The following is a 57,427-nucleotide window of genomic DNA, read 5'->3' as shown; positions in this document are numbered from 1 at the left end:
GGCCGTGCCGCCGTCGGTTTCTTCAGTTTCGTCCAAAAACGAGAAGATGCTTTCTGCCGCTGCCAGCCCGCGTTGCAAAGACTGCACAACGCCGGTGATGCGTTTAATCGGGTCGAACATCATCATCATGGCGGATAGGAACGACATAAAATCACCCGCGCTAAAACCTTCGGTTCTGGCTTGGCGCGCGGCGAAATAAAGTATCAGCGCCAGTGCTGAAGCAATCATTAATTGGGTAACAGCGCTATTTAAAGAGCTGGCCGCCGTTTGCTTCACATTGTTTCTGCGCACACTGGTGGCGGCATGGTCGAAGCGGGCGGATTCGTGTTTTTGGCCGCCATACACTTTGATTACCCGCGTGCCGTCGACGCTTTCGCTTAAAACTTGGGTCATCATGCCCATATGTTGCTGGTTTTGGCTGGATAAATGGCGCAGTCGCTTGCTTACCAAGCGCACGCATAAGCCGACTACGGGAAGGGCGACGAACGTTATCAGAGTCAGGCGCCAATCCAGATAAAGCAGTAAGCCCAACAGGCCGACAACGCTGATGCCGTCTTTGGCGATTACGGTAATCACATTAAAGCCTGCGTCGCTGATTTGGCTGGCATCGTTGAGGATGCGCGACATCACTCTGCCGCTGGGGTTTTCATTGAAGTAACCTACCGGCAGGCGCATCATTTTAGCGAACATTTGTTGGCGGATTTGCTGAACCAGATGGCTGGAAAGATAGCTGGTGGTGTATTCGTTAATAAAGTTGAATACGCCGCGCAAAATAAACAGACCTACGATTGCCAGCGGCAACCAGGTCATTTTTTCCATGTTTTTTTCAACGAAACCTTCGTTGATTAAAGGCTTGATCAGATAAGCGAACAAGGGTGCGGTTGCAGCCACGACAATCATGGCGAACACGGCAACGGCAAAAATTTTCCAATAGCCTTTGAGATAAACGGCCAGCCGCTTGTATAAAGTCCACGATGGCTGTTCAGACTCGGGTCGCATAAAAATTATTCGCAATTGTGAAATAAAGCGGAATTGTAAGGGAAAACACGCTAAACAACAATGTTTCAAGCTGCCGGCGCGTTTTCAGACAGGCATCGTTGTTTCAAAGTGTTTTGGTCCAATCCAAGCCCTTGAGCGAGGGAACTTGGGTGATGCTGCGGTCGGCAAGATTTACTGCGGTCAGATGCCCGCCCCACAGGGCACCGGTGTCGAGGGCGATCACATGGTTCGTGTCCACGTAACCGAGCGAAGACCAGTGGCCGAATAGGATGGTGTGGTCGGTGTTCAGGCGGTTAGGTGCTTCAAACCAGGCGCGCAAACCGTTGGGCATGTCTTCCGGGCCGGCTTTGAAATTGTAATCGAGCTCATTATTGAAGGTAAGGGCGCGCATGCGGGTAAACACGTTGGTGATCAATCTCAAACGTTCGTAGCCTTTCAGATTGGGCGACCAGGCTGTGGGAGAGTTGCCGTATATATTGGCAAAATAATCTTTGGTATATTTGCCTTTTAATTCTTCCGACACTTCGTCCGCCAGCTGCTGCGCGAGTTTGACTGTCCATTGCGGCAGCAAGCCCGCATGCGTCAGAACATAACGTTTGGATTGCCGCATTAACGGCTGGGCACGCAACCAATCGCGCATTTTTTTGCTGTCCGGGTGGTTCAGAATATCAGATAGGGTATCGCTGCGCTTGAGCTTGCCGTAGCCATACATAAGTGCCAGTAGGTGCAAATCGTGATTGCCGAGCACCATCTGAATGCTGCTTTCATGCCGCATACAAAATTGCAGCACATCAAGCGATTGAGGGCCGCGGTTGACAATATCGCCAACCAGCCAGAGCGTGTCGGAGCCGTGGTTGAAGTCGAGTTTTTCGAGAAGCAGCTGAAATTCTTGGTAACAGCCTTGTATGTCGCCGATTGCGTAGTGTGCCATGATTATGAATAAAGTGAGTAGAATGAAATTGATGCCTGTCTGAAAAAGGTTTCAGACAGGCATTGATTATATAACGGATTGGTTGTTTTCCGACAGCGCGGCATATATGGATAGACAATGCTTGTCTGAAACCTTTTTCAGACAGGCATCATATTATACCGATTCGGCGGCCGGGTTATTCGGCCGCCATTTCCAATAGTTCTGCTGCATGGCTGCGTGTGGTATCGGTGATGGTTTCACCGCCAAGCATACGGGCGATTTCTTCTACGCGGTTTTTATAATCCAATACACTGATTTCACTTACGGTTTGCTCTCCGTCGCTGTGTTTTGACACCTTCCAGTGGTTTTCTCCGCAAGCGGCAACTTGCGGCAGGTGGGTAACGGCCAGCACCTGATGCTTGCCGCCGAGTTTGCGTAAGGCGCGTCCTACGGTTTCGGCAACACCGCCGCCTATGCCGGTATCGACTTCATCGAAAATCAAGGTGGGCAATTGGGTGTATTGGCTGGTAACCACTTGTAGCGCAAGGCTGATGCGGGCGAGTTCGCCGCCGGAAGCTACTTTATTGAGCGGTCGCAGCGGGCCACCTTTGTTGGTGGCAACTTGATATTGCACTTGCTCCAGGCCGTGGGAGGAGGGCGCGCTTTCCAGCAACTCGATATGGAAATTTGCACCTTTCATCGCTAAATGCTGCATATGTTGCGTGGTTTCGTTGCCGAGTTTGGCGGCGGCTTCTGAGCGCGCGGCAGACAGTTTTTTGGCCAGCGCCATATAGGTTGCTTGGTTTTCGGCCACGTTTTGCTCAAGACTTTCCAAGTCGGCTGCGGCGTTCAGGGCTGATAAGGCCGTTTCGATTTCAGCCTGTTTGGCGGGCAATTCTTCAGGCTCGATCCGGTATTTCCGCGCCATGCTCATAAGTTCGCCCATGCGGGCTTCTTGTTCGGCCAATTCGTTGGGATTGATCTCGACTTTGGACGCTACGCTGCGCATGTTGGCGGAAATCTCGCTTAGTTCTGCTTCTACACTGGCGAGCATATCGAGACTTTCGGCGAATAAAGGTTCGATATTGCTGAGTTGCTCCAATGTTTTGCGGCATTGGTAGAGGTGGCGCTGAATGCCGTTGTCTCCGTCGACGGCGGCTTCGGTTTCTTCTGCGGCCTGTATCAGCTCGGCTGCATGGGCGAGGCTGTCGTGGCTTTGGCTCAAGGTTTCCCATTCGCCGCTTTGTAGATTGAGCTTGGCTAATTCGCCTGCCTGCCATTCAAGCCGTTCGCGCTCGATGGCGATGTTTTCGGCTTGTGTTTGGGCTTCGTGTAAGGATTTTTGGGCGGTTTGCCAGTTGTGATAGGCGGTTTTGACTTCTGCGGCTAAACCGGTGCAGCCGGCAAATGCGTCAAGCAGAGTGCGTTGGGCGTGCTCTTGGTTGAGGGAATGGTGGGCGTTTTGGCCGTGGATGTCGATCAGGCGGCTGCCGATATGTTTGAGTTGGGCGAGAGTGGCTGCTTGGTTATTGATAAAACTGCGGCTTTTGCCTTTGGCATCAATGATGCGGCGGATGGATAGTTCGGTGGTGTCTTCATCCAGCAGCCCTTGCTCGCGCAATTCGCTTTGCAAGGTATCCAGCCCGGAAATGTCGAATAGGGCGGAGAGGCGAGCTTCTTCGGTGCCGGCGCGGACTTGGCCGTAGTCTGCTTTATCGCCGAGCAGCAGACCGAGTGCGTCCAGCGTGATGGATTTGCCTGCGCCGGTTTCGCCGGTGAGTACGGTAAAGCCTGTCTGAAAATTAAGGTTGAGCTGTTCGACGGTTACGAAGTTGCTGAGGGAAAGCGCCAAAAGCATTGTTTTATCCTTGCTTAAATGATGTGCTAAGTTTTTTCTTATTATAACTAATTTTTTTCATAGTTATATAAGATTTTGTTGATTTTGGTGTAAAGAAGCGATGCCTGTCTGAAAATAATGCTTTCAGACAGGCATTATTGGGATGGGCTAAATCAGCTGTTCGCCCCAGTGGAGTTTTTGGCGCAGGGTGCGGTAATACTGGTAATCATTCGGATGCAATACCCGCAGGCTGTGTTTGTAGCGGCGTATGAGGATTTGATCCATGCTTTGGATGTCGACATAGGATTGGCCGTCGAAATGAACGCGGGCGTCGCCTGCTTTGGTGATTAAGATGTTGATTTCGCAAGTATCTGCTATGGCAATCGGGCGGTTGGTCATGGATTGGGGGCAGATGGGCACTAGGGTAAAGGCGCGCAGACTGGCTTGCAGAATGGGGCCGCCGGCGGCAAGTGCGTAGGCTGTGGAGCCGGTGGGCGTGGACACTATCAGGCCGTCGCTGCGTTGCGTGTAAACGAATTCTTTGTTGATAAACACTTCGAATTCAATCATTTGCCCTGCGCCGCCGCGTGAGAGTACCACATCATTCAGCGCCAGCGAGCGGTTGATGGTTTCGCCGTTGCGCAGCACGGTGCATTCAAGCAGGATACGTTCTTCGGCGTGATACTTGCCGGTAAGCATGCTGCTTACTTCTTTAACCATATTTTCACGCGACACTTGGGTGAGAAAGCCTAAATGGCCTTGATTGACACCCAATAGTGGTATGCGGTGTGCTGCCACTTTGCGGGCAGCGGAAAGGAAGGTGCCGTCGCCGCCGAGTACGATAACCAAATCGCATTTTTTGCCCATTTCTTCTTTGTTAATGAAATGGCATGCGGGAAGGTTGGTTTCGGCAAGCAGGCTTTTGTTGATGCTGTCTTTATCGAGGTAGATATTCAGGTTTTGAGCGTACAGGAACTCGATGAGCTGATTGAGGCACTCTTCTATTTTAGGCGTGTTCGGGCGGGTTACGATGCCGATTTGCTTGAATTGGCTGCTCATGGGAATGTGTGTTTTTTGCGAGATGGTGAAATTATATAGCAATCCCGAACGTTAGGGCTACATGGGGTTACAAACGGTGGGAGGCTGCTTGGTTTTTTCAGACAGGCATGGTGTGTTAACTGCGCTTGTTTTGGAAGAAGCGTTGCAAAATGCTGCTGCATTCGGCTGACAGTATGCCACCTTTTACGGCGGTGTGTTTGTTGAGCAGGGTGTTGGTAAAAAGATTCATTATGCTGCCGGCGGCACCGGTTTTGGGCTCGGGGGCGCCGTAAATCACGCGGCGGACGCGTGCTTGGATGAGGGCGCTGGCGCACATGCTGCACGGTTCGATTGTAACGTAAACGTCGCAGCCGTCGAGGCGGTAGTTTTGTAGGGCCGCGCCTGCTGCGGCTAAGGCGCGGATTTCGGCATGTTGGCTGATATTGCAGCTGTTGATACAGGTGTTGTGTGCGGCGGTAATCAGTGTTCCGTTACGAACAACAACGGCGCCAACCGGGATTTCACCAAGCGCAGCGGATTGTTCGGCCTGTTGCAGCGCCAAGCGCATGAATGCTTCCATTTCGGTTTGCGGGGGGAATACATCAACGGGCGGATGGTTGCGTATGGCTTCGAGCAGCCTGTTTTTTTCAGACAGGCATAATGCTTGCGGTGTGGTGTTGCGCAACAATGCGGCAAGTTGCCATAAGGTACTGCGGGTAACGGTGAGCCCCGCGGCTTTTAACAGTAAAAAGGCTGTGGGTGCGCCGGTGTGGCGCAAGTCTTCTAAGGTGAGGATGCCGAGTGAGTTGAGGGTGTGCAGGGTTTTGGGGGCAAGCGGCGGGGTAGTGAGCTGCATGATGATGCCTGTCTGAAAAAGTATGGGAGGATGATAGCAAAAATACGGCAAAGCGCCGAGGCGTCTGTTTCAGACAGGCATGATTGTATATGGTGAGTCAACTTAACTTTAATACTACGTGCAGCATTGCTGCGTTTTCCCGTATGACCTGTATTGTTTGCGGCTGGCTGTTTTGAGTGAAAATAAGTTGATTTGCTATGCATTTCCCGGCTAAGTTGCTTTCCGTTCAGCAGCCATGAGCACTATATATTTAATAATTTATATGATATTTTGCTTGAAATATTACGAAACAGACTTATGTTGAAAATGTTGCTTGCCATTTTGCAGGTAATTTAACTTGGAAAGGAAAACACAATGAGACGTAACTACGAATCACAAAAAGATGCTTTGCTGCAAGAAATCCGTTCAGTATTGAAAGATGCAGAAGCATTGTATGACCAAGGTGTTGAGCGTGGCGCGGAAGAAACTAAAGCTTTGAAAGAGAAGCTGCAATCCAAGCTTGAGCGTGCGCAGTCGAAGCTGAGTGATTTTGAAGAGCGTGCGTATGAAGAAGCGCGTTACCGTGTTCGTCAGGTTGATGATTATGTAAACGATAAGCCTTACTATGCAATGGGTTTTGCTGCTTTGGCAGGTTTGGTTACAGGCATTTTGTTAACCCGTCGTTAATCAATCCCATCAAACCGCCGGGCTTTTACCGGCGGTTTCCGTGTTTAATTTAGAAAGGCGATGCCTATGGGTATTAAACAGGAAATTACCGGTATTAAAAATATATTCGGGCAAAGCATACATTTGCTGCTGTTGCGTTTGCGTGTATTGCGTTTGGATGTTGAAGAGCAGGCCGCAGGGATATTGAAAATCTTTGCCATGATTATGGCTGCCGCGGTGTGCTGCCTGGTAGGTTTAACGGCGCTGCTTTTTGGTTTGAATACCGTATTATCGGCAGAAGCCAAAATATGGACATTTTTCGGGATTGCCGGCGTTGCATTGCTTTTGGTGCTTTGTTTGATTTTACAGATCCCTGGAATTTGGCGCAGCGGAAGTGAAAAAGTAAGCCAAACTTTTCAAGATATGCAGGAAGACTTGGCTTATTTGAATGATAAGGCTGAGCGCGGCCATAAAAAATAACAGGGAGGAGTGGACACATGCCTAACAAGAGCAAACGTGAAGAACGCGAACTTTTAGAGCTGGAATGCAAACTGACCCGCCTGAAAATTAATGTTGAGCGCCAAAAGCTGAAGCAGGCGCGGCAGCATACGCCGGATGGGCCGGCTTCTCAAGTTTTGGATTTTGTCGGCAGCATGCCGAGCCACAGTTTATGGAAAAGCGTGCTTCTGCCTATGAAATGGAAACATCGGGCTATGGTGGGTGCGGCGTTGATGGCTTTTGAATTTTGGAAAAGAAAACGATAAATGGTTCTTCTGATTCGGATGCCTGTCTGAAAATGTTTCAGACAGGCATTTACTTTGAAAACCTTTGAGTATCTAAAACGGTGTCATTACCTTGAAATTTGCCTATGTGCCTTAATATAGGCAGCGTTTAACATTTTTGAAACTGATGTGATACCTATGATTACTGTCAATACCCTGCAAAAAATGAAGGCAGAGGGTGAGAAAATTGTTATGCTGACTTGCTATGAGGCCAGTTTTGCATCTTTGATGAATGACGCCGGCGTGGATGCGCTTTTGGTTGGCGACTCTTTGGGTATGACTGTGCAAGGGCAAAGCTCCACTTTGCCGGTTACTTTGCAGGATATGTGTTATCACACAGCAGCAGTATCTCGCGGTAATAAACACGCCATGATTGTGGCTGACTTGCCTTTTGGCGCTTATCAACAGAGTAAAGAACAGGCTTTTGCTGCATCTGCGGAGCTGATGGCGGCTGGTGCGCATATGGTGAAATTGGAAGGTGGTGTGTGGATGGCGGAAACCACCGAATTTTTGCAGATGCGCGGTATTCCCGTGTGCGCGCATATCGGGCTTACGCCGCAATCCGTGCATGCATTTGGCGGTTATAAAGTTCAAGGCAAAGGCGATGCAGCTGCACAGGCTTTGCTGAATGATGCCAAAGCACATGATGAAGCCGGCGCGGCAATGGTGCTGATGGAGTGCGTGCCTGCCGGGCTGGGCAAATTGGTAACGCAAAGCGTTTCCTGCCCGACCATCGGTATCGGCGCGGGTGTTGATTGCGACGGGCAAGTGCTGGTGATGCACGATATGTTGGGCGTATTTCCGGGCAAAACGGCTAAATTCGTGAAAAATTTTATGGAAGGGCAAACCAGCATTCAAGCGGCTGTGAAAGCTTATGTGGATGCGGTTAAAAACAAAACCTTTCCGGCTGAAGAACATATTTTTAAAGCTTAAACAAGGATAAGCACTCATGAAAATCATCCATTCCATTCGAGAGTTGCGCGAATGGAGAAAAAACGCAGGCAGAGTGGCTTTTGTGCCCACAATGGGCAATCTGCATGAAGGGCATTTGGCTTTGGTGCGCGAAGCCAAAAAACATGCCGACCAAGTGATTGTGAGCATTTTTGTGAACCGCTTGCAATTCGGGCAAGGCGAAGATTTCGATAAATATCCGCGCACTTTGCAGCAGGATGCGGAAAAACTGAAAGGCGAGGGCGTGGCCGTGGTGTTTGCGCCGGACGAACAGGAGCTTTATCCGCGTGTGCAGCAGCAATACAATGTGGAGCCGCCGAATCTGCAAAACGAGCTGTGCGGCGCGTTCAGGCCGGGACATTTCCGCGGTGTGGCTACCGTTGTAACCAAGTTGTTTAATATCGTGGAAGCCGATGTGGCGTGTTTCGGCAAGAAAGATTATCAGCAGCTAACGATTATTCAAGGCATGGTGGATGATTTGAATATGAATATCCGCATTGTGCCTGTGGATACCGGCCGCGCTGCCGACGGTTTGGCTTTATCCAGCCGCAACCAGTATTTAAGCGATGAAGAGCGTGCGGAAGCACCGCGCCTGTACCGCGAATTGTCACAGATGGCGCAGGCGGTTCGGGATGGAAATGTGAATTATGCCGAATTGGAAAATGCGGCCAAACAGCATTTAAGCGATGCGGGCTGGGTTGTGGATTATATTGAAGTGCGCCATGCCGGTAATTTGCAGGTAGCCCATGCGGGAGACAAGCATGTGGTGATTGTGGCGGCGGCGCGCTTGGGTAATACGCGTTTGATTGATAATATTGAAGTGCATTTGTAAACTGCTTTGCGGTTGGATTAAACAATGCCTGTCTGAAAAGTGGTTTTCAGACAGGCATTGTTTATGCGGCAAACCAACTTAAATATTATCTATTCTCCTGATCGGTATATAGTCAACCAATTTATATAATAACAACATCGTCATACTTAGGCTTGAACCGAGTATCTCCCGACCTTACTGAAACTCAAGATACCCGGGTTAAGCCCGAGTATGACGAGTGTACGATTTTAAAGTTGATTCATTATATGTGCAGATGAACTTAATTTTTCTAAGGCTTGCCAAGCCCGGGGATTTTGCTTTAACGGGACATGACAGGTATCACGGATATGCCTGCCTGAAAATGTTTTCAGGGCTTGTCCAGTAGGCGTGTAACCGTATCAACAATGGCTTGGGTTTGCGGATCAATTTCGATATTCACGCTGTCGCCGGTTTTTTTGATGCCGAACAAAGTGAGCCGTAAGGTTTCGGGAATGAGGTGAACGTTGAATTCATTATCGGTTACTTCGCCTATGGTCAGGCTGCAACCGTCTAAGCCGGCAAAGCCTTTTGGCAGGATGTAGGGTTTCAGCGCGGGGGGGAGGGCGAACCACACGGTTTTGTTGTGCTCACTTTCTTCTATGCGGGTAATGCGGGTAACGGCGCTGATGTGGCCGCTCATCAAGTGGCCGCCGATTTCGTCGCCGAAGCGGGCGGCGCGTTCCAGATTTACGGCGTCGCCTGTTTTGAGTTCGCCGAGGTTGGTTTTGCTCAGGGTTTCGGCCATCAGGTCGAATTTGACTTGTCTGCCGTTGATATGGGTGATGGTGAGGCAGCAGCCGTTATTGGCGATAGACGCGCCGGTTTGCAGATTGTCTGCCATGTGTTCGGGCAACTCGACGGTAAGCGTGCGGAAATCTTCGGAAGGGCTGTCTATGGCGACGATGGTGCCGGTACCTTGTACGATGCCTGTAAACATAGTTTTGCTTTCTGATAAAAATGTGTTGGTCGAATGCCTGTCTGAAAAGGCTTGGAATGCTTTTCAGACAGGCATTGTTTTATTCTTTGCATGCGTGGCAATCGGGTTGGCTGCTTTCTTGCAGACGTATCCGTTTGCGCGCTTCCGCTGCTTCAAAGCGGCATTGCTGGCGCTCGTTGGTAATTTGCAGCGGCGGCACGGCTACGGGTTTGCCGTTGTCAACGGCAACCATGGTGAAATAGCAGCTGTTGGTATGACGCACGGTGCGCTCGCGGATATTCTGCGCTTCTACGCGGATACCGACTTCCATCGAGGTGCGGCCGACATGGTTGACGCTGGCGAGAAAGGTAACGAGTTCGCCCACATGAATCGGCTCTTTGAAAGTAACTTTGTCCACTGAAAGGGTTACGCAGTAGTGGCCGCTGTAACGGCTGGCGCAGGCGTAGGCAACTTGGTCAAGCAGCTTGAGCAGGTCGCCGCCGTGTACGTTGCCGCTGAAGTTGGCCATGTCGGGCGTCATTAAGATGGACATTTGAAGCTCTGATTGGGGAAGGTTTTGATTGTCGTTCATATTGTTTTCTTTATTTGTTGAGGTTGTGGAAAATGATTTTTCAGACAGGCATCGGGCTAAATCCATGGGCTAAATCCATTTTCGGCGGTGAAAATAAATCAGCAAGGCAGACACGATGCAGATCATGGCCAGCCAGACCATGTAATAGCCGTAGCGCCAATGCAGCTCGGGCATATTGTCAAAGTTCATGCCGTAGATGCCGGTAATCAGGGTGAGCGGCATGAAAATGATGGTAATCACGGTTAGTACGCGCATCTGCATGTTCAGCCGGTTGGATTGGTAAGACAAATGCACATCCATCATGCTTTGCACGGAATCGCGCGAGGCATCGAGCGATTCGGAGAGCTGGAGCAAGTGGTCGTAAGCATCGCGCAGGTAAATATGGGCTTCGTTGTGAAAAATGGGGAAATCGCCGCGTAAAAGCTGAACCATCATATCGCGCATGGGCGAAAGTGTGCGGCGCAGGCGCACGGCATCTCGTTTGAGGCGGTGGATTTTGGGTAGCAAATCGGTGGTGTCGCTGCCGGTGTTGGCAAACAGGTTTTTATCAATTGCTTCGACGCGGTTGTTGAAATGGTCGAGGGTGATGAAGTAATCGTCTACCAAGCGGTCGATAAAGGTATACGAGAGAAAAGCGGGGCTTTTATCCCGCAGACCGGTGCGGTTGTCGATAATGTGTTTGCGGATGCTGCTGAGCAGGCCGAGCGGGCGCGGCTGGAATGTGAAAACGAAGTTGCGTCCGACAATAAGGTAAACCAAGTCCGAGCCGAGTTTGCTGCCGCTATATTGGAATACGCGGGTGGCGATGAAGAGGTAGTTTTCGTAGTCTTCTGCTTTGGGGCGCTGATTGCGGTTGAGCAAGTCTTCAATAACCAGATCATGAATACCGTAGGGTGCGAGCATAGTTTTAAGTGAAGCAGCGTCGTTGATGCCGACGAAATGCAGCCAGTTGATATGCTCGGAATCCGGGCTGTGCGGGATAAGTTCGGTTTGTTCCGGAAGGTTGCCGTTGCTTACGATAAGGTCGCGGGTGGCGCAATCGGTGTGGTTGTAAAGCGTTTGGTGCACGGCGTGTTGGGGGATGTTTTCAGTGCTGCTGCGTTTGGGCGGAACTTGGTTCATGGCGGCAAAAGTATATCGGTTTGAAGAGACAAAGTATAATGGAAATGCCTGTCTGAAACCACTTGGGCGGGTAGGTATCTATTTGAACCATAGTTGATATTGATAAATTAATATGCCGGATACACCATTAATCTGCCTGCTGGCCGATGAGCGCTGCGCAGATTCATACCGCTCCGATTTATTGGACCAACAGGATGCGCTCAGGTTGCAGGCGCAGCCTGCGTTGGCGCAGCGGGCAGACTGGCGGGTAAGCCGTTATTTGAAGCAGCAGGCGGTATCTCCGGTGCGGTCTTTGTCGCACAGCAAGGGCATGGCAGCGGTGTTGTGCGGAGGTGGGGAGATTTTGGCTGCGGGCGTGGATATCGAGCATATCCGGCCGCGGGACTTTGTATCACTGGCCGAATGGGTGGCGCAGCCGCACGAACAGACAATTTTAGCTGCACGCGGTTGGCAAGCTGACGATTTCTATGAGTTATGGACGCTGAAAGAAGCGCTGCTTAAAGCGGGCAAGCTCGGTTTTCCGGAAGCAATGAAAGCGGTTGGCCGGCAACGTGGTGAAGAGGGCAAAATGCATGTGCAGGGGCAGGGCGGCTGGCGGGGTGTGACCTATAAAATCGGCCGTCACTTCATGCTGGCTTGTGTTTGGTTGGGAGAAGGCGAACTTGAGCTGCGGCTGGAAGGAGGGTTTGAGGCGGATGTGGCAAGAGTGGGAAAGTATGATTGAGCACAATAGGTTTTAGGAAAGTTAAGTTGCTTGACTAAATATCAATGCCTGTCTGAAAACATTTTTCAGACAGGCATTGATAGCCATAAGGCTTGTTATTCCTGCCAGCGTTTGAATATCAGCGAAGTGTTCACACCGCCGAAAGCGAAGTTGTTGTTCATCACATAATCGGTTTGGATTTCCCGCCCTTCGCCGCGGATATAATCCACCTTGCCGCAAAGCGGGTCGATATTATCCAGATTGATGGTAGGAGCGAACCAGCCGCTGTTCATCATTTCAATAGAAAACCAAGATTCCAATGAGCCGCATGCGCCGAGCGTGTGGCCGAAATAGCTTTTTTGCGAACTCATGGGCACATGGCCGAACACGGCTTCTGTTGCTAAGGTTTCGGCGATGTCGCCTTTTTCAGTGGCTGTGCCGTGCCCGTTAACATAGCCGATTTGGTTTGGTGAGATGCCGGCGTCTTTCAAAGCCATCTCCATGCAGCGTTGCATGGTGGCTTTTTGCGGCTGGGTAACGTGGCTGCCGTCGCTGTTGGCACCATAGCCCACGATTTCGGCATAGATTTTGGCGCCGCGCGCGCGCGCGCATTCCAATTCCTCCAGCACCAAAAAACCTGCGCCCTCGCCAATAACCAAACCGTCGCGGTCTTTATCGTAAGGACGCGGGGTACGCTCGGGTTCGTGATTGCGGCGGCTGGCGGCATAGAGCGAGTCGAACACATAAACTTCCGAAGGGCAGAACTCTTCACTGCCGCCCCCCAGCATCATGTCTATCAAACCGTATTTAATGGCTTCGTAAGAATAACCAATGCCCTGGCTGCCGGACGAACAGGCGCTGGAGGTTGGAATGATGCGCCCGGTAAGCCCGAAAAAAATGCCGACGTTGGCAGGAACGGTGTGCGGCATCATGCGCACATAAGTGTTGGCGTTGAAGTTGCGCGAGTTGCCGTGCAACACCAAATCGCCCATCACGCCGGTGTCTTTGGTGCTACCCACGGAAGAGCCGGCGGCTACGCCCATGCGGCCGTCTTTAATACGTTCATCGCCCAAAAGCCCTGCATCGGCCAACGCCTGTTCGGCGGCATCAACAGCCATTTGCGTCCCCCGCCCCATGCTGCGCAGCTGTTTGCGCGTCCAGTGGGCGGGCGGTTGGTAGTTTTCCACTACCGCACCCAAGCGTGCTTCCAATTCGGGAAACTGCTCCGACCAATCCATGCTTTTTACGGCGTTTTTACCTTTTAGAAAGCCTGTCTGAATGCTTTCCCAATCGCGTCCGAATGCGGTAATTCCGCCGATGCCTGTAACGACAACCCGTCTCAACACAAACCTCCGTTTACCGCAATAACCTGCCGCGTGATATACGCTGCTTTCTCGTCCATCAAAAAACGAACGGCGTGCGCCACTTCTTCCGGCGAACCCATGCGCGCGGCAGGCACGGCTTTTAAAATCTCCTCCACCGGCACGTTTTCATCCACAATTTCCGTATCAATCAGGCCGGGAGCCACACAATTGACCGTGATTTTCCGCTTGGCGAGCTCCACCGCGAGAGCTTTGGCCGCACCGATAATGCCGGCTTTGGAGGCGCTGTAATTGACTTGGCCGCGGTTACCTGTGATACCGGACACGGAAGCCATGCATACAATACGCCCCGCTTTGCGGCGGCGTATCATGGGCATGACGAGCGGATGCAGCACATTATAGAAACCATCCAAATTGGTGCGCAGCACCTGATCCCAATCTTCGTCTTCAAAAGCCGGAAAAGCGTTGTCGCGCGTTAAGCCGGCATTCAGCACCACGCCGTAATAAGCACCATGCGCTTCGATATCGGCGGTGAGCACTTCGCGGCATTGGCTTCGGTTGGAAACGTCAAACTGCAATACTCTGGCCTGCCTGCCCAAAGCGCGTACGGATTCGGCCACGGCTTCCGCTTCTTCGCGGCGGCTGCGGCAATGAACAACGATGTCATAGCCGTCTTCAGCCAAGCCCAAGGCAACTGCTTTACCGATGCCTCGGTTGGAGCCGGTGATTAAAATGGTTTCGATCATTACGTTTTCCTTAACTTAAAATTTGATTCAGGCGAGTTGATAGACACTCTGCCTGTCTGAAAAAAACGACATTCCGTTCAAGCAGTTTGCACTTCTTTCGGGCTGTAAACATTCAGAGCAGCTTGCGCCAACAAGCCGTCGGCCGGCAGCTTGCTTTTTTCATGTTCAGGAGCGTCAGTCCAGTGAAGCGTGCAGTCAAACACGCCGAAACCGGTTGAATCCATTACAGATTCCTGAACTTTCACCAGCAATTCAGTACCAATCGGAATATTGTCGGCAAATAAATTCAGCTTGCGGGTGCCGAGTAAAAAGCCCAGTTTAATTGGTTCGCCCGCGTTGGCGGCATGACAGCCCATCAGCGCGCCTATGCCTTGCGCCATAATCTCTATGCCGGTAAAACAAGGTAGGTGGTTATTTTTTAAGAGAATATGGTTTTCACCTATTTTGGTGGTAGCAGAAAGATGGCCGGAACCGTAATCGGTAATGCAGTCGAGCAGAACCATATGGCCACTGTGTGGTAAAAGCGGTGCAACGGATGTGATGGGGCAGGTGAGCGGAGCATTCATGAACGGTGTGGGCTGTTAATATATAAGCCGGTGTCAATAATAATGTGCCAATTATATTGCATTGCTGTTTTTTGTTAAAACCTTAGGTTAAAATAACAGCATTTACCGACCAGATTAAACGCATGATGACCGCATCTTCCCATTGCAGATTTTCTTTTGATATTGTCGAATGGCAGGCTTCTTCAAGCCGTTTGGCAGGGCTTGACGCTTGGCAGCAATGGTCGGCGGACACAGCTTTTGTTGAAAGCCAGCCTGATTATAAACCTGAGCTGGCTTTTTTGCCCGCTATGCAGCGGCGGCGGTTGGGCAAGGCGGCGCGGCTGGTGTGTGATGCGGCGTGGAATCTTGCAGAAAAACATCCTGAAAGCATTTTGGTGTTTGCCTCGCATGACGGCGAATTAAACCGCAGCTTCGAGCTGTGGCTTGAATTGATGAAAACACACACCGTATCACCCACGTCTTTCGGCCTGTCTGTGCATAATGCGCAAGTTGGGCAATGGTCTATGTTGCGTAAAGATATGCGTGAGAACACCGCTTTGGCGGTGGGCAGCGATGGTTTGGAAACGGCTTTGGCAGAAGCTTGTGCGTTGATGCAGGAAGGTGCGGAACAAGTGTTGTTGGTGGTTGCAGACGACCCTTTGTCGGAAGAATACGCGCTCGAAGCCGAACGTGCGCCCATGCCTTATGCGCTTGCAATGGTATTGCAGCCGGGCCGGCAATACCATTTAGCTTTGTCTTGCTGCAAAGATGCCGAAAAAAACTCACCCTATTGGGGCGCGCTTGATTGGATACGCTTCATGCTTTCAGACAGGCATGAAGAAACCAGATATTATGGCAAACGCCGCTGGCTGTGGCAGAAAGCTTTATGAAGTCATTGAATTACTACCGCCGCTTTTTTGCAACATTATTCGGCTTTGTATTGTTTGGTGTGGTGGGCGTGCTGTTTAAAATCGTTTTGCTGCCTTATACATTAAAAAGCACAAAAAACGATATTCCCCGCCAAATACAAGCCCGACGATTGATTGGCAGGGTATGGAAATGGTTTGTCGGCTATCTGATTTGGTCGGGCGTGTTGAGCGTACGCTTCAACGGCTTGGAAAAGCTGGGCAAACCCGGCCAGTTGGTACTGGCCAATCACCCTTCGCTATTGGATGTGGTGTTGCTGATCGGGCATGTGCCGCAGATGAATTGCATCGTTAAAAAAGACCTGCTTAAAAACCCTTCCATGAAAAGTCAGATTCTCGCCACGGGTTATATTCCGAACGATGAATCAATGGAAATGATGGAAGAAGTGGATGCCGTGTTTAAAAGCGGGCAAAGTCTGCTGATTTTCCCTGAAGGAACACGCACGGGTTGGGACGGGCAAATCAAGCTGCACCGCGGCGCAGTATCTATCGGTTTGAGAAGTGCCGAAGTGATTACGCCCGTGTGCATCAAAATGGATCCGCCGAATTTCAAAAAAGGCCAGCCATGGTATAAAATCCCACCCCGCACCATACATTACGAAATTACGGTCGGCGAAGACATCAATCCGCAAGATTGGTTGGCAGAAAAGCCGCTGCCCATTGCCGCTCGACGTTTAAACTCTTATTTGCAAGACTATTTCACACGAGAAACAACATGAACTTAGAAACACAAATCAAACAAATGATCATCGACAGCTTGGGTTTGGAAGACATTACCGTCGAAGATATTGAAACCGATGCCCCGCTGTTTGGTGATGAAGGCTTGGGCTTGGATTCGGTAGATGCTTTGGAATTGGGCTTGGCCGTACAAAAAACCTTCGGTTTCCAGCTCGACGGGGAAAAAGACAATCTGCGCGACCACTTTGCCAGCGTAGCCACATTGGCCGACTTCATCCGCAGCCGCCAAGCATAAGGAGTGAATGATGACCGAACAAGAAATCCGCCAGATTCTGACTGACGCTTTGGTCAATCTGTTCGAAATCGAGCCTGAGCGCATCAAGCCGGAAACCAATCTTTATGAAGATTTGGAAATCGACAGCATCGACGCCATCGATTTAATCGATCACATCAAGCGCGAAACCGGCCGTAAGCTCAAAGCCGAAGACTTCCGCAACGTGCGCACCGTAGATGATGTGGTGCAGGCCGTCTTAAAAATTGATGCCGAATAAGCAACATTGAATCTATCCTTGAGCCGAAGGGCGGGCATGCTTGCCCGCCGTTTTGCTATGTTCGGATTAATTTTCAGACGGCCTTGAAGGAAAGAGGCCGTTTGAAAACTTGTTTTGCCCATACCGTTCAACAATATTCATTCCAAAGCTATTATGAAAATCATCGGCCAAGTTTTTCTTGTCATACTCAGCATCGCCTATCCCTTACTGTGGTATTACGGCCGCGAACACGGTGCCTTTTTCTGGCTTGCCGCCGCCATGTGCGCTTTATGGCTGATACGCGCCGCGATACAGAAAACCCGCGCGCAACAGGCCGTGTCGCTACTGCTTGCTACTTTTTTTGGCGCAGTCATTCTTTTCAGACGGCCTGATTCCATGTATTGGTATCCCGTGGCCGTGAACTTACTGATGCTTGCCGTGTTCGGCGCCAGCCTGTTTGCCAAACAAACCCTGATCGAACGCCTCGCCCGCCTGCAAGACCCAGACCTCCCGCCCGAAGGTGTACGCTATACCCGACGGGTAACCCAAATCTGGTGCGGCTTTTTTATCTTCAACGCCGCCACCTCCGCGCTGCTGGCCTTTTCAGACAGGCATGATTGGTGGGCGCTTTATACGGGCATTATTTCTTATGTGTTGATGGGCACGTTGTTTGCGGGAGAGTGGATTTACCGGAAAGTGGTGTTGAAGGTTTGAGGCCGTCTGAAAATTAAAAAGTACGCGCTAACAAACAGGCCGGCTTTTCAGACGGCCTCTTGCGATGAGGGCAAATAGGAAGAGATAAGCGATAAAATAAGCGGTATAACGAGCGATAAAATAAGCGGTATAATTCAATATTCCAATTTGTGCCGTCTGAACATTCAGGAAACACCGCAATGAAGCCGCCTTTCAGTATTACCAACCACATTCTTAATCTGATCGTAGAAATTTCACACATCATAGGCCGCTTGCAATTTCAATACGAACGCAACCTGTATTTGCGTAAAGAAAACCGCATCCGCTCGATTCAATCGTCTTTAGCCATTGAAAACAATTCTTTAACCATAGAACAAGTAACCGACATCATCAACGGCAAACGGGTGTTGGGTAATCCGAAAGAAATTCAAGAAGTGAAAAATGCCTACGATGCGTATGAAGAAATCCTGAATTTCAACCCATACAGAATCGGCGATTTTCTTAAAGCACACGGTTTGCTGACCGAAGGCATTGTTCGCCAGGCCGGTGGTTTCCGCCATAAAGATGTCGGTATTTTTGCTGCCGACGGCACATTGCTGCACATGGGCGCACGACCGCAGTTTGTACCCGATTTGATGGAAAAACTGTTTGCATGGGCAGAAACCGACGATACGCCCATGTTGGTAAAAAGTGCAGTCGTGCATTATGAAATCGAAATGATCCACCCGTTTGAAGACGGTAACGGCCGCATGGGCAGATTGTGGCAGAGCGTGATGTTGAGCAGCTGGAATCCCTTATTTGCGTGGATACCCGTAGAAACGATGGTGTACGGCAATCAGCAGGGCTATTACCGTGTTTTGACCGAGGCTGATAAAGCCAACAATTCAACCGTATTTGTTGAGTTTATGCTCGATATGTTGCTTCAAACCTTGAAAGTTTACGCACTTGATGCAACGAATGATGTTGCAAATACCCAAATCAGCGAGAAAGCCCGCCAAGCCTATCTGCCGATACGACGCTACCTTGAGGAAAACGCTGAAATTTCCAACAGCAGGGCGCAGCAACTGACCGGAAAATCAGCGGCGACCGTCAGAAAATATCTGGCGGAGTTGACCGAAGCCGGGTTGCTGGAAGCGGTGGGAACGGGCAAAGGTAGGGTTTACCGTTTGGCAAAGCCTTTGAAGTAAAAATTACTTGGAAACTTTCTTCGCTAATCGTTAATTAGATGTTATTTTTTAGCTGTAATAAAACACAAATGGGAAAAAATTATGTACAAACTTAATATGTTATTAGTTTTTATTTTGGCCGGTTGCACAACTGTATCTGCAATTCAGCCTGTTGAAACAGGCGTTTCTAGATTTGATACGGCACTGATATATAAAGGTAAAGAAAGTATTGTTGGTATCAATGAAAATAATGCCCAAGAATATAGAATTTTCCATCAAGGAGCGACAGGAGCGACCCCTTCTTCTGCGATACGAAGTAGTGCAGAAAGAAGAGCGAATGAGTTTTGTAACAAGGAAAATAAGCAAATGAAGGCCATAAGAGAGCGAACTTCTGTACCTCCTCATATGTTTGGCAATTGGCCTAGAATTGAAATTATTTTTATATGTGTAGAAAAATCGATAGATAATGATAATTTTGATGATGGCAAATATAAAAAATTGATAAATTTGAAACAATTATTAGATCAAGGTGTGCTTTCTGAGCAGGAATTTAATAAAGAAAAAGCAAAAATATTAGGTCATTAACAAAATAATATTATGAATAATCTTACCCAGACACTATCCCCAACCCTCCCGCAAACCACCCTAATCGCCACCAACCCTGATTGGACGCGCGCCGATTTTAACCGTGCCGTTATCTACCTTTCAGGCCGTCTGAAAACGCAAAACGTGCAAACCGCAGCTTTGTGGTTTGAAGATGCCGCGTTTTTTGCCTGTGCGGTGCTGGCGGCGTGGCATGCGGGGGTGCGGGTGTTGTTGCCGCCGAATTTGGCGCAGGATAATGTGGATTGGGGCAATACGGCGGATGTGTGGCTGACGGATGCGCCGCATGAAAAAGCGTTTTCAGACGGCCTTTGTGCAGAAGATAAGGTTTACAATATTCCCGCTGTGTTAAGCGATATGCCGTCTGAAATCGCGATGCCGGAAAATCTGTTGATTCCCGCAGATGCCGAGGCCTGTCTGAAAACGTCCGGCTCGACCGGCGGCGCGCAGGTGGTGGTGAAAACGGCGGGGCAGATGGAGGCGGAGGCTTTGGCTTTGGCGGAAGTCGTGCCGTTTCGGCAGGAGGGTTTAACCGTAATCGGCAGCGTCAGCCCGCAGCATATGTATGGTTTTACCTTCCGCTTCGCACTCGCGCTCACTATGGGTTGGACGATGGACCGCCTGCAAAATGTGTATCCCGAAACCTTGTTGGCCGCCACTTCGGCGCACGCGCAATCGGTGTGGATTGCCAGCCCGGCGGTGTTGAACCGTTTGGGCGAAGCGCGCAACTGGCAGGCGGTGGGCGGCAAAGTGGCGGGGATTGTGTCGGCGGGCGGCGCGTTGCCGGAAACGACAGCCGATTTGCTGGAAAAGCACGCCGTGCGGCCTTTTGAGATTTACGGCAGTACCGAAACCGGCGTGATTGCGTCGCGCCGGCACCGCCGCGAATGGCAGCCCTTTGCCGCCGTGGAAATCGGGCAGGATGAAGACGGCGCGTTATGGGCGCAATCGCCGTGGACCAACGGCCGCTTTCAAACCGCCGATATGGTGGAAATGCAGCCCGAAGGCTTTTTACTGCTTGGCCGGAAAGACCGGATTATCAAATTTGAGGACAAACGCGTGTCACTAAACCAAATCGAACACGACCTGCTGGCGCATGAATGGATTGCCGATGCCTATTGCGCCCAGCACCCGCAGCACAAACGCCCCGCCGTGTGGGCGGCGTTGAATTCAGACGGCATCCAAGCCTTGCAGGAGCAGGGGCGGGCGGCTGTGGCGGCGGCGCTGAAAAAACACCTCGCCGCCACGCAAGACACGGTGGCCTTGCCGCGCTATTGGCGTTTCACCGATGCCTTGCCGCGCAACGCCCAATCCAAAATCACCGCCGCAGATTTTCAGACGGCCTTTACCGAAGCGCAAACCGCACCGCAATGGCAGCCATGCCTGTCTGAAAACGCAGAAACACACCGCTTCCAAGGCCGTGTGCCGCTCGATTTGGTGTATTTCGGCGGACACTTCGCCAATTTCCCGCTGGTGCCCGGCGTGATCGAGCTGCAATGGGTGCGCGATTTGGCCGAACGGTTCGACTGGGGGCGGCAAAGCGTTGTGCGGGTGGAAAACCTGAAATACCAGCAATTCCTGCGCCCGCATCATGAAGTGTTTGCAGAGCTGAAATATGATGCGGATAAAAACAAGCTGACGTTTAAGCTGGAAAATCATGAAGCGGTATGCGCTTCGGGGCGGATTGCGTTCGGGGTGTTTGAGGCCGTCTGAAAAACAAGATTGTCATGCTCGGGTTTGACCCGAGTGTATTGAGTTTCGGCGGGTGTAGGTCGGATTCTTGAATCCGACAAATGTACTAAAATGCGGCTTGAACGGCTTTTAATGCAAGCGCATTAAGTCATGCCGATTTTCAGACAGGCATTGATATTGCAGACTATGCCTGTCTGAAAAAACACCTGCATTTTTTCAAATCGATTAACTAATGCATATAGTGCTACCTTACTGTTTATGAAAACCCTAGCCCTAATCCCCCACTACAACCACCCGACCACCATTACCCAAGTTGCCCAAGCCATGCGCGGGTTTGGGTTGGATGTGCTGATTGTGGACGACGGTTCGCGGGAGGACTGCAAACCGATATTAGAAGCTTTGGCGGAGCAGAGCCGCATTGATGTTGTGTACCGCATTGTCAACGGCGGCAAAGGCGCGGCGGTGAAAGCCGGGTTGAAATATGCCGAAGAGCAGGGCTATACCCATGTTTTACAAGTGGATGCCGATGCGCAGCATTGTTTGGACGATACGGCCAAGATGTTGGAAGCAGCGCAGGCAAACCCCGAAGCCGTGGTGTGCGGCTGGCCGCAATACGGCAGCGATGCGCCGAAATCGCGGCTGTACGGGCGTAAAATCACCGATTTTTGGAATATGGTGCATACGTTTTCCACCGATATAAAAGACGGTATGTGCGGCTTCCGCCTTTATCCGCTTGCACCCGCGCTGGCGGTAGTGCGTGAAGAACATGTTGGCGACCGTATGGATTTCGATACGGAAATCTTAATCCGTCTGTATTGGCGCGGTGTGAAGCCGGTGTGGATTAAAACGCCGGTGAAATACGAAGCCGGCGGTGTGTCGCATTTCCGCGCGTTTGACGATAATGTGCTGATCAGCAAAATGCACGCAAGGCTGTTTTGCGAGATGGTGTATAAGCGTTTGAGCGGGCAATGGAAAAAATGATAATCTGTTATTGCCGATAGTATGCCTGTCTGAAAGTGTGCTGAGAATTTAACCATTTGTTCAGCATCATATCCAAGCTTGGCTTAAGTATAACGAACCGATTGGTTCATTAATTGATTGAAATGCCTGTCTGAAAAACATGACCGACACCCGAAATTCCGAACATTGGGCCGCTCAAAACGAACGCGGTAACCGCCTGTTTTTGGGTATCACCACATTGATGGTGAAATATCTGCCTGCGTTCCTGATGAAGCCGTGCATCTGGTTTGTGGTGCTGTATTTTTATTTGACCGCGCCCAAGCAGCGGCGCAATATTGCCCGCTATCAGGCGCGTTTGCAGGCGGCTTTCCCGCAAACCGCGCTGCCTGAAACTTGGCCGGTATTCAAGCAGTTTGTGGCGTTTGGCGAGGCGGTGTGCGACCGCTTTGCCGTGTGGCAGCGCAAAATCCGTTATGAAGATTTGGTGTTGGAAGATCCCGACGACGTGTATGCCGAAATCGGCAACCGTAACCAGCGCGGGCAGATTTTCGTGTGTTCGCATTTTGGTAATGTAGAAGTGTGCCGCGCGCTGGTGTCGCATCATCAAGGCTTCCGGCTCAATGTGTTGGTACACAGCCGCCATGCGCAGGCGTTCAACGAGGCTTTGAATAAGGCGGGCGCAGATAAAATCCAGCTGATTCAGGTAACGGATTTGGATGCTTCGCTGATGATGGAGCTGAATAAACGTATTGATGCGGGCGAATGGTTGGCGATTGCGGCAGACCGTGTGCCGGTGCGTGGTGAAAAAACGGTGGCGGTGGATTTTTTGGGCGCGCAAGCCGATATGCCGCAAGGTGCGTGGCTACTGGCGGCTTTGTTGAAAACGCGTGTCAACACCTTATTCTGCATCAAGCAAAACGGGCGCTACCATTTGAAACTGCGCCGCTTTTTGGATACGACGGATTGGAAACGCGGCAAACGCAATGAAGAAGTTGCCGCCGCTGCGCAGCAGTTTGCCGCTGCGCTGGCGCAAGAATGTGCGCAAAACCCTTTGCAATGGTTTAATTTTTACGATTTCTGGAAAGACGAATCTCATGGCTAAGCATGTTTACTGCCGCCACAGCGTGGAAATAGAAGTGCCGTTTTTTGATGTTGATGCCATGCATATTGTTTGGCACGGGCATTATGTGAAATATTTGGAAGTGGCGCGGTGTGCGTTTTTAAATGAAATTTCCTATGATTACAATGAGATGAAGCGGCAGGGTTTCAGCTGGCCGGTGGTGCAGCTTAATCTGAAGTATGTGAAGCCTGCCGTGTTCGGCCAGAAAGTGCGGGTGGATTTGGCGGTGGTGGAAATCGAAAGCTGCCTGCGCATTGATTATACGATTGTGGATGCAGAAAGCGGTAAGAAGTTAACCAAAGCCAGCACCACTCAAGTGGCCGTGTCGCTTGAAAGCGGTGAAATGCAGTTTCAAACGCCGGATAGCTGGCTGAAAGCCGTTGGGGAACATCATAGCTTTCAGGCAGCCTAATGAGGTGTGTTTGTCATGTAAGGGAATCATGATGATGCTTGCCGATATGTTGAACCACCGCCGTTCCGTGCGGCATTATGATGCGGATAAAAAATTAGAGAGTGAAAAAGTGCGCGAATGCCTGCGGCTGGCGCAGCTCGCACCGAGCAGCTCCAATATGCAGCTTTATGAGTTTTACCATATTACCGATCCGGCAACGCTGCAACAGCTTGCGATTGCCTGTTTGAGCCAAAGTGCGGCAACCACGGCAACGCAAATGGTGGTGTTTGTGACCCGTCAGGATTTATACCGCGAACGCGCGCGAACGATGCTGGATTTTGAGCGCGGCAACCTGAGCCGCAACAGCCCGCCTGAAAAAGTGCCGGGCCGTTTGAAAAAATGGGAAGGCTATTACGGCAAGCTGATGCCGTTTGTTTATGCACGCTTTTTCGGCCTGATCGGCGCCTTGCGCAAAATGATTGTTTACGGTATCGGCCTGTTTCGCCCGATTGTGATGGAGGTTTCCGAAGCGGATATGCGTGTAGTGGTTCATAAAAGTTGCGGTTTGGCGGCGCAAACGTTTATGTTGGCGATGGCTGAGCAAGGCTATGATACTTGCCCGCTGGAAGGCTTGGATAGCCGCATGGTGAAACGGATTCTCAAGTTGCCGCGTGGTGCGGAAATCAATATGATTGTGGCCTGCGGCATCCGCAAAGAAGGTAAAGGCATCTGGGGCGAACGCTTCCGCCTGCCGTTTGAAGATATTTACCGCGAAATTTGATTTGATAAGGAAAGTGATGAAAAAGCTGATACTTGCTTCTGCGTTTACCCTGTTTAGCCCGCTGCTTTGGGCGTTTTCGACCGCCGAGCTTTCCCAAACCCTGCAAAAGCCGAATAACGTGCAGGGCGCGTTTACGCAGCAGCGTTATCTCAAATCGCTCAATAAACCGATGGTAACCAGCGGCCAGTTTGTGCTGGTGCCGAAAAACGGCCTGCTGTGGCACATGCAGAAACCGTTCGACAACCGCCTGCGCGTGCGTGCCGACGGCATCATGCAATGGAACGGCCAGCAGTGGACTACTGCAAACCCAAGCAAAATGAGTGGCCAAGCGCAACAAATCCGCCTGTTTCTCGATCTGCTGGGCGGCAACACGCAAGGCTTGGAAAAGCAATTCAATCTGCAACTTTCCGGCACGCAGCAAAAATGGACGCTGCGCTTAAACCCTAAAACATCTTTAATGAAGCAGGTTTTCAACCATATCGACATCAGCGGCGACACTGTTGTACGCCGCATTGAATTAAATGAAAAACAGGGCGATCGAACTGTGATGCAGTTTAACCAAATTCAGACAGGCAAGGAGCTGGATGCGTTTGCCAAGCAGGCTTTGTGATCGTTAGTGGCATAAGGATACGATGCCTGTCTGAAAACCCGTTTCTGCGAGGAAACGGGTTTTTGTAAGGGCTGCGAAAGCAAGCTTCTTTACCAAAGCACCGGGTGAGGAAAGTGTTTTTTACATTGCTATAAAAGATACTGCTTTGTTAAACTTTGCCAAGTTACTTTATCTGCTTCGGGGGAATTGTGAAAAATGTTTTAGTGGTGTATTACTCGCAAACCGGCCAGCTGGGCGAATTGGCGGCAAATTTTGCCAAGCCCTTGCAGCAAGCCGGTGTGGCGGTGGATATGCTGGCAATTCAGCCTGATAAGCCTTATCCTTTCCCATGGCCGTTTTGGCGTTTTTTCAACACATTTCCTGAAACTGTTCATTTGAAGCCTCAGCCGATTGCCGCGCCTGAGTTTTCACACAGTCGTTATGATGCGGTGGTGTTGGCTTATACCGTGTGGTTTTTGTCGCCGGCGCAGCCGATTACCGCTTTTTTACAACATCCCGCTGCAAAAGCCGTTTTGCGCGACACGCCGGTGATTACCCTGATCGGCTGCCGCAATATGTGGCTGATGGCGCAGGAAACAGTGAAAAAGCTGCTGGCAGATGCAGGAGCGAAACTGGTGGGCAATATTGTAAAAATCGACGCATGCGGCAGTGCCGCCAGTTTTATTACCACGCCTGCTTGGATGTTGAGCGGTAAAAAACAGTTCTTTACATGGTTGCCGTCGGCGGGTATCGAGCAAGCCGAATTGCAGGATGCAGCGCGTTTCGGACACCGTTTGGCGGAGGCTTTGCAAAGTGATGAAACCTTAGACAGCGGGTTGTTCCGCGGCATGGGCGCGGTAAAGGTGGACGAAAAGCTAATGATGAGCGAAAAAGTGGCCAAACGCAGCTTTTTTATTTGGGGCAAGCTTGTGATGGCTGTGGGGCGCGTGTCGGGGCGGGCGCGCTATGCCGTGTTGGCGTTTTACATCGTGTTTCTGATTGGCATGATTTTAACGGTGGTGCCGCTTAGCGCAATCTTGAAGCGCCTGCTGGCGCCGTTGATGCGGGAGAAGTTGGCCAGGGAGCGGGCTTATTTCAGCCGGCCTTCAGGGGAATGATGCCTGTCTGAAAATTGTTTGCGGCTCAAAATAAATAATAGTGAATCAACTGAATTAAATGGAAAACCAACAATTACTGGATGTCTATCTCAACCGGGTATCGGCTTTTCTGCCCAATGCGCCTGTGTCTAACGACGAAATGGAAGCGGTGTTGGGTATGGCAGGCGAGTTGCCCTCGCGCGTACGCAAAATGATTTTGCGCTCTAACGGCATTGAGAGCCGTTATTATGCGATAGACCCGGCAACCGGCCGCGCTACCCATAGCGGTACGGAGCTTGCTGCCGAAGCGGTGAAGCGCCTGTTTGAGCAGGGTGTGGACAAACACGAAATCAGCTGCCTGACCTGCGGGACTTCTTATCCCGACCAGATTATGCCGGGGCAGGGTGTGATGCTGCACGGTTTGCTCGAAGGCGCGCCTGCTTATGAAGTGGTGACCACGGCGGGCGTATGCGCGGCAGGTATGGCGGCGATGAAATATGCTTATAACAGTGTGCGCACAGGCGAACACCGACATGCGGTGGCGGCTGCTTCGGAAGCGGCTTCGGCCATTATGCGCGGTGACGTGTTCAAAAGCGAGGTGGCGCAAAAAGTGTTGGAACATGCCAAGCCGGAAATCGGGTTTGAAAAAGACTTTCTGCGCTGGATGCTTTCCGACGGTGCAGGCGCGGCTTATTTGAGCAGTCGCCCCAACCCGCAAGGCTTGAGCTTTAAAATCCGCTTTATCGAGCTGGTTTCCTATGCACATGAAATGCCTGTCTGTATGTATGCCGGTGCGGAGCTGGTCAACGGCGAGTTCAGGGGTTTCAAAACATTTGATGCGGCTTACTGCGAAGCGCATAGCATGATGGCGGTGAAGCAGGATGTGAAACTCTTAAACGACAATATCGTCCATTACACAGTAGAAAAGCCGGTTGCGCGCATTACGGAAAAATACGGGCTGGCCGCCGATGAGATTGATTGGTTTCTGCCGCATTATTCTTCGTGCTTTTTCCGAGACAAAGTGGCGGCAGGGCTGGAGAAAGCGGGCTTCCCCATTGCGCAGGAAAAATGGTTTACCAACCTGCCCGATAAAGGTAACACGGGTTCGGCTTCGATTTACATTATCCTTGAAGAATTCATGCGCACGTTTGATGTAGTGCACGGGCAAAAGGTATTGTGTTTCGTGCCGGAAAGCGGGCGGTTTTCTTCCTGTTTTATGCTGCTGGAAGCGGTAAAAATTTAAGGAATCACGATGAAGATAGACGACATTCCGCAAGACGACAGCAAAACCTACCACGGCCACCGCAAAGTCATCTACGGTACGCGAAACGGGCACTATGAAGCCGCCACCAGCACGGGTTGGCAGGATGAAGCCTATGCAACCGAGCAGGCAGTGGCTGACTTGGATGAGCAAACCGAACAGGCGCGGCGGGCGGTGCTGAATGGCGAACGCTCGCCGCTTTATTATTATATGTACCGCTACCGTCACGACGAAGCCAGTTTAGCGCAGGTAACAGGCTTGTGGCGCTGGCAGGTGCGCCGCCATTTCCGCCCCGAGATATTTGCCAAGCTGCCGCTAAAAACGTTAGAAAAATATGCACAAGCGTTTCAGATAGGCATAGATGATTTGCGCCGGCCCTTCGATAGCAATGCCTGTCTGAAAAACAAACCAAGCGATAGACACAATAGAAACAATCATGACTGAATTTTCCCATCAGCACACCGCCCATTGCGAAAGCGGCGTGATGTCCACCTTACTCAAACACCACGGCTGCGATTTGAATGAAGCGATGGTGTTCGGGCTGGCGCACGGGCTGACCTTTATCTATATGCCGATCGTGAAACTTGCCGGCATGCCGCTGATTTCCTACCGGATTGCGCCGAGGGGCATCATCCGTAACATATGCAAGGTGTTGGGTATCAAGCTCAAGCTGCAGAAATTTTCATCGCCCGAAGCCGGGCAAGCGGCGCTGGATGCTGCCGTGAAGCAAGGCAAACTGGTCGGCTTGCAGACTTCTGTGTTTTGGCTGCCTTATTTCCCGCCGGAAATGCGCTTTCATTTCAACGCACACAATTTGCTGGTGTACGGCAAAGAGGGCGGCGATTATTTGGTGAGCGATCCGGTATTTGAGAGTGTGCAGCGTTGCGCTGCGGAAGATTTGCAGCGGGCCCGCTTTGCCAAAGGCGCGCTGGCGGCAAAAGGCCGGATGTATTACATTGATACCCGGGCTTCCAATAAGCGGATTAACGAATGCCTGTCTGAAAAAATTCAGACAGGCATCAGGAAAAATGCCAAGCAAATGCTGGCGCCCGTGTTTTTTGTGGGCGTGAAAGGCATACGTACACTGGCTAAAAAAATAGAAGCCCTGCCCAAGAGCGGCAAGAGTGCCAAATACCAGAAACTTTACCTCGGCCATATCGTGCGTATGCAGGAAGAAATCGGCACCGGCGGCGCGGGCTTCCGCTACCTTTATGCTTATTTTCTCGAGCAGGCTGCCGAAATCTGCCGTAATCCCGCCTTGCAGGCCGCTTCGCAGCAAATGACCGCCATCGGCGACAATTGGCGTCAGTTTGCCAGCATGTGCGTGCGCCAGTGTAAAAAGCCGACCGAGCAGGGCTGCAGTGAGATTGCCGACTTTTTGCGCGGGATTGCCGATCAGGAAGAAGCTTTGTGGCGGAGTTTGCGTTGAATAAAATAATTAGAAAATGTGATAAGGAAACTATTATGACTATGCCGGAAACCTTGAACGAAGTCCGTCAAGTGATTGACGATCTGGATAGAGAAATTATTCAATTGCTGGCCCGACGGCAAAAATTGGTGGAGCAAGCAGGGCGTTTAAAACCGCATAACGATGCTCGGGCCGTTGCTGCTCCGGAGCGTGTTGCACAAGTTATTGAAGCGCGCCGTATCCAAGCAGTTTCCGAAGGATTGGCCCCCGAGGTTGCGGAGGCAGTTTGGCGCGCGATGATAGATGCTTTTATTAATTTGGAAATTGAATTTAATAAAGCCGGATCGTCGCCCGATTAAATTATTGCATGATATGTATTAGAAGAAATGTTTAGAGGCGGCAGGAACATAACAAGTAATCGGTTTTTTAGGTAAATCAGACCATAAACATTTCAGAAACCCCTATCCGGACGGATTATGATGCGCACTTCTATATTCAAACATCTTAAACGAGGCTGTCTGAACATTACGCCGCAAAGGCTTTACACGGCCTTGATCCTGCTGGTTTCCGCTTTTCTGATTTATAACTTTGCCGCCAAAAGCTGGCTGCAAACCGATTTGACCGCACTGTTGCCGCAAGAGCGGCAGCCGGATGTTTTGCTTCAGGTTGCCGATGCCGAAAATGAAAAACAAGTGAATGCGCAAGTGGTTTTGCTGGCAGGCAGCCGCGATGCGGAAAAAGCTTTTCAGACAGGCATGGAGATTGCTAAGCTGTGGCAGCAGAGCGGTGTGTTTGCCGGAGTGGACAGCAGCATTTCTCCCGATTTGGAGCGGGTGCGCGAAGATATCCGGCGTTTGGGCGTGGCTGTGATGCCGTTTGAGCAGCGGCAATTGCTGTTTGAGCAGCCGGCGAAATATTTTCAGGAGCGCGCGGAAGCGGCGGTAAACCCGTTTGCCGCGCCGTCGCCCTTGCCGTTGGATCAGGATTGGTTGGGCGTCGGCCGCTTTGTATCCGAGCGTGCCCGCCCGCAAAGCCGTTTGCAGTGGAATGCCGATAACGGCATGTTGTTTACCGAAGATGAAAGCGGCAAAACCTGGGTATGGCTGCGCGGCAAGCTGCCCGGCGCCAATAATATCGCCAACGGCAGCGATGAGCTGCTGCCGCTTTTGCAAAAAAGCCGCGAGCTGGCGGCGGCAAACGGTGCGGAAACGCTGAGTGCGGGCGGGGCGGTGTTTGCGGCGGCGGCAAAAGCGCAGGCGCAGCGGGAAAGCCGCATGATGAGCGCAACCGGCTTGCTGCTTACGTTTGCACTGCTCTTGTGGGTGTTCCGTTCCGCGCGCGTATTCTGGTTGGCTTTGCCGCTGGCAGCCGGAATGCTTACGGGCTTGGCCGCCGCGTTGCTGGTGTTTGGCCAAGTGCATATTCTGACGATTGTGATCGGCACGAGCTTGGTTGGCGTGTTGGTGGATTTCCCGCTGCATTGGCTGGCGCCTTCGGTGTTCCGCCGCTATGAAGGCAAATATGCCGCGCTTTCAGACAGCCTTTCGTGGGAGGCTAAGCCTGCTATGCGCCATGTGATGCCGACTTTTGCCGTCAGCCTGCTGATTACGGTTTTGGGCTATGCTTTTTTATGGTTTACGCCGCTGCCCGTGCTGCGCCAAACGGCGGTGTTTTCCGGCTTTGCTTTGCTGGGCGCATTTGGCGCGACCGTGTTGTGGCTGCCGGCCGTGTTTGCGCGTTATCAGGCTAAGAGTGTGCCGTTTGCGGGTTGGATGGCGCGTTTGTATGTGGTGTCTGACAAGGTGAAACTGCGCCTGCACCGCCGCGGCTGGTGGATTTTAGGCGGTATTTTTCTGGCTGTGGGATTGTGGCGCAACGACTGGCGCGACGATATCCGCCAATGGGTCAATACGCCGCCGGAGTTGTTGGCCGAAGCGCAGCAGATCGGCAAACTGTCAGGCACTGATTTCAGCGGGCAATATCTGGTGGTGGAAGCGGAAAGCGAAGATGCGCTGCTGCGCAAAAACGCGGAAGTACACCGCTTGCTGCGGCCTTTGATTGCGCAGCAGAAGCTGGTGGGAATCCAGTCGCTCGACCAATGGTTGCTGCCTGTATCCGAACAGAAAAAGCTGCAAAACCGCCTGCGCGAGTTGGCGAGGCTGCCTGATGCCTGGCAGGCCATGCGTGAAATCGGCGTGCCGCGCAACACCATGCGCGATGCTTTGAATGAAGCTGCCGGCGCTCCGGCGCTGACTTTGTCGGAAGGTTTGAAATTCGAAATGGCAGAGGCATGGCGGCCCTTGTATTTGGGCGAAGCGGCGCCGGGCAGGTTTGCTTCGGTGATCCGTTTAAACGGTTTGGCCGATGCGGCAGCCGTTCAGACAGGCATTCAAGGCTTGGCGGGCGTACATTGGGCGGATAAGCGCGCGCATTTGAACCAATTGTTTCAAGAAACCCGCAACCATACCGCTTGGCTGAAGCTGGCGTCTTATGCGTTGGCACTGGTTTTGTTGTGGTATATGTTCGGTATGCGGCGCGGCATCAAAATTTTGGCCGTGCCTCTGGCGGCTGCGGTGGGCACTGTGGCTGTATTGGGTTGGATCGGTGTTCCGGTGAGCCTGTTTGCCATGTTCGGCTTGCTGCTGGTGTCGGCCATCGGTGTGGATTACACGGTGTATGCCGTTACCGCCAAACATACCGCACCGGCCCGCCTCGGCGGCATGTTGCTGGCTGCGTTGACCACTGGTATTTCCTTTATCCTGCTCGGAATGAGCAGCACGCCGGCCGTGGCTGCGTTCGGCATCACGGTGGCAGTGGGCGTGGTGTTGAATTTGTGGCTGTCGGCCTGGTTGTTGAAGGAAGAAGGGTAAAGAACATAATCGTTGTGTCGGCTTTATCCCCCTTAAAATCTCGCGCCGTTTGGCGGCATCAGAGGGAAAAGCCGCACAGGTCAAACGTTCGGATGCCCGAAGAGTGTTGATTTTAAGTTTTATGGACACAGCCCAAATGCCTGTCTGAAATATTAAATTTTATGGCGGCACAGCTTGGTTACAACATTGTGTTGAGCAGAATTTAAGATAATGGCTGTTGCACACAGCCAATATGGAATCAGTATTTAAATTGAAGAAAGCAAAAAATGACTCATCAATTCGACGTTGCCATCATCGGCGCCGGACCTTCGGGCTCGATCGCTTCTGCGCTGCTGAATAAAAAAGGGTTCAAAGTGTGTGTGTTGGAAAAGCAGCATTTTCCGCGCTTCGTAATAGGCGAGAGCTTGCTGCCGCACTGCATGGAAATGATTGAAGAAGCAGGTTTTTTGGAGGCGGTGGAAGCGGAGCCTTCGTTTCAGTTTAAAAACGGCGCGGCCTTCACTTGGGGCAGCCGCTACACTTATTTTGACTTTACCGATAAGTTTTCCGCCGGGCCGGGCACCACATTTCAAGTGCGCCGCGCTTTATTTGACAAGATTTTGATAGATGAAGCGGCTAAGCAGGGCGTGGAAGTGCGCTTCGGGCATGGCGTTACCGCGTTTGAAGAGCGGGCGGATGATGCCTGTCTGAAAGTGGAAACCGACACGGGCGAGGAGTATGAATTAAGCGCGAAATTTGTGTTGGATGCCAGCGGCTACGGCCGTGTGCTGCCGCGTTTGTTGGATTTGGAAACCCCTTCCGACCTGCCGCCGCGCATCGCGCACTTTACCCACATCCAAGACAATATTTCCAGCCCTAAATTCGACCGCGAAAAAATCCTGATTACCACCCACCCGCAGCACCGCGACGTGTGGCTGTGGACGATTCCGTTTGCCGACAACCATTGCTCCATCGGCGTGGTCGGCACACCGGATAAGTTGGCCGGTGATTCGGAAACCGTGTTGAAAAAATTTGCCCTCGAATGCCCGCTGCTGGCGGAAATTCTGGCGGATGCACAATGGGAAAACGAATTTCCGTTCCGCAGCATTCAAGGTTATTCGGCCAATGTGAAAACTTTATACGGCAAGCATTTTGCTTTGCTCGGCAATGCTTCGGAGTTTCTCGACCCGGTATTTTCTTCCGGCGTAACCATTGCCATGCATTCGGCTAAGCTGGCTGCGGATCTGCTTGCCAAACAGTTTAACGGCGAGGCTGTGGATTGGCAGAGCGAATACGCCGATACGCTGATGCAGGGCGTGGATACCTTCCGCACTTATGTTAACGGCTGGTATGACGCGCGTTTCCAAAATGCCATTTATGCCGCCGACCGCAGCCCCGAAATCAACCGCATGATTGCCTCAGTTTTGGCAGGTTACGCGTGGGATACGAAAAACCCGTTTGTTGAAAAACATGCCAAGCGGCTGGATGCGTTGGCTGCTGTGGTGGGCAATGTGCCGTTGGTTTGATGCCTGTCTGAAAGTGATGGAAATGAAAAAATACAGTGTTCTTTTATGCTCCGCTTTGCTGCTTGCCGCCTGTACTTCGGGCTTGCCCAAGCCTGCGCAAGTGCCGCAGGTTCACAATAACAGCGCCTGGTTTCAAGTGGAGCAGCGCGATGCTTCCGGCAACATGATTCAAACCAGCCTGCTGGCGGTTGAGCAAAGCGGCGAAGAGGTGCGTTTTGTGCAAACCAATCCGCTGGGCGCGCCGATTGCACGGCAGGTTTTGAGTAAAAAAGGCTGGCATAATGATGGGTTTGTGATGCCGAATGCCGCTTCCCGACGCCTGTTTAGCGCCATGCTGCCGCTGTTTTCGAATAATGACGCAGCGGTTTACTCCCAGTTGCAGCGCCAAGCCATTACCAGCGGCGAATGTTTCAGCCAACGCGCAAAAACATTATGGTGCACCGTAACCACAGACCGGGGTTGGTTGATTAATTTTCCCGACCAAACGCAATGGTCGCTGTTTCCGATTAGAGAATAATCTATGAATACCACACCGGTTTATTTGTCTGCACCCGCGTTAACCAGTGCATTGGGCGACGGCCTGCAAGCGCATATCGATGCTTTGCTCAACCCTTCAGATACTTCGCCGCTGACCTTTTCACAAGAATGGGTTAAAGGCAAAAACTTTGCTTTCGGCGCGGTAAATACCGAGCTGCGCGCCTTTAATGAATGCCTGTCTAAAACCTTGCGAAGCCGAACCAACCGGCTTTTATGGCATGCATTGGCGCAAATCGAACCGCAGATAGAAGCCGCCAAAGCGCGTTTCGGCGCGGATAGGATAGCAGTGGTGATGGGCACATCCACCAGCGGTGTGGACGAAAATATCGGCATGTTTGAACAAGCGGCAAAGGGGGCGGACTGGAAAACGCTCACTTTCAAGCAGGCGCAGCAGCTCATGGGTGAGCCTGCCGAATTTGTGGCCGAGGCTTACGGCTTAAACAACCTGAATTATGTGGTGTCCACTGCCTGCACTTCCGGTTCGCGCGCTTTAATCAGCGCCGCCCGCCTGCTGCGCGCCGGCTTGTGCGATGCCGTGATCTGCGGCGGCGTGGATACGCTTTCCCCGTTAACCATCAATGGCTTTGCCTCGCTGGAAGTGTTGTCCAACGGTTTGGCCAACCCGTTTTCCGCCAACCGAAACGGCATCAATATCGGCGAAGCTGCCGCAGCTTTCGTGATGACGCGTGAAGCCGGTTTTTGCGAAAGCCTGCCTTTACTCGGTTATGGCGCGAGCAGTGACGCTTACCATATGTCGTCGCCGCGGCCGGACGGATTGGGTGCGATTCAAGCTTTTGAAGCCGCTTTGAAACATGCGGGCGTGGCTGCGGAAGAAGTAGGCTGGATTAATCTGCACGGCACCGGCACGCAGCACAACGACAGCATGGAAAGCATTGCCGTGGCAGAAGTGTTCGGCACCAACACGCCGTGCACTTCAACCAAACCTGCCACCGGCCATACTTTAGGCGCGGCGGGTGCGATTGAAGCTGCGTTTTTGTGGGGTATGATCAGCCGAAACAGCAATCCCGCAGGCCGTTTGCCGCCGCAACAATGGGACGGCATCGCAGACGAAGCCTTGCCCCGAATCGGTTTAACGCATGCAGAAAGCCGCTGGCCGCATGAGCGCAGGATAGGCGCCAGCTCGTCGTTTGCGTTTGGCGGCAGCAATACCGTGCTTGTGATTGGCGAATAACCGATATGCCTGTCTGAAAATATTTCAGACAGGCATGATGCTTTAAATCAGGTAAAATAACGCCCTTTCGCCTTGCAAGTTAACGCCAATGATCGAACTTAAAAACCTCACCCTCCAACGCGGCTTAAAAGTGCTGCTCAACCAGGCCAATCTCACCGTCAACCCCAACCAACGCGTCGGCTTAATCGGCAAAAACGGTACCGGCAAATCGAGCCTGTTTGCACTGATCAAAGGCGAAATCACGCAGGATGCGGGTGATGTGCTGATTCCCAAACATTGGAAAATGGCCGCGGTAGCGCAAGAAACGCCAGCATTGGATACTTCGGCTTTGGATTATGTTTTGCAGGGCGATAAAGAGCTGCAAGATTTTCAGACAGGCCTTCAGCAAACCGAAGCACAAAACGACGGCCTCAAAATCGCCGAATGGCACGCTAAGCTTGAAGAAATCGACGCTTACACCGCACCGGCCCGTGCCGCCAAATTATTAAGCGGTCTGGGTTTTTCACAGGAAGAACACGGCAAACCAGTGAAGGCCTTTTCCGGCGGCTGGCGTATGCGTCTGAATCTGGCACAAGCTCTGATGTGTCGTGCCGATTTGCTGCTGCTCGACGAACCGACCAACCATTTGGATCTGGAAACCGTACTGTGGTTGGAAAACCACCTCGCCGGCCTGCCATGCACGCAAATCATCATTTCGCACGACCGTGATTTCCTTAACGCGACTACCACGCAAACCGTTGAATTAGCGAATCAAAAACTCACCCAATACGGCGGCAACTACGATTTCTATCAAACCGAACGTGCCCAGCGTCTGGCTCAACAACAAGCTGCGTATGTGAAACAGCAAGCGCAGATCAAGCATTTGCAATCATTTATCGACCGCTTCAAAGCCAAAGCCACCAAAGCCACGCAAGCGCAAAGCCGCATGAAAGCATTGGCCAAACTGGAACGCATCGCCCCCGCGCATCTCGACAGCGAATTTTCATTTGAATTTGAAACGCCTACACATTTGCCTAACCCATTGCTAAAACTGGATAAAGCCGATTTAGGCTACGGCGATACGGTGGTGCTGCACGACATCACATTATCTTTGGAAAGCGGCGCACGTTACGGTTTGCTGGGCGTAAACGGCAGCGGTAAATCCACCTTTATCAAAGCCTTGGCGGGAGAATTGGCATTGTTGTCCGGCCAGATGGTGAAATCCGAAAAACTCAATATCGGCTATTTTGCCCAACACCAGCTCGATACCCTGCGCGACGACCAAAGCCCCGTTTGGCACATCCAGCAGCTTTCGCCCGATGTGCGCGAGCAGGAAATCCGCAATTTCCTCGGCGGATTCAACTTCGTCGGCGATATGGCTTTGCAGAAAATCGAGCCCTTTTCCGGTGGCGAAAAAGCGCGGCTGGCATTGGCGATGATTGTGTGGCAAAAGCCTAATCTGCTGCTGCTCGACGAACCGACCAACCACCTCGATTTGGATATGCGCCACGCGCTTACCGTGGCGTTGCAGAGTTTTCAGGGCGCATTGATCGTCGTATCGCACGACCGCAGCCTGCTGGAAGCCACCACCGACAGCTTCCTGTTGATTGATAAAGGCCGTCTGAAAAACTTCGACGGCGATTTGGAAGACTACCGCCAGTGGCGTTTGGCACAGGAAAATGCCGCTGCCGCACCAGCCGCATCAGCGCAAACCCAGAGTCGCAAGGATACCAAGCGCCTTGAAGCGCAAATCAGGCAGGAAAAAGCCAAACGCAGCAAACCGATACAGCAAAAAATCGATAAAGCCGAAAAAGAGATGGCCGGATTAGGCACGCAACAGGCAGAATTTGAAGCATTTTTGGCACACGAAGATGCCTATTTAGAGGAAAATAAAGTAAAACTCCAACAAACACTTACCGACTTGGCGGCGGTCAAAGTAAAATTATCCGAATTGGAAGAAAATTGGTTGGTGTGGCAGGAAGAATTGGAGCAGATTAATCAAGAAATCGAAGCCGCATTCAACGAACAATCACATGAGTAAGTAGGGAAAATGAAGACGTTTTTTAAACATTCAGCTTTGATGTTGGGCTTAACAGTTGCTTGGGCTGCGCAAGTTCAGGCGGGCCCGATTTACGAATGCAACGGTGTTTACACCGATAAACCGAGCCCTGAATGCCGCAGCCGCGGCAAGGCGGATTTGCCGGCAATCGGCCATTACACCTCGGCCGCACCGAAACTGGTTTATAGCGCACCGGCCGCACCGGCGGCGAATCAGCCGTCCGCTCAGCAGGCCAAACGCACCGTAGCCAAAGCGCAGCTGCCGGTGCGGCAGCCGGGTATCCAGCAGGCTGCTTATAAAGCGCCGCAAGCGATGAATACGCCGGCAGTCGTTTCTACTTCACCAAAACCCGGCGGAAATAGCGGCAGGCGTTCTATTTTGGAGCAGGAGCTTCATAACGAGCGCAAAGCTTTGGCACAGGCGCAGGCGGATTTGATACGCGCGCGCGCCGTGAAAAACGGCACAATCAACCAGCAGCAAATCAGCAGTTTGCAAAGCCATGTGCTTGACCGCCAGCAGAATATCCAAGCTTTACAGCGTGAGTTGGGGCGTATGTAATACTGTTGCAGCATTTCACGATATATGAAATATGCCTGTCTGAAAATAAGGTGTACAATGAAACCGGTTTTCAGACAGGCATCGTTTTCTTTGAAAACTGAATAAGTCATAGATTCATTAGTTAAACCATATGAAAAAAATCCTCTACTTTTTACTGTTTCCGGTGTTAATCTTCGCCGGTGCCGCCGCCATGTATTTTTACATGCAGCAAAAGCCGGTTGAGCCGAAAAACGTGCACAACCCGGTTAGCCGTGAGAGCATTATCGTTCAGATTCAAAAGCTCAACCGTTTGGAAAGCACGGCGTTTTATATCGACACCATCATTAAAACAGAGAAGCAGGGCAATTGGTATTTGCTTTGGCAGGACGCACAAACCGGCTTGTTTATGGTTAAAGGCCGCGTTTTGGCCGGGGTGGATTTGGATAAATTAAAACCCGAGAATGTTCAGGTGATTGACGGTAAAGCCATCATCAGCCTGCCTCCGGTGGAAATTTTGAGTGTGAGCGTGGATAATCTGGATGTGTATGACATCAAAACCGGCTCGCTGGGTATCACACCGATAGACAAATCCGTATTTCAAGAAGTGCAGAACAAAGCCAGAATGCAGATTATCGAAAGCGCCTGCCGAGCCGATATTTTGAAGCATGCACAAGCCCAAGCGCAGGCGCAGCTGGAAACTTTATTTGCCCTAACGCAAACGAAAGTATCGGTTTATCCTGCTGCATTGCCTGTGTGCAAAGCATAATCGTCAATCATTTAAAAAGGAAGAACACTATGGCGCAAGTAACTTTTCGAGGTAACCCGGTGGAAGTGGCAGGCTCTCTGCCTCAAGTGGGCGAGGCTGCTTCTGATTTCGTGCTTACTGCGGTGGATTTATCCGACAAGAAACTGGCGGATTTTTCCGGTAAGCGAAAAATTCTGAATATTTTCCCCAGTGTGGATACAGGTGTGTGCGCCCAATCGGTGCGCAAGTTTAACGAAGCAGCAGCAGGTTTGCCGAATACTGTTGTATTATGTATTTCAGCTGATCTGCCGTTTGCACAGTCGCGTTTCTGTGGTGCGGAAGGCATTGAGAATGTAACGATGCTGTCTTCTTTCCGCAGCGATTTCGCTCAAAAATACGGTGTTGAGATTACCTCCGGAGCAGTAGCCGGCTTGGCATCAAGAGCCGTTGTGGTATTGGATGAAAACAACCGCGTGCTGCACAGCCAGCTGGTGGCGGAAATAGCTGAAGAGCCGGATTATCAAGCGGCATTGGCTGCCGTGCGTTAAGTCGGCAATGAAACAAAGCTGCATGTCTGATGAGGCATGCAGCTTTGTTTTGTGATAGGAGCGCTAATTAAGCATTTGATATGTGTTATAATTTCAGCGATCCAATAAACGGTTTCAGACAGGCAGAAATTTGTACGAAACTGCTATTTGCGGTGTATTTCTGTGTTGTGTGCCGTTACGCTTTGAACGGCATCTGCATTCGATAGCTTTGCTAAGATTTCGGTATCATAAGCTTTAATGCCTGTCTGAAAACAATCTAAGATGATTCTGCGGAATCGTCTTTTTTCGTACACAATTAAATCACCGCCAAGGCGGCGGAGTAGATACACATAAATGAAACCTTCGATTTTAGAAAAACTGCAACAATTGGCAGACCGTTTGGAAGAAGTTACCCAGCTTTTGGGCGCGCCCGAATCTACTGCCGATATGGATAACTACCGCAAACTCAATAAAGAACATGCCGAACTCACACCGGTAGTGGAGGTGTTTCGGCAATATCGTCAGGCGCAAAACGATTTGGCAGATGCCGAAGAAATGCTGTCTGACCCTGATATGAAAGACTTTGCCGCTGAGGAAATCGAAGCGGCCAAAACCAAAATCGAAACATTGGATCTAGAGCTGCAAAAGCTGCTGTTGCCCAAAGATGCCGACGACGATAAAAACATCTTTATCGAGGTGCGCGCAGGCACGGGCGGCGACGAAGCGGCTTTGTTTGCCGGCGATTTGCTGCGAATGTACACCCGCTATGCCGAACGCAATAACTGGCAGGTAGAAATCGTGTCTGCCAATGAAAGCGATTTGGGCGGCTATAAAGAAGTGATTGCCCGTATCATCGGCTTGGGCGCATACAGCAAGCTCAAATTCGAGAGCGGCGGCCACCGTGTGCAGCGCGTTCCGGCAACCGAAAGCCAAGGCCGTATCCACACATCGGCCTGCACTGTGGCCGTGATGCCCGAAGCGGATGAATTGGAGGAAATCGAACTGAATCCGGCCGATTTGCGTATCGACACTTTCCGCGCCTCCGGCGCAGGCGGCCAGCACATCAATAAAACCGATTCGGCTGTGCGCATCACACATCTGCCTACCGGTATGGTGGTGGAGTGCCAAGACGGGCGTTCGCAACACGCCAACAAAGCGCAGGCAATGAAAGTTTTGGCGGCGCGTCTGAACGATATGCAAAAGCGCGAAGCTCAGGCCAAAGAAGCTGCCGAGCGTAAAACCCTGATTGGCAGCGGCGACCGCAGCGAGCGCATCCGCACCTATAATTACCCGCAGGGCCGTGTGTCTGACCACCGCATCAACCTAACGCTACACAAGCTGGATTTTATTATGGACGGTGATTTGGACGAACTCACCGGCGCATTGATTGCCGAGCATCAGGCAGAGCTGCTGGCGAGCATGGGCGATTAAGAAGATGTGGCAAACCGATGCCTGTCTGAAAAGTTTTTACCAAGCACAAACAGATTTGAAAAGAACCATTCATGTCTTACACCTTCACCCTTGAACCCGGGCTGCTTGAAGCCGAATTAAAAAAACTGATTCTTGCCGAAGCCGATAAAGAAGATGAAATCGCTATGGCCGATTTTACCGATGATGCGGTTTTGTTCGGCGATGAAAGCCCGATCGGCCTCGATTCGCTGGATGCTTTGCAGATAGCGGTGGCCTTGCAGCAATATTTCCGGGTGCGTTTACAAGGAGACAGAATGGTGCGCAAGCATATGTCGGATGTGCGCAGCTTGGCAGCTTTTGTGCGTAAGGAACATGGCGCATGAGCTATCTTGCCGGAGTAAGCGTGCAATGCGCGCAAGGGTCGGGCAGCGGTGCTTATATAGCATTGGCTAACTCACAACCGCCTGCAAAAATCACTTTTGATTTTCTAAACCAGCCGCAGCAAGCGGCTTATTTTCGTGCATTTGATAATGAGCGGTTGGATGAAACCGCTTTATTCAGTCTGCTGGAACAATATTTGCTAGAGGCTGCCGAAGACGCGGGCTGGGGCGGCCAAGCATTATCCGATACGCCGGTGTTTATCGGCTCCACTTCTTACCTGCTTCCTTATTACGAACTTCATTATCTGGCCCAACAGAGACCACTCGGGAAATACAGTCTGCACCAATTTGCCGACCATCTTAAGCAAAGCCACGGCAATCATCAGGTTTATTGCTTTGCTACGGCCTGCACTTCTTCCGGCCACGCGCTGATGCAGGCGCATGCCATGTTGCAAAGCGGGCTGATAGAACGCGCATTGGTGGTAGGTTTTGAAACTTTCAACCTGCTTACCTTAATGCATTTCCACAGCCTCGGTTTGCTGGCAGAGCAATGTGTACCGTTTGGCGGAGACGGCTTTGTGTTGGGCGAGGGCATAGCGTGTTTGGCTTTATCGCGCGAGAAACCGGATTGCAAAAAACAATTTCGCCTGGTTTCCGCTTCAGCAAATACCGGCACCGCCAGCCCTGTTGAAACCGATAGCGAAAGCTTGAGCCAAGTTATGCGGCATGCTTTGCAGCAGGGGGGTGTGGCTGCGGATGAAGTATGCATGGTTAAAGCTCATGCAGTTGGCACCGGTGCTACTGATAAAGCAGAAGCCGACGCTTTGCAAAGCGTATTCGGGCGGCAAGTGCCGCTGGCAGCATTTAAACCTTTAATCGGGCATACTCAAGGTGCCAGTGCCGCGTTGGAAACGGTATTGCTTTATCAAGCTTTATTGCAAGGCAGCTTGGAGGGCAAGGTGGCTTTACGAGGCGGTTGCCTGCTTGGCTCAGGCTTTTATATGGTAAATTTTTTCGGTTTCGGCGGCAGCAACACGGCGTTTGTATGGGAGTGGATGAAATGACGCATCAAGTTTATATTCGGGCCGCTGCGCTTTTTAACGGCTCCGGCAAAGACAATGCCTGTCTGAAACGCCATTTGAAAACGCAATATCATTTAGATGCCCGCCGTTTCAGCCGCCTAACGCTGTTAACTTTAGCCGGCAGTTTGCAATTGAGCCAACAGCAGCTTCCAAAAGATACAGCCGTATATTGGGGCGGCACATTCAGCTCGCCTTCGGTTTTTAATGAAATGATGGGTAATGTGTTCCAACAGCAGATTGCAAAACCTTTCGATTTTCTGGCCAACCTGCACAATGCCCCCGCATTCCATACCGCCGCTGCTTTGTGCTTGAACGGGGTAACCATATTCCAGCCCGTCGGTATCGAACCGGAATCATGGGGTAAGCCTTTACTGCTGGCGGCAAATCATGTGTTGCAAAACGGCGGTTCGGCTTTAGTGGGCTGGAGTCACGAAGCTGCGGAAGGAAGTAGGGAGCGGGAAGGCTGCTGTTGCATGTACCTAAGCTGCGGGAACAGCGGCGCGGATGGCGAACCCCAAATCAACATCAGCCATGCAGAGCAAGGCGCGGCGGAGTGGCGGCCGGCGTGTAGTGGTTTGATGGATGTTGTTTCGGAATGGTTTGATTGTTTGGCGGAAAAAAAGAATAGAATCAGGATTGCTGCGGGTGGAAATATTGCGCTGGAAATACAAAGTTTCGGCGGATTGAAACTGCTTGCGTCAACAGAATGGTGAGTTGGGTAGGTTTTAGAGCCATAATTTATCAAGTGCCTGTCTGAAAAATAGTTTCAGACAGGCACTTTTTTGTGTCGGTTAACAGAGAAGTTTGATTAGTTAAACCACTTGTCAGTCAACCCATTTATATAGTAACAGCACCGTCATACTCGGGCTTGCTCCGAGTATCTGGAGCACAACCACATCGTGAGATACTCGAATCTAGCCTGAGTAAGACATTATCAGGCAAAAAAAGAAGCGCTTTCAAACGAGGAAAGCGCCTAAACAGAGAGAATACACAATGATAACAACAAAAGAACTTTATACCTGGTTCCAAAGGTTGGGGTTTCCCCCGAAAAACTTTATTTCATACCGAGTTGCATGCCGGTATTTGAAAATCGGATTTCTTTAACTACGCTGAATGCTTGGTGTTCGCCATTAATGGAAACAGGTCGCATGGTTTGTGTTTGCATCCAAGCAACGGCTTGGTTGTCGATAGCTTGATTACCGCTGCTGCGGGTAACGCGTATATCTTTTAAAGAACCATCGGTATGGATGGTCATGCGTACCGCCAATTTCCCATTGATTTGTGCTTTGGCTGCGGTTATTTCAGAATCTTTTTTGAAAAATTGAATTTCACCAGCAGAAGCGCTTTGTGCTCCGAATAACGCGGCAGCCACTAAGGCTGTGGATAAAATGTTGCGAACAGACATGATTAAAACCCCGTAAAAAATGCAATTTATAAATATGTAATGTAAATAATATTAAAGTTATTGAAACTCTTGTTCGTTTGATGAACTTTTTTGTTTCTTGTTTTGGTAGGTGTATTGTGCCTATAAATTTTGAATTTTGCAATTGAAAAAAAAGTCAAAGAATTTTTACGGAATGATGTGAAAATGGGACGAGCGGTATATTTGGTGTGGCATAGATTGACACTAGGTGACAATTAACGTCACGTTATTATTTCTCTGTAAAAAGAAAAATAAATAATTTCATATAAATCATATTATTATATTTTATGCTGTAATTGGTTGAGTTTGCTTTTTACTTGATGTGACAGTTTATGTCACTTTTTAATTATCCGAATATCTTAAAAAACAACCGAATATTTTTTAATACGGTGTCGTTTTTATGGTTGAAAGTGTGGCTTTTTTGATGAATGGGGAGGTTGGTTTTGATGAAAAAGGAAGTTTTTAAGCAAAAGATTATAAAAAGCCTGAGACCTTTGCAAAATTCGCCCCAATCCCCTAAATATCTTGGTAATGAATTTAAGGGATTTGAGGGAATTTTGCAAAGGTCTCAACCTTCGTCTTTGTCTGCTTCCAATTTGCTGACCAAGTCCGGTACATTCCAAAAACGTACCCTAAATCCTTGTGCCGCCGCTTCGATACCCAATGCTGTGGCAATATGCGTTTTGCCCGTACCCGGTCCGCCTACCGGCACCGCATTACGCTTCTGTCTGATATAGTCCCCGCCCAAAAGCAGTTCCGATGCCGGACGGTGTATCAAACTCTGCTCAAAATCGAAGTCGGCCAAACTGCGGTGTTGCGGAAACCTTGCCCGGCTAATCCGGTTTTGGGTGCTTCTTGCGGTTTTGGCCATATGTTCGGCAGTCAACAAACGCTCCAAAATATCCGGCGTACCCCGTTTACGGCGTATGCCGTCCACTACGATTTCATCCCACTGCTCCGCCATCGCACCGGGTTTCAACTCTTTCAACAGTCCGGCCAGACGTTCATGCCGCATGATGCTTCTCCTTCACCGTATCCGTTTGTTTGCCCGACAGACTCGGTAAGCGGTCATAACGGCTGCAATCAACTGACGGCGCGACGGTAAGCGGGATGTCCCTGATATGGAAACGGGGCGGCGGCGGTTCTTTCAGACGGTTGGTGATGTTCAAGACCGCCTCCGGAGTCGGCATACCTCCGTCCAATGCCAATTCCGCTGCAGCCAATGCCGAGCCGGCATCGTATTCGGCCATCAGGCTCAGCAGTTTGACCATCACCCGGTCTCCTTTGGGCTGCTTAAGCAAACAGGCTTTCAGACGCTCTATGACCGGTGGCAGTACCCGGCCGGTAAAAGCCCTGCCGTCTCTTAACGCGCCGGGTTTCTTTTGCAGACAGGGCAAAAAGTGCCAAGGGTTATAGCCGGTGCCGTCTTTCACAAAGCTGCGCGGATGTTCGGCAATGCAGTCGGTATCGCTGCAAAAGCGGACGGTCTGTGCGCCGATATAAACCCTAACCGTATTGCCCGCCCATTCGGCCGGCACGCCGTAACGGTGGCGTTCGACGGTAACCAAAGACCGGTTGCTGACTTTGAGTATCTCCAAACGTTCTGCCGGATATGGACGGAAAGCGGCCAACGAATGCTTCTCCCTTTCCCATATGTCGTTAACCGGCTGCCTGTATTCGGGATGTTTGTGCTGCTGCATCAGCCGCAGGCATTGCTGTTGCAGGTAGTCGTTGAGAGAGGTGAAGGAATCAAAAGCCAAAGTCGGCTTGAACAATCTTTCGCGCAGGTGGCGTATCTGCCGCTCGACCTGGCCTTTTTCCCAGCCGGAAGCAGCGGTGCAGGCAACCGGTTCAATGAGAAAATGGGTCATCATCTGTAAAAACTGCGCGTTAAATTCCCTCTCCTTGCCTTTGCCGATGCGGGTAACGGCGGTCTTCATATTGTCGTAGATACCGCGGGCAGGTACGCCGCCGAAGAAAGCGAATGCGCGGTTGTGCGCATCCATCAACATATCGGCTTTCTGATTGGGATAAGCACAAACGAAAAAAGCCCAGCTGCGGCATAAGCGGAAATGGGCGATATTCACCTTGACGGTCTGTCCGGCCAAACAAACGGTTTCGATACTCCGGTCAAACTGATAAGCACCACCCGGAGCAAAAGCCTGAGCCATAAAGACCGGAACCGGTTTGGGTTGGTGCTGTTGGCGGAATTTGCGGATAAATACGGCAACGGCGCTGTACTGTCCGGCATAACCGGCATCTTTGAGGCGTTCGAAATGTCGACGGGCAGAAAGGTGTTGCTGTTTGGGCAGCTGGGCTTCTTGGAGCAACTGTTGGGTCAACACGTCAAGAAAAGGGCTGGGTTTGGGGTAATGGGTTTGTTCTCTGCGAAGGCAGCCCAGATACCCGATTAATCGGGTATCTGAGTAGAATAAAGGGAATATTGGAATAGAAAACAGCCGAAATCTGCTGTTTGAAGTCCGACTGTTAAATAAAGAGTTATTTTGCAAAGGTCTCAGGCATTGTTATGTTCGGATTCAGTGTAATTGACGAAGATCTTGCCAGCCTTTGTTGGTTTTAACCATTGTGGCGGTATATTCTTGTGGCTCTGATAAGTTTTTCCAGTCGCCGTTATTGGTTTTGATCAGCTTTTTCGCCCATTTTTCAGGTATTAAATCGGCTTGGTAGGAAACTTTGGAAACTGTCATGCCGTTGGTAGGTGTGGGTTCGGTGAACCAGTTGATCTTGGAAACTTTCAGGTTGCCTACGCATACCAAAGGCCCTTGTGAACCGTGTCTTAAAGAGGCAATACCGTTTTCGGTTAGCTCGTAGGTAACGGTTTTTACCAGCATATCGTTTTGTTCAACTGATTTTTTATCTGCTTCGCGGTAGATGCCGGCATTTACCAAAATGTCCATTTGTTCGATAACTTCTTTATTGATGCGTTTGCCTTCGTTGTTGCGGTTGGTGATTGTTAGCCTGGGTTCGCCGATGAGTGTGTTGCGCAGAGGCTGGCCGGAAGTGTCTAAAATAGTTAAAGGCATGGCGATGCATACGTTTTGGCGGAAGGCGAAATCTTCGATGCCTTTTTTCAGGGCAGATTCGCTGATTTGGCTGCCGTCGGAGCATGCGGCGAGTGTTAGTGCGGCTGTGGTTAGGATAATGATTTTTTTCATGAATTTCTCCGGAGAAAAGGCGTTTTTGATTATGGGTTAAAAACATAAGAATAGTTATTTTGCAGGTTTTTCACAAGGTTTTTTGCTACAATAGTTTTGTTCAAACGCAAAAAAGATGTATTTTATGACAACAAAATTATATGGGATTCCCAATTGCGATACGGTTAAAAAAGCCCGCACTTGGTTGGCTGAAAATGGTATTGAATATGAATTTGTCGATTTTAAAAAGTCGCCGCCATCGCATGAATTGATTAGAGAATGGTTAGAAGCGGTGCCCTTGGAAATTTTATTGAATAAGCGGGGCACGACTTGGCGCAAATTGACTGATGAGCAAAAGGCCGGGGCAGAAAATCAGGATGCGGCGGTTGAGCTTATGGTTCAGCAGCCAAGCATAATCAAGCGGCCTGTTTTGGTGCATAACGGGCATCGTGTTTGCGGATTCGCGGAGGATGTGTATGAAGATGCTTTTAAAAGCTAAAAGCGAATAATTGGATTGATATGGGCAATGCCTGTCTGAAAATCAAAATTCATTTTCAGACAGGCATTGTTTTGTGTAAGCAAACGGTTTTATTTTTCTTCGCCTAAAAGTTGTTCGCGTGTTAACAAGAATACAAAGCCGTCACCACCGCTGGTTTCGAGCCAAGTAAACGGCAGCTCGGGATAGGCTTGCTCCAATATTTCTCTGTTGTGGCCGATTTCAACCAGTAAAACGCCTTTGGGGTTAAGGTATTTTGCGGCTTGTAACAGGATTTGGCGGGTGGCGTCCAATCCGTCTTGGCCGCTGCCTAGTGCGAGTTCGGGTTCATGCAGATATTCTTCCGGCAGGTTGTCAACCGATTCTGCATCAACATAAGGCGGGTTGGATACAATCAGGTCGTATGTGGCATCCAGGCCGTGGAATAAGTCGGTGTGTATGAGGTTGATGCGATCTTCCAAACCGTAGGCTTCCACGTTGATAGCGGCCACTTCGAGCGCATCGAGGCTGAGGTCGACGGCATCAATTGACGCGTCGGGGTAGTGGTGTGCCATTTGGATGGCGAGGCAGCCGCTGCCGGTACATAAGTCGAGTGCGTTGTGTACCAATTCATCATATTCTATCCACGGGCGCAGGCCTTCGCCTAATAATTCGTAGATAAATGAACGGGGCACGATAACGCGCTCGTCCACATAAAAATCAAATTCACCTTGCCAGGCTTGGTGGGTAAGATAGGCAACCGGCAGGCGCTCTTTGACACGGCGCTCGATGAGTTGCAGCACTTGCTCTTTTTCGCCGGGCAGAATCACGGCATCCAGATAAGGCTCCAGTGTATCTAGGGGCAGATTGAGCGTGTGCAGAATCAGGTAGGCGGCTTCGTCGTGTGCATTGTCGCTACCGTGGCCGAAAAAGAGTTCGGCTTCGTTAAAACGGCTGACGGCAAAGCGCAGTAAATCGCGCAGGGTGGTAAGGTGGCGGGCGGCTTCTTTAAACATGGTGATACTTTCGTGATTGAATTTAGGGCGGATTATACAACAGGTCGTTAAGGCAAATGCCTGTCTGAAAGGTTTTTCAGACAGGCATTGTTGCTGATTGGGCTATACTTCTTGGTTATACTCATTGAAATAACCCATTCGCTGACTAATCTCAGGTTCGGTCTGAATATGAATATCATATTTTGACTTTGCTTGCTGATTACAGAGAAAGAAAAAAATGATTCAAATTCAATCTTTATCCCACCGCTATGAAGGTACGGATGTGGCAGCCTTGCAGAACGTATCGTTAGATATCAGGCCGGGAGAGTGCTGGGGCTTGCTCGGCCATAATGGGGCGGGCAAGACAACACTGATGTCGCTTTTGGCCGGCTTGCAGGAGGTGCAGCAGGGGCAGGTATTGTTTGACGGTGTTGAAATCGGCAGACTTGCGCGCGCCGAGAGCCAGAAAATCGGCCTGGTGCCGCAGGATTTTGCTTTTTACCCGCAATTGAGCGTATGGGATAACTTATTGTTTTTCGCTTCTCTCTATGGAGTGAAAGATAAGCTTTATCTGCAATCTCTGCTGGATAAGGCAGGGCTGGCCGATTATCGGCATAGGGCTGCCAAACAGCTTTCCGGCGGGCTGAAACGAAGGCTGAATTTTGCGATTGGTTTGGTGAATCGGCCGCAGCTGGTTTTTTTAGATGAAATTACTGTGGGTATTGATCCGCAGTCGCGCCGTTTTATTTTAGAGAGCGTGGCGGATTTAACCCGCTCAGGGATTACTGTGGTTTACACCTCGCATTATTTGCCGGAAATTGAGCAGCTGTGCAGCCATATCGCTTTGTTGGATAGAGGAAAACTGGTGTATCAGGGCGGCTTGGCCGATTTGCTGCGTACTCAAGCGCCGAGTGTGCGCTTTATGACGGAACCTGCGCTGGGGGATGCAATATTGCAGCAATGGCAGGCGGAAAATATCGGACGCAATATGTGGGAAGCAGCTGCATCTGCCGAGCAGGCGGCCGAACTTTATAGCCAGCTCCGGCAATCAGGAGTGGAAATCCGCTATTTCCAACAAGGCTACGGCTCGCTGGAGGCTTTTTATCTGGATTTTCTAAGGCGGACAGCAGCATGATCGGCGCATCGTTAATTAAAGAATTGAAATTATTGCGGCATGACTTGCATGGTTTGGCCGTGTTATTTGTGATGCCGATTGTATTTATGTTGATTATGTCGTTGGCCCTGAGCCGCGATGAAGATCCGCATATCGACAGCCGGATTGCGCTAGTGGGGGCGGCGGATAATCCTGTGAATGAAAGCTTTGCTTCTGCGTTGCGTAAAGAGCAGGTAGATTTGGTAAGCCTGTCTGAAAACCAGTTGAATGAGGCAAAAAGCAGCCTTTATCAGGGGCGTTACCAATTGTTGGTGGTGAATCCGAATCAGGCGGGCAGCAAATTGGATGAAGAGCAGGTGTTACAGCTGATTGTGCCGCCGGATATCGACCCTTCTTGGCTTTCGGCTGTGAAAGGCGTATTGCAGCAGCATTACACGGAGGTTCGGCTGAATAGTTATTTTGACGGGCTGGATGATTTGAAAATCGAGGCGAAAAATCTGCCTAAATCCGTGAAGAGGAAGATTCAGAAATCGGTGAATGAGGAAAACAGTAAGCAATTCGATACGGTGGCCGCGTATTTGAAGAAAACCCTGTTTAGCGAAACTTATCTGACTGAGAGCGGTGCGGTGGAAAAACCGAATGCGGTTCAGCACAGTGTGCCTGCCTGGCTGATTTTCGGCATGTTTTTTATTATGATTCCCTTGTCTAACGTGATGGCATTGGAGCGGCAGACCAATACCATCACGCGGCTGCGGTTGGCGCAGGCGCCTGCCGCTGTGTTGGTGGCCGCCAAGCTGCTGCCTTATTTCCTGATTAACCAATTGCAGTTTGTCGGAATGCTGCTGCTCGGGCGTTATCTGCTTCCGGTGTTAGGTGCGCCGGCATTGGTGCTGAGCAATGCGTGGTGGCCTTATGCGGTGTTGTCGGTAGCGGTAAGCGGTGCCGCTTTGGGTTATGCGCTTTTGATCAGCGTTTTGGCGAAAAGCACCGAGCATGCGGTGGTGTTGGGCGGTGGCGGCATTATCTTAATGGCCGGGTTGGGCGGAATTATGGTGCCGGATTATGTGATGCCTGATACTATGCAGCAGCTTACATGGATTTCGCCGATGGCATGGGGGCTGAAAGCGTTTCAGGAGTTGTTGTTGAAGCAAAGCGGAATCAGCGGAATCGGTTTGTATCTGCAATTGCTGGCAGGGTTTTCGCTGGTGTGCATCGCGATATCGCTTTTGCTTTACCGCAGCCAGTTGAGAACGCAAGTGCGGTTTTGATTGGGCGCGTCAAAGAAATTGACCTGTATAAAACAATGCCTGTCTGAAACTTTCAGACAGGCATTTTTGATGCAGCCTACTTACACAATATCGAAATGGCTTTCGTTAATTGTTAAGTCCGGACTAAGTGTTGCAAAGTGGATGGCATCAGCCTTGCCCTTGCCATCGCTATCGTAATACAGATAACCGGTTTGGGATTGATAGCTGATGTAATCGCTAAATTCCGACAAGGTGGTTTTAAGGTCGCCAAAGATGGCAGACGACAATTCGATGGTGTCATCGCCTTGCAGGAAGTCCTTGATGGTGGTTACGCTGCCGTCTAAAGCGGTATCGAACACGAATGTATCATTACCTTCACCGCCGGTGAGGGTATCGTTGCCGCCTCCGCCAATGATGCGGTCGTCACCCTCCATGCCGTTGAGCTCGTTATCCGATCCGTTGCCGCGCAAGATGTTGGCTTGTGCGTTACCTGTTCCGTTGATGCTGTTGCTACCGATCAAGGTCAGGTTTTCAAGGTGTTCGCCCAAGGTATAGGTGATGCTGCTGTATACATGGTCTTCGCCTTGATTTTGCGCTTCTTGGATGGTGTCTGACGCATTGTCGATAACGTAGCTGTCGTTGCCCTCGCCACCGATTAGGGTGTCTTCGCCTTCGCCACCATCAAGGTAATCGTTACCTGCACCGCCGCGGATGGTATCGTTACCTGCACCGCCATAGATATTGTTGTCGGCACTATTGCCGGTTAAAACATCATTATGTTGGGAACCAATCAGGTTTTCGATTTGCGTACCGTATCCGATAAATGCTTGGCCTTCGGTATAGGTGTTTAATTTAACGTTCGCTCCGGAGTTGCCGGTGATCGATGCATCTTGCCCCAAATTGAAGTAGCTGCGCATATTGTGGGTAGCGGCACTTTGTACGCTGAATGTTTTGGATAAGTTGTCGCCAACGTAAATCCATGAACCGGGGGTGAGGTTAACGTTTACGCCGGCTTTTTCTTGAGAGGCATCGAAAGTATCGACGCCGCCTGCATCCCAGATATAGCGGTCGGAATCTTGACTATACATATTATAGTTTTTGAATGTATAGATATCGTTGCCTGTGCGCACGGTTTTATTCATACCTGCGGTGTAGTGCAGGTAGGCCAAATCGTAAGTGCGCAGTTGCCCTTTACCGATAAAGAAGTTGTTATTGGCATAAGCGTTGTAAGACATAAAGGAAAATTCACTGTTTTCTTCAACTGCATAATCGCCTGTGAAGCCGCCGGACGTATGTATCATTCCCAAGGTGTGGGTAACTTCGTGCAGCACGGTATAGTGAAGAAAATCTTTACCCCAGCTCATGTAGTTATGGCGGCTGTTCCAAGCAATTAACCCGCCGTTGTAGGCGATGGCCGATGCACCCTCAAAGCCTGACATGAGGTTGCCCATGTAATAGTTGGTGTTGGCCTCAGCCTTGGTTCCCACTTCGACAAATTCAATATTGGTCACGGCGCTGATTTCTTTATAGGCATTGCGCACAATTTCCTGCAGCTCTGTCGAGTAGCTGGTCATAGTGGCTCTGTCTACATAGCGGTTGTGGTTTTCAGGCAGAGTGCTGATTTCATCTAAGGTGAGGAAATGGTATTTCAGCACGGTAGGGCCGTCGTTTTGGCCGCCCAGTGGTATATTGTAGCTTTTACCGTTGATATTGCCTGTTTTCTGGATGAAATAAGGGAAATTGTAACCGGGAGACGTGTGGTCGCTATTAACAGAGGCAGGTTTGGTATGCCTGTCTGAAAGCTGGCCGCTCACCTGATTTAATACAGCATAGTGTTCGCTATCGCTAACACTGATGGCTTTTCCGGATGAATCGTTCGTATTTAAAACAGCTTTTACGGTGCGGTCTTTATCGGCAGCTAAATCGGAGGCCAATACTTCGACTGAAAAGTTTTTACCGTTTGAATCCACTTCGGTTTGATAAACTTTGCCGCCCACTTCCAGCGTTACAGTGTCACCGGATTTGGCTGTACCGCCAACCGTACCATTGATGATGACTGCCGAATCTTTTGCACCGGATACCACATAGCTATTATTTTCAGGATCTTTATTGATATAAGGGCTATCAAACTTGATTTCTTTTACCCTCACCGGTTCAAAACGTGCCAAATTGCTAATGCGGTAAGTGTTGTTGCCGGTTTGCTCCACATTAAATAGTTGCGGGTCAGCCTCTACTTTGAAGTTGAGTGCTTTACCGTTGAGTTTTGCAAGATCTTTGGTGGGGATATCCAAGAAAAAGCTGCGGTCTTCTTTTACGCCTGCGGTGTATGTTTTATCACCGATATTTACAGTAATCTGGCGAATGCGTTCCTTATTCATACCTTTTGCAAACGCACCTTCAAGCTCAATCACGCCGCCAATCCGGGTATTAGAGAATGCTTGGGCCACATCTATATTGAAATCGGCATCAATGCCTGTGATATTAATCGATGCAGCGGCTTCTGGCGCGACTTCATAGCTACGCGAAGTTTTAGCGCTAGCATCAGCTCCATTTGAGATGCTTGCCTTAATAATATGGCCGGGGTTGGCAATCAATTTTTCAGCGGCAACGGTAGTGCTGAAAGTTAAATTATTTTGAACTTGAGCTCGGATGGTTTCCCCATTAATTAATAACTCGACTGTTTGGTTTTCTTCAGCAGCGGAACCAGAAACCGACCCGGAAATGGTAATGTCTTGTTTCGCTTCGGTTACATTAATCAAATCATCGCCGGTAATCAGATTCAATTTAATGTCGATATCGCCTTTTTTCACGCTGTATGTCAACGCGGTTTGCGCAGAAGCACTGTTGCCCGCGTTGTCTGCGGTTGTGATGGCAGCAGTGATAACAGGTTTCTCGGCACCGGTTAATTGAGCAGCGTCTACCGTGATACTGAATACGCCGCTGCTGTCAACAGTGGTTTTTTCTTGAATGCCGTTTACAGTTATTACAACAGTGTCGTTTTCTTTGAAATTACCGTCTACTCGACCTGCCAGTACCACTCTATCTTGAGCATCTTGCTCAAGCACATTATCGTTTGCCAGAGCGTTAAGCGTAATGGAAGGTGCAGGGGCAACAGTATCTACTTCATAAGTGTGGGTCGTGTTATGACTGGCCGCATTACCATATTTGTCGGCCGCAGTGACAGAGGCGGTAACGTTATGGATGCCGTCGGTTTTTGCCAAAGTTGTGGCGGGCAAAGTTAATGTCCAAGTGTTATTTGAAACTTGGGCGGCATAATCCGTGCCGTCGATGCGGATAGTGACTTTTTCCGTACCGCGCACAACGGTATCGCCCAATACCAGCGAGCCGGTAAGTACAACATTTTCAGACAGGCTTCGGGTATTCAAAGCCTTACCTGCGTTGATGCTCTCTACAGTAATGTTGACACTGGGCGGAGTAGTTTGGTAGGTATAGTTTTGCGTGCCTTCTGCTGCGGATGATGTGGAGCCGCCGGCATCTTTCAATTCTGCACGGCCGCTGACCCGGTCGTTAGCAGCCAGGATATCGGCAGGGATATCAACATTAAATGAAGAACCCGTTGTTTTTGCAGTATATTCATTGTTGCCGACATTGATTGTTACTGATGTAACGTCATCACCTTCCTGTAAGCCTTTAATTTTGCCGGTAATACGCAAAGTCGGCTCGGCGGCTTCGCTTCGGTTAATTACATTATCACCGGTAATGGGGTCGAATGCGACTTGGCCGTTTGGTGCTGATTTATTAACAGAAAAGGTTCGGGTAAAAGTGGCATTTCCGTTGCCGGTATTGCCGGCGGCATCTACGCGCTCTACGCTGGCGGAGATGCCGTATTTGCCTTCTCTGCCGCCTGGGGCTATCTGTGCAATTTCCGCATCTACGCTATATGATCCGTCCGCTTGAACTTCGGCTGTATAAGTTGCTTTGCCGATTTTGATCGTAACTAGACTGCCCGGAGCACCGTCGGTAACGCTGCCGCTAACGGTAACATAGGGTTGTTCCATTTCGGCTGCATTCAGAATATTGTCCCCAGTAAGAGAATGGAGGGTAATGGTGGTGTTGTTAGTTAAGTCGATAGTGTAGTCTTGGCTGGCCGTATAGGTTTGGTTTACACCGTAATCGTCCGGCACACTGATGCGTGCGACAAGTGTTTTCACGACGTTGTTCACATTATTTGCCAAGCCTAAGAATGTGCGATCGGCGGTAATGCTGAATGTGCCGTTTTCTACATTCGCTTTTAATTCATTGAAACCTGATTGAAGGGTAACCTCTGTGCCGTTTTCTACGTTTTCTACCGAACCGGATAGGGTAAAGCTGCCGTTATCGGATTCGGCTTTATTAATGAAATTATCTTCGGCAACCATGTCGAGTGTAATGACCGGTGCCGCTTTACCCACTTTATATGGTCGGTTGTTTTCTGCCGTAGTGCTGTTGCCTGCGGCATCGGTTACTGTCGCGGATACATCTACGCGGGTTGCGGCTGCCAGCTCTGAAGAGGGGATATCTGCAGAATAAGTGTTGCCGGCAACGACGGCGTTGTATCTCTGATTGCCAACTTGCACGATAACTTGGTTAACGGTTTCGCCATTTTGCAAGCCGTTAATCGTTCCGCTGATGGAATGGTGTTCTTGTGCTTGTTTGGCTTTGGTAAGCACATCATCGCCGGCGATTTCATTAATGCTTACGTTTACTTCAGGCGCTGTTAAATCTTTAGTATAGCTTCGGGTGGATTCTACCGTAGCCGTGTTACCTGCGGCATCTCGTGAGGTAACGCTGGCTTTTACCAGGGTATAACCGCTCTTCGACAATTGAGAACCTTCAAAATCAACGGAGAAGCCGCCATTTTTCACTTTAGTAAGGATGTCGATCCATTTCACACTGCCGCAGCTCTCGCAGCCGCATGAGACAACGATGTTTTCATCGTCAGCAACGTCGGTAACGGTGCCGGTAACGGTAACCGTGTTCTGAGATTCGGCAATGTTAAGTACATTATCGCCTGCAATTGTATTCAGGCTGATGGTCGGGGTGTATTCCGTATCGATTGTATAAGCACGTTCCGCGTGGCCGGTGGCACTATTGAGCGCTTCATCGGTTGTGGTAACGCTTGCAGACACTTTGCCGTGGTTGAGCAAGGTTTTAGTGCTTACAGCAACGGCAAATTGCCCGTTTGAAATCACTCCCTTATAAACCGCTTCGCCTACTGTGATAATGATTTCGTCATTTTCTTTGGCATGTTCTACAGTGCCGGAAAGTAGGGTGTTCTCAGTTTTGGATTCGGCCAAGTTGATGATATTGTCTTCCGCGATAGCGTTAAACGTGATAACAGGTGTGTCGATTTCGGTGTCTAATGTATAGTTTTGTGTGGTTACGGCTGATGCGGTATTTCCGACATCATCTGAAATTTCAATGCGTGCACTGATACTATCGCTCGCAGCCAATACCGAACCTTCGATTTCAAGGCTGAATTTGCCGTTTTGAACGGTTGTCGTGGATCGGTAGGTGCCGGCCGTTAATGTAACTGTATCGCCTTCATTGGCATGCTCTACGCTGCCGGAAACCAAAATATTGGATTGGACTTCGGCTGCGTTGATGATGTTGTCTGCGGCAATAGGGTTAAGAGTGATAACGGGTTGCTCGATGACAGTATCTACCAGATAAACGTATTGCATAGAGGCGGTATTGATATTGCCTGCTGCATCTTCGGTTTGCAGAATAACTTGAAGGCTTTGGGCTCCCTCAGCGAAAGCAAGTACCTCACCTGTGGTTTCTAAAGACCAAGTTAAGCCGTTAATTTTGGCAGGATAAGATTGTCCGTTGATTTTTACGGTAACGTTTTCTTTAACACTGTCTTCGCCAATTTTAAGTGGGCCGGAAAGCGTGTATGTTTCTTTTTTGGTTGCAATGTTGATGGTGCTGTTGTCCGACATCCTGTTCATTCTGATTAATGCTTCAGGTGCTTCTACATCATAGCTGTATGCGCGCTCAGACATCGCTTTTGTACTATTGCCCGAGTTGTCGTGCACCGTGGCAACGGCACTGATGATGTTGGCATTTTCGAACGCTTTGCCATTGATTTCTACGCTAAAAGCAGAAGCATTCACAATAGCAGGATAAGCTTTTCCGTTTAAATAGAGCACAACATCGGCATTGGCAATATCTTGATTGCTGCTGATGCTGCCGGAAACCAAGATATTTCCTTTCGCGGACTTGGCATTAATCACATCCTGATGTGCAATTGGATTGATTGTGACCGTGGCAGAAATAGGCGCTTGTGTTTCAGGCTGATTGACCTCAGGCTGATTGACCTCAGGCTGATTGACCTCAGGCTGATTGACCTCAGGCTGATTGACCTCAGGCTGATTGACCTCAGGCTGATTGACCTCAGGCTGATTGACCTCAGGCTGATTGACCTCAGGCTGATTGACCTCAGGCTGATTGACCTCAGGCTGATTGACCTCAGGCTGATTGACCTCAGGCTGATTGACCTCAGGCTGATTGACCTCAGGCTGATTGACCTCAGGCTGATTGACCTCAGGCTGATTGACCTCAGGTTGTTTAACCTCAGGTTGATTGACCTCAGGTTGTTTGACCTCAGGTTGTTTGATCTCAGGTTGTTTGATCTCAGGTTGTTTGATCTCAGGTTGTTTGATCTCAGGTTGTTTGATCTCAGGTTGTTTGATCTCAGGTTGTTTGATCTCAGGTTGTTTGATCTCAGGTTGTTTGATCTCAGGTTGTTTGATCTCAGGTTGTTTGATCTCAGGTTGTTTGATCTCAGGTTGTTTGATCTCAGGTTGTTTGATCTCAGGTTGTTTGATCTCAGGTTGTTTGATCTCAGGTTGTTTGATCTCAGGTTGTTTGACCTCAGGTTGTTTGACTTCAGGTTGTTTGACTTCAGGTTGTTTGACTTCAGGTTGTTTGACTTCAGGCTGATTGACTTCAGGTTGTTTTTTGGGATTTGAATCTTTGCTGCTTTTGGCAATAGAAAGGCCTGCGATTGTTGCTCCGGCAACACCCAAGCCGATTAGGCCTGTCTGAAAACTGGTTAGCGTGCCGCCAATGGCCATTTGTTCTGCTACGGGTGCAACTGCTTCAGCCGATGTGACGCCGAGTGCGCCCAAATGGCCGGTGTTGGTCGCGGGGTAGATATTTTGGTAGTTTTGTAAGATTAGGTCGGGTAGGCCATTAGTGTTTGAGTTGAGATGTACCCATAAATCTTCGTTAACGAATTGTACTTCTGGCTGGGCAATTAAATTGCCTTGTTCATCGAGAAGTTGATAAACAGTGTCTGGTTGAGCAGGCAAAGAAAGAGGTTGGTCTGAGGGAAGCGTGATAGATTCAGTTTGTCCATTGTGAGTAATATTGAGTTTGTAATGTGTCATAGTAATAGTTCTTTAGTATGTAAATTGAATATTTAAAGCTAATGTAATTTAATTATAGATTAAAGTAATTTCTTTAGATATTACTTTTATAG

Annotated in this window: 56 protein-coding genes (1 of these 56 cut by a window edge); 39 read left to right on the top strand and 17 right to left on the bottom strand. The window is 50.2% G+C overall.

Annotated elements, in window-relative coordinates:
* The 5 genes from msbA to AKG09_RS09625 all read right to left on the bottom strand — a co-directional run.
* Window positions 1-999, bottom strand: the 5' portion of a protein-coding gene (gene msbA / locus AKG09_RS09645; protein WP_054619237.1) for a lipid A export permease/ATP-binding protein MsbA. Its footprint begins 753 nt before the window's first position; 999 of the gene's 1,752 nt are visible here — the first part of the coding sequence; its start codon is at window positions 997-999; the stop codon falls past the left edge of the window.
* A 103-nt stretch (window positions 1,000-1,102) separates the two neighbouring features.
* Window positions 1,103-1,930, bottom strand: coding sequence for a symmetrical bis(5'-nucleosyl)-tetraphosphatase (locus tag AKG09_RS09640; RefSeq protein ID WP_054619236.1), 828 nt, complete (start codon window positions 1,928-1,930; stop codon window positions 1,103-1,105).
* A gap of 175 nt (window positions 1,931-2,105) precedes the next feature.
* Window positions 2,106-3,767 (bottom strand): DNA repair protein RecN, encoded by a 1,662-nt coding sequence (recN, locus tag AKG09_RS09635; RefSeq protein WP_054619235.1) that lies wholly within the window; start codon window positions 3,765-3,767, stop codon window positions 2,106-2,108.
* A gap of 147 nt (window positions 3,768-3,914) precedes the next feature.
* Window positions 3,915-4,805 carry an NAD(+) kinase gene (locus AKG09_RS09630; RefSeq protein ID WP_054619234.1) on the bottom strand — a complete coding sequence of 297 codons (891 nt, stop codon included), beginning with the start codon at window positions 4,803-4,805 and terminating at the stop codon, window positions 3,915-3,917.
* Between the two features lie 115 nt (window positions 4,806-4,920).
* A complete protein-coding gene (locus tag AKG09_RS09625; RefSeq protein ID WP_054619233.1) occupies window positions 4,921-5,640 on the bottom strand; it encodes a tRNA-specific adenosine deaminase in 720 nt (239 codons plus the stop codon).
* A 354-nt stretch (window positions 5,641-5,994) separates the two neighbouring features.
* Between AKG09_RS09625 and AKG09_RS09620 the strand changes: the two genes are divergently transcribed.
* The 5 genes from AKG09_RS09620 to panC all read left to right on the top strand — a co-directional run bounded on the left by AKG09_RS09620 (window position 5,995) and on the right by panC (window position 8,850).
* Entirely contained in the window at window positions 5,995-6,306 is a 312-nt protein-coding gene (locus AKG09_RS09620; protein ID WP_054619232.1) for a YqjD family protein, read from the top strand.
* A 66-nt stretch (window positions 6,307-6,372) separates the two neighbouring features.
* Window positions 6,373-6,765, top strand: a complete 393-nt coding sequence (locus tag AKG09_RS09615) for a phage holin family protein (RefSeq protein WP_054619231.1) — start codon at window positions 6,373-6,375, stop codon at window positions 6,763-6,765.
* A 17-nt stretch (window positions 6,766-6,782) separates the two neighbouring features.
* Window positions 6,783-7,049, top strand: coding sequence for a hypothetical protein (locus tag AKG09_RS09610; protein WP_054619230.1), 267 nt, complete (start codon window positions 6,783-6,785; stop codon window positions 7,047-7,049).
* A 156-nt stretch (window positions 7,050-7,205) separates the two neighbouring features.
* Complete coding sequence (panB, locus tag AKG09_RS09605) at window positions 7,206-8,000, top strand: 3-methyl-2-oxobutanoate hydroxymethyltransferase (RefSeq protein WP_054619229.1); 795 nt, start codon at window positions 7,206-7,208, stop codon at window positions 7,998-8,000.
* Between the two features lie 16 nt (window positions 8,001-8,016).
* Entirely contained in the window at window positions 8,017-8,850 is an 834-nt protein-coding gene (gene panC, locus AKG09_RS09600; RefSeq protein ID WP_054619228.1) for a pantoate--beta-alanine ligase, read from the top strand.
* Window positions 8,851-9,196: 346 nt separating this feature from the next.
* Here the strand turns inward: panC and AKG09_RS09595 are convergent, their stop codons facing one another.
* From AKG09_RS09595 to corA, 3 genes are all read right to left on the bottom strand, one after another.
* Entirely contained in the window at window positions 9,197-9,805 is a 609-nt protein-coding gene (locus tag AKG09_RS09595; protein ID WP_054619227.1) for a riboflavin synthase, read from the bottom strand.
* 79 nt (window positions 9,806-9,884) lie between these two features.
* On the bottom strand, window positions 9,885-10,376 hold the full coding sequence (locus tag AKG09_RS09590; RefSeq protein ID WP_054619226.1) for an acyl-CoA thioesterase: 492 nt from the start codon (window positions 10,374-10,376) through the stop codon (window positions 9,885-9,887).
* A 69-nt stretch (window positions 10,377-10,445) separates the two neighbouring features.
* Window positions 10,446-11,498 (bottom strand): magnesium/cobalt transporter CorA, encoded by a 1,053-nt coding sequence (gene corA, locus AKG09_RS09585; protein WP_054619225.1) that lies wholly within the window; start codon window positions 11,496-11,498, stop codon window positions 10,446-10,448.
* A gap of 112 nt (window positions 11,499-11,610) precedes the next feature.
* Here corA and AKG09_RS09580 point away from each other — a divergent pair, with 112 nt between their 5' ends.
* On the top strand, window positions 11,611-12,222 hold the full coding sequence (locus AKG09_RS09580) for a 4'-phosphopantetheinyl transferase superfamily protein (RefSeq protein ID WP_054619224.1): 612 nt from the start codon (window positions 11,611-11,613) through the stop codon (window positions 12,220-12,222).
* 95 nt (window positions 12,223-12,317) lie between these two features.
* Here the strand turns inward: AKG09_RS09580 and AKG09_RS09575 are convergent, their stop codons facing one another.
* From AKG09_RS09575 to AKG09_RS09565, 3 genes are all read right to left on the bottom strand, one after another.
* Window positions 12,318-13,547 (bottom strand): beta-ketoacyl-ACP synthase, encoded by a 1,230-nt coding sequence (locus AKG09_RS09575; RefSeq protein ID WP_054619223.1) that lies wholly within the window; start codon window positions 13,545-13,547, stop codon window positions 12,318-12,320.
* Window positions 13,541-14,269 (bottom strand): 3-oxoacyl-ACP reductase FabG, encoded by a 729-nt coding sequence (gene fabG, locus AKG09_RS09570; protein ID WP_054619222.1) that lies wholly within the window; start codon window positions 14,267-14,269, stop codon window positions 13,541-13,543. Before fabG ends, AKG09_RS09575 begins: the two co-directional genes overlap by 7 nt.
* 77 nt (window positions 14,270-14,346) lie before the next feature.
* Window positions 14,347-14,835 carry a hypothetical protein gene (locus tag AKG09_RS09565; protein WP_054619221.1) on the bottom strand — a complete coding sequence of 163 codons (489 nt, stop codon included), beginning with the start codon at window positions 14,833-14,835 and terminating at the stop codon, window positions 14,347-14,349.
* A 122-nt stretch (window positions 14,836-14,957) separates the two neighbouring features.
* Between AKG09_RS09565 and AKG09_RS09560 the strand changes: the two genes are divergently transcribed.
* The 30 genes from AKG09_RS09560 (at window position 14,958) to AKG09_RS09415 (ending at window position 42,245) form a co-directional block, all read left to right on the top strand.
* Window positions 14,958-15,704: a beta-ketoacyl synthase chain length factor gene (locus AKG09_RS09560; RefSeq protein ID WP_082391933.1), complete on the top strand. Its 747-nt coding sequence runs from the start codon at window positions 14,958-14,960 to the stop codon at window positions 15,702-15,704.
* Complete coding sequence (locus AKG09_RS09555; protein ID WP_054619219.1) at window positions 15,701-16,459, top strand: 1-acyl-sn-glycerol-3-phosphate acyltransferase; 759 nt, start codon at window positions 15,701-15,703, stop codon at window positions 16,457-16,459. Before AKG09_RS09560 ends, AKG09_RS09555 begins: the two co-directional genes overlap by 4 nt.
* A complete protein-coding gene (locus tag AKG09_RS09550) occupies window positions 16,456-16,713 on the top strand; it encodes a phosphopantetheine-binding protein (protein ID WP_054619218.1) in 258 nt (85 codons plus the stop codon). The genes AKG09_RS09555 and AKG09_RS09550 overlap by 4 nt, the downstream gene beginning before the upstream one ends.
* A gap of 10 nt (window positions 16,714-16,723) precedes the next feature.
* Window positions 16,724-16,969: an acyl carrier protein gene (locus AKG09_RS09545; protein ID WP_054619217.1), complete on the top strand. Its 246-nt coding sequence runs from the start codon at window positions 16,724-16,726 to the stop codon at window positions 16,967-16,969.
* Window positions 16,970-17,122: 153 nt separating this feature from the next.
* A complete protein-coding gene (locus AKG09_RS09540; protein WP_054619262.1) occupies window positions 17,123-17,662 on the top strand; it encodes a septation protein IspZ in 540 nt (179 codons plus the stop codon).
* 179 nt (window positions 17,663-17,841) lie between these two features.
* On the top strand, window positions 17,842-18,828 hold the full coding sequence (locus AKG09_RS09535) for a Fic family protein (RefSeq protein ID WP_054619216.1): 987 nt from the start codon (window positions 17,842-17,844) through the stop codon (window positions 18,826-18,828).
* Window positions 18,829-18,909: 81 nt separating this feature from the next.
* Window positions 18,910-19,392 (top strand): SHOCT domain-containing protein, encoded by a 483-nt coding sequence (locus AKG09_RS09530; RefSeq protein ID WP_054619215.1) that lies wholly within the window; start codon window positions 18,910-18,912, stop codon window positions 19,390-19,392.
* A gap of 12 nt (window positions 19,393-19,404) precedes the next feature.
* Window positions 19,405-21,123 carry an AMP-binding protein gene (locus AKG09_RS09525; protein ID WP_054619214.1) on the top strand — a complete coding sequence of 573 codons (1,719 nt, stop codon included), beginning with the start codon at window positions 19,405-19,407 and terminating at the stop codon, window positions 21,121-21,123.
* Between the two features lie 237 nt (window positions 21,124-21,360).
* A complete protein-coding gene (locus AKG09_RS09520; RefSeq protein ID WP_054619213.1) occupies window positions 21,361-22,083 on the top strand; it encodes a glycosyltransferase family 2 protein in 723 nt (240 codons plus the stop codon).
* A 139-nt stretch (window positions 22,084-22,222) separates the two neighbouring features.
* Entirely contained in the window at window positions 22,223-23,164 is a 942-nt protein-coding gene (locus AKG09_RS09515) for a glycosyl transferase family 2 (protein ID WP_054619212.1), read from the top strand.
* Window positions 23,157-23,594 carry a thioesterase family protein gene (locus AKG09_RS09510; protein WP_054619211.1) on the top strand — a complete coding sequence of 146 codons (438 nt, stop codon included), beginning with the start codon at window positions 23,157-23,159 and terminating at the stop codon, window positions 23,592-23,594. Before AKG09_RS09515 ends, AKG09_RS09510 begins: the two co-directional genes overlap by 8 nt.
* A gap of 28 nt (window positions 23,595-23,622) precedes the next feature.
* Entirely contained in the window at window positions 23,623-24,354 is a 732-nt protein-coding gene (locus tag AKG09_RS09505) for a nitroreductase family protein (RefSeq protein ID WP_197272143.1), read from the top strand.
* 16 nt (window positions 24,355-24,370) lie between these two features.
* Entirely contained in the window at window positions 24,371-24,964 is a 594-nt protein-coding gene (locus AKG09_RS09500) for an outer membrane lipoprotein carrier protein LolA (RefSeq protein ID WP_054619209.1), read from the top strand.
* 188 nt (window positions 24,965-25,152) lie between these two features.
* Complete coding sequence (locus AKG09_RS09495) at window positions 25,153-26,061, top strand: hypothetical protein (RefSeq protein ID WP_054619208.1); 909 nt, start codon at window positions 25,153-25,155, stop codon at window positions 26,059-26,061.
* Window positions 26,062-26,119: 58 nt separating this feature from the next.
* Complete coding sequence (locus AKG09_RS09490; protein ID WP_054619207.1) at window positions 26,120-27,283, top strand: beta-ketoacyl-ACP synthase III; 1,164 nt, start codon at window positions 26,120-26,122, stop codon at window positions 27,281-27,283.
* A 9-nt stretch (window positions 27,284-27,292) separates the two neighbouring features.
* Entirely contained in the window at window positions 27,293-27,745 is a 453-nt protein-coding gene (locus tag AKG09_RS09485; RefSeq protein ID WP_054619206.1) for a hypothetical protein, read from the top strand.
* Window positions 27,738-28,730, top strand: coding sequence for a BtrH N-terminal domain-containing protein (locus tag AKG09_RS09480; protein WP_054619205.1), 993 nt, complete (start codon window positions 27,738-27,740; stop codon window positions 28,728-28,730). The genes AKG09_RS09485 and AKG09_RS09480 overlap by 8 nt, the downstream gene beginning before the upstream one ends.
* Window positions 28,731-28,765: 35 nt before the next feature.
* Complete coding sequence (locus tag AKG09_RS09475) at window positions 28,766-29,068, top strand: chorismate mutase (protein WP_054619204.1); 303 nt, start codon at window positions 28,766-28,768, stop codon at window positions 29,066-29,068.
* A gap of 117 nt (window positions 29,069-29,185) precedes the next feature.
* Complete coding sequence (locus AKG09_RS09470) at window positions 29,186-31,579, top strand: MMPL family transporter (protein ID WP_054619203.1); 2,394 nt, start codon at window positions 29,186-29,188, stop codon at window positions 31,577-31,579.
* 266 nt (window positions 31,580-31,845) lie between these two features.
* Window positions 31,846-33,084 (top strand): NAD(P)/FAD-dependent oxidoreductase, encoded by a 1,239-nt coding sequence (locus AKG09_RS09465; RefSeq protein WP_054619202.1) that lies wholly within the window; start codon window positions 31,846-31,848, stop codon window positions 33,082-33,084.
* Complete coding sequence (locus tag AKG09_RS09460; protein WP_231623926.1) at window positions 33,044-33,601, top strand: hypothetical protein; 558 nt, start codon at window positions 33,044-33,046, stop codon at window positions 33,599-33,601. The genes AKG09_RS09465 and AKG09_RS09460 overlap by 41 nt, the downstream gene beginning before the upstream one ends.
* Before the next feature lie 3 nt (window positions 33,602-33,604).
* Complete coding sequence (locus tag AKG09_RS09455; protein ID WP_054619201.1) at window positions 33,605-34,813, top strand: beta-ketoacyl-ACP synthase; 1,209 nt, start codon at window positions 33,605-33,607, stop codon at window positions 34,811-34,813.
* Window positions 34,814-34,901: 88 nt separating this feature from the next.
* The gene (locus AKG09_RS09450) at window positions 34,902-36,833 is read left to right on the top strand and encodes an ATP-binding cassette domain-containing protein (RefSeq protein WP_054619200.1); all 1,932 of its coding nucleotides are present in this window, start codon (window positions 34,902-34,904) and stop codon (window positions 36,831-36,833) included.
* Window positions 36,834-36,842: 9 nt separating this feature from the next.
* Window positions 36,843-37,409, top strand: coding sequence for a hypothetical protein (locus tag AKG09_RS09445; RefSeq protein WP_054619199.1), 567 nt, complete (start codon window positions 36,843-36,845; stop codon window positions 37,407-37,409).
* Between the two features lie 130 nt (window positions 37,410-37,539).
* A complete protein-coding gene (locus AKG09_RS09440) occupies window positions 37,540-38,154 on the top strand; it encodes a DUF4230 domain-containing protein (protein WP_054619198.1) in 615 nt (204 codons plus the stop codon).
* 29 nt (window positions 38,155-38,183) lie between these two features.
* Complete coding sequence (gene tpx, locus AKG09_RS09435) at window positions 38,184-38,681, top strand: thiol peroxidase (protein WP_054619197.1); 498 nt, start codon at window positions 38,184-38,186, stop codon at window positions 38,679-38,681.
* A 333-nt stretch (window positions 38,682-39,014) separates the two neighbouring features.
* On the top strand, window positions 39,015-40,091 hold the full coding sequence (prfA, locus tag AKG09_RS09430; protein ID WP_054619196.1) for a peptide chain release factor 1: 1,077 nt from the start codon (window positions 39,015-39,017) through the stop codon (window positions 40,089-40,091).
* Between the two features lie 71 nt (window positions 40,092-40,162).
* Window positions 40,163-40,453, top strand: a complete 291-nt coding sequence (locus tag AKG09_RS09425) for a phosphopantetheine-binding protein (protein WP_054619195.1) — start codon at window positions 40,163-40,165, stop codon at window positions 40,451-40,453.
* On the top strand, window positions 40,450-41,514 hold the full coding sequence (locus AKG09_RS09420; protein WP_054619194.1) for a beta-ketoacyl synthase N-terminal-like domain-containing protein: 1,065 nt from the start codon (window positions 40,450-40,452) through the stop codon (window positions 41,512-41,514). Before AKG09_RS09425 ends, AKG09_RS09420 begins: the two co-directional genes overlap by 4 nt.
* Window positions 41,496-42,245, top strand: coding sequence for a hypothetical protein (locus AKG09_RS09415; RefSeq protein ID WP_054619193.1), 750 nt, complete (start codon window positions 41,496-41,498; stop codon window positions 42,243-42,245). Before AKG09_RS09420 ends, AKG09_RS09415 begins: the two co-directional genes overlap by 19 nt.
* Before the next feature lie 341 nt (window positions 42,246-42,586).
* On the opposite strand, the gene AKG09_RS09410 is transcribed toward AKG09_RS09415, so the two are convergent.
* The 4 genes from AKG09_RS09410 to AKG09_RS09395 form a co-directional block, all read right to left on the bottom strand.
* Window positions 42,587-42,937 (bottom strand): TonB family protein, encoded by a 351-nt coding sequence (locus tag AKG09_RS09410; RefSeq protein ID WP_054619192.1) that lies wholly within the window; start codon window positions 42,935-42,937, stop codon window positions 42,587-42,589.
* Window positions 42,938-43,523: 586 nt separating this feature from the next.
* On the bottom strand, window positions 43,524-43,970 hold the full coding sequence (locus AKG09_RS09405; RefSeq protein WP_304437587.1) for an ATP-binding protein: 447 nt from the start codon (window positions 43,968-43,970) through the stop codon (window positions 43,524-43,526).
* Window positions 43,960-45,465 (bottom strand): IS21 family transposase, encoded by a 1,506-nt coding sequence (istA, locus tag AKG09_RS09400; protein ID WP_255351139.1) that lies wholly within the window; start codon window positions 45,463-45,465, stop codon window positions 43,960-43,962. Before istA ends, AKG09_RS09405 begins: the two co-directional genes overlap by 11 nt.
* A 27-nt stretch (window positions 45,466-45,492) precedes the next feature.
* Window positions 45,493-46,131, bottom strand: a complete 639-nt coding sequence (locus AKG09_RS09395) for a lipoprotein (RefSeq protein WP_054619190.1) — start codon at window positions 46,129-46,131, stop codon at window positions 45,493-45,495.
* Between the two features lie 115 nt (window positions 46,132-46,246).
* On the opposite strand from AKG09_RS09395, the gene AKG09_RS09390 reads away from it, so the two are divergent.
* A complete protein-coding gene (locus AKG09_RS09390; protein WP_082391930.1) occupies window positions 46,247-46,609 on the top strand; it encodes an ArsC family reductase in 363 nt (120 codons plus the stop codon).
* A gap of 89 nt (window positions 46,610-46,698) precedes the next feature.
* On the opposite strand, the gene prmB is transcribed toward AKG09_RS09390, so the two are convergent.
* Window positions 46,699-47,601 carry a 50S ribosomal protein L3 N(5)-glutamine methyltransferase gene (gene prmB / locus AKG09_RS09385; protein WP_054619189.1) on the bottom strand — a complete coding sequence of 301 codons (903 nt, stop codon included), beginning with the start codon at window positions 47,599-47,601 and terminating at the stop codon, window positions 46,699-46,701.
* Window positions 47,602-47,818: 217 nt separating this feature from the next.
* Here prmB and AKG09_RS09380 point away from each other — a divergent pair, with 217 nt between their 5' ends.
* Both AKG09_RS09380 and AKG09_RS09375 read left to right on the top strand, forming a co-directional pair.
* Window positions 47,819-48,715, top strand: coding sequence for an ABC transporter ATP-binding protein (locus AKG09_RS09380; RefSeq protein ID WP_054619188.1), 897 nt, complete (start codon window positions 47,819-47,821; stop codon window positions 48,713-48,715).
* Window positions 48,712-49,962 (top strand): ABC transporter permease, encoded by a 1,251-nt coding sequence (locus tag AKG09_RS09375; protein WP_054619187.1) that lies wholly within the window; start codon window positions 48,712-48,714, stop codon window positions 49,960-49,962. Before AKG09_RS09380 ends, AKG09_RS09375 begins: the two co-directional genes overlap by 4 nt.
* A gap of 80 nt (window positions 49,963-50,042) precedes the next feature.
* Here AKG09_RS09375 and AKG09_RS09370 read toward each other — a convergent pair whose 3' ends face one another.
* Window positions 50,043-57,335 carry an Ig-like domain-containing protein gene (locus AKG09_RS09370; protein WP_054619186.1) on the bottom strand — a complete coding sequence of 2,431 codons (7,293 nt, stop codon included), beginning with the start codon at window positions 57,333-57,335 and terminating at the stop codon, window positions 50,043-50,045.
* Between the last annotated feature and the right edge of the window lie 92 nt (window positions 57,336-57,427).

This window comes from Neisseria sp. 83E34, assembly GCF_001308015.1.
GTDB lineage: Bacteria > Pseudomonadota > Gammaproteobacteria > Burkholderiales > Neisseriaceae > Neisseria.
The sequence above is the reverse complement of the archived record's forward strand: the minus strand, read 5'-3'. Positions and strand labels throughout refer to the sequence as shown.

Bases quoted from the DNA above. Each gene is read 5' to 3' on its own strand.
- AKG09_RS09640 (WP_054619236.1), bottom strand. From the start codon at position 1,930: ATGGCACACTACGCAATCGGCGACATACAAGGCTGTTACCAAGAATTT.
- recN (WP_054619235.1), bottom strand. From the start codon at position 3,767: ATGCTTTTGGCGCTTTCCCTCAGCAACTTCGTAACCGTCGAACAGCTC.
- AKG09_RS09630 (WP_054619234.1), bottom strand. From the start codon at position 4,805: ATGAGCAGCCAATTCAAGCAAATCGGCATCGTAACCCGCCCGAACACG.
- AKG09_RS09625 (WP_054619233.1), bottom strand. From the start codon at position 5,640: ATGCAGCTCACTACCCCGCCGCTTGCCCCCAAAACCCTGCACACCCTC.
- AKG09_RS09620 (WP_054619232.1), top strand. From the start codon at position 5,995: ATGAGACGTAACTACGAATCACAAAAAGATGCTTTGCTGCAAGAAATC.
- AKG09_RS09615 (WP_054619231.1), top strand. From the start codon at position 6,373: ATGGGTATTAAACAGGAAATTACCGGTATTAAAAATATATTCGGGCAA.
- AKG09_RS09610 (WP_054619230.1), top strand. From the start codon at position 6,783: ATGCCTAACAAGAGCAAACGTGAAGAACGCGAACTTTTAGAGCTGGAA.
- panB (WP_054619229.1), top strand. From the start codon at position 7,206: ATGATTACTGTCAATACCCTGCAAAAAATGAAGGCAGAGGGTGAGAAA.
- panC (WP_054619228.1), top strand. From the start codon at position 8,017: ATGAAAATCATCCATTCCATTCGAGAGTTGCGCGAATGGAGAAAAAAC.
- AKG09_RS09595 (WP_054619227.1), bottom strand. From the start codon at position 9,805: ATGTTTACAGGCATCGTACAAGGTACCGGCACCATCGTCGCCATAGAC.
- AKG09_RS09590 (WP_054619226.1), bottom strand. From the start codon at position 10,376: ATGAACGACAATCAAAACCTTCCCCAATCAGAGCTTCAAATGTCCATC.
- corA (WP_054619225.1), bottom strand. From the start codon at position 11,498: ATGAACCAAGTTCCGCCCAAACGCAGCAGCACTGAAAACATCCCCCAA.
- AKG09_RS09580 (WP_054619224.1), top strand. From the start codon at position 11,611: ATGCCGGATACACCATTAATCTGCCTGCTGGCCGATGAGCGCTGCGCA.
- fabG (WP_054619222.1), bottom strand. From the start codon at position 14,269: ATGATCGAAACCATTTTAATCACCGGCTCCAACCGAGGCATCGGTAAA.
- AKG09_RS09565 (WP_054619221.1), bottom strand. From the start codon at position 14,835: ATGAATGCTCCGCTCACCTGCCCCATCACATCCGTTGCACCGCTTTTA.
- AKG09_RS09560 (WP_082391933.1), top strand. From the start codon at position 14,958: ATGATGACCGCATCTTCCCATTGCAGATTTTCTTTTGATATTGTCGAA.
- AKG09_RS09555 (WP_054619219.1), top strand. From the start codon at position 15,701: ATGAAGTCATTGAATTACTACCGCCGCTTTTTTGCAACATTATTCGGC.
- AKG09_RS09550 (WP_054619218.1), top strand. From the start codon at position 16,456: ATGAACTTAGAAACACAAATCAAACAAATGATCATCGACAGCTTGGGT.
- AKG09_RS09545 (WP_054619217.1), top strand. From the start codon at position 16,724: ATGACCGAACAAGAAATCCGCCAGATTCTGACTGACGCTTTGGTCAAT.
- AKG09_RS09540 (WP_054619262.1), top strand. From the start codon at position 17,123: ATGAAAATCATCGGCCAAGTTTTTCTTGTCATACTCAGCATCGCCTAT.
- AKG09_RS09535 (WP_054619216.1), top strand. From the start codon at position 17,842: ATGAAGCCGCCTTTCAGTATTACCAACCACATTCTTAATCTGATCGTA.
- AKG09_RS09530 (WP_054619215.1), top strand. From the start codon at position 18,910: ATGTACAAACTTAATATGTTATTAGTTTTTATTTTGGCCGGTTGCACA.
- AKG09_RS09525 (WP_054619214.1), top strand. From the start codon at position 19,405: ATGAATAATCTTACCCAGACACTATCCCCAACCCTCCCGCAAACCACC.
- AKG09_RS09520 (WP_054619213.1), top strand. From the start codon at position 21,361: ATGAAAACCCTAGCCCTAATCCCCCACTACAACCACCCGACCACCATT.
- AKG09_RS09515 (WP_054619212.1), top strand. From the start codon at position 22,223: ATGACCGACACCCGAAATTCCGAACATTGGGCCGCTCAAAACGAACGC.
- AKG09_RS09510 (WP_054619211.1), top strand. From the start codon at position 23,157: ATGGCTAAGCATGTTTACTGCCGCCACAGCGTGGAAATAGAAGTGCCG.
- AKG09_RS09505 (WP_197272143.1), top strand. From the start codon at position 23,623: ATGATGATGCTTGCCGATATGTTGAACCACCGCCGTTCCGTGCGGCAT.
- AKG09_RS09500 (WP_054619209.1), top strand. From the start codon at position 24,371: ATGAAAAAGCTGATACTTGCTTCTGCGTTTACCCTGTTTAGCCCGCTG.
- AKG09_RS09490 (WP_054619207.1), top strand. From the start codon at position 26,120: ATGGAAAACCAACAATTACTGGATGTCTATCTCAACCGGGTATCGGCT.
- AKG09_RS09485 (WP_054619206.1), top strand. From the start codon at position 27,293: ATGAAGATAGACGACATTCCGCAAGACGACAGCAAAACCTACCACGGC.
- AKG09_RS09480 (WP_054619205.1), top strand. From the start codon at position 27,738: ATGACTGAATTTTCCCATCAGCACACCGCCCATTGCGAAAGCGGCGTG.
- AKG09_RS09475 (WP_054619204.1), top strand. From the start codon at position 28,766: ATGACTATGCCGGAAACCTTGAACGAAGTCCGTCAAGTGATTGACGAT.
- AKG09_RS09470 (WP_054619203.1), top strand. From the start codon at position 29,186: ATGATGCGCACTTCTATATTCAAACATCTTAAACGAGGCTGTCTGAAC.
- AKG09_RS09465 (WP_054619202.1), top strand. From the start codon at position 31,846: ATGACTCATCAATTCGACGTTGCCATCATCGGCGCCGGACCTTCGGGC.
- AKG09_RS09460 (WP_231623926.1), top strand. From the start codon at position 33,044: ATGCGTTGGCTGCTGTGGTGGGCAATGTGCCGTTGGTTTGATGCCTGT.
- AKG09_RS09455 (WP_054619201.1), top strand. From the start codon at position 33,605: ATGAATACCACACCGGTTTATTTGTCTGCACCCGCGTTAACCAGTGCA.
- AKG09_RS09450 (WP_054619200.1), top strand. From the start codon at position 34,902: ATGATCGAACTTAAAAACCTCACCCTCCAACGCGGCTTAAAAGTGCTG.
- AKG09_RS09445 (WP_054619199.1), top strand. From the start codon at position 36,843: ATGAAGACGTTTTTTAAACATTCAGCTTTGATGTTGGGCTTAACAGTT.
- AKG09_RS09440 (WP_054619198.1), top strand. From the start codon at position 37,540: ATGAAAAAAATCCTCTACTTTTTACTGTTTCCGGTGTTAATCTTCGCC.
- tpx (WP_054619197.1), top strand. From the start codon at position 38,184: ATGGCGCAAGTAACTTTTCGAGGTAACCCGGTGGAAGTGGCAGGCTCT.
- prfA (WP_054619196.1), top strand. From the start codon at position 39,015: ATGAAACCTTCGATTTTAGAAAAACTGCAACAATTGGCAGACCGTTTG.
- AKG09_RS09425 (WP_054619195.1), top strand. From the start codon at position 40,163: ATGTCTTACACCTTCACCCTTGAACCCGGGCTGCTTGAAGCCGAATTA.
- AKG09_RS09420 (WP_054619194.1), top strand. From the start codon at position 40,450: ATGAGCTATCTTGCCGGAGTAAGCGTGCAATGCGCGCAAGGGTCGGGC.
- AKG09_RS09415 (WP_054619193.1), top strand. From the start codon at position 41,496: ATGGGAGTGGATGAAATGACGCATCAAGTTTATATTCGGGCCGCTGCG.
- AKG09_RS09410 (WP_054619192.1), bottom strand. From the start codon at position 42,937: ATGTCTGTTCGCAACATTTTATCCACAGCCTTAGTGGCTGCCGCGTTA.
- AKG09_RS09405 (WP_304437587.1), bottom strand. From the start codon at position 43,970: ATGCGGCATGAACGTCTGGCCGGACTGTTGAAAGAGTTGAAACCCGGT.
- AKG09_RS09395 (WP_054619190.1), bottom strand. From the start codon at position 46,131: ATGAAAAAAATCATTATCCTAACCACAGCCGCACTAACACTCGCCGCA.
- AKG09_RS09390 (WP_082391930.1), top strand. From the start codon at position 46,247: ATGTATTTTATGACAACAAAATTATATGGGATTCCCAATTGCGATACG.
- prmB (WP_054619189.1), bottom strand. From the start codon at position 47,601: ATGTTTAAAGAAGCCGCCCGCCACCTTACCACCCTGCGCGATTTACTG.
- AKG09_RS09380 (WP_054619188.1), top strand. From the start codon at position 47,819: ATGATTCAAATTCAATCTTTATCCCACCGCTATGAAGGTACGGATGTG.
- AKG09_RS09375 (WP_054619187.1), top strand. From the start codon at position 48,712: ATGATCGGCGCATCGTTAATTAAAGAATTGAAATTATTGCGGCATGAC.
- AKG09_RS09370 (WP_054619186.1), bottom strand. From the start codon at position 57,335: ATGACACATTACAAACTCAATATTACTCACAATGGACAAACTGAATCT.